At 69.0% G+C, this 55,125-nt stretch carries 44 protein-coding genes, 1 tRNA gene and 19 pseudogenes (1 of these 64 only partly in view); 37 read left to right on the top strand and 27 right to left on the bottom strand.

The features are described from left to right. Positions 1-670: pseudogene (gene nadB, locus SYNGFB01_RS15815) on the top strand (L-aspartate oxidase); it begins 1,026 nt to the left of the window's first position. Here nadB and SYNGFB01_RS01070 read toward each other — a convergent pair. Beyond that, positions 636-1,568: a vitamin K epoxide reductase family protein gene (locus SYNGFB01_RS01070; protein WP_048016567.1), complete on the bottom strand. Its 933-nt coding sequence runs from the start codon at positions 1,566-1,568 to the stop codon at positions 636-638. The pseudogene nadB and the gene SYNGFB01_RS01070 sit on opposite strands and share 35 nt — an antisense overlap. Positions 1,569-1,665: 97 nt before the next feature. Between SYNGFB01_RS01070 and rimO the strand changes: the two are divergent. Next, a pseudogene (rimO, locus tag SYNGFB01_RS01065) lies at positions 1,666-3,043 on the top strand (30S ribosomal protein S12 methylthiotransferase RimO). Between the two features lie 59 nt (positions 3,044-3,102). Next, complete coding sequence (locus SYNGFB01_RS01060; protein ID WP_235299841.1) at positions 3,103-4,305, top strand: MFS transporter; 1,203 nt, start codon at positions 3,103-3,105, stop codon at positions 4,303-4,305. A 43-nt stretch (positions 4,306-4,348) separates the two neighbouring features. Here SYNGFB01_RS01060 and SYNGFB01_RS01055 read toward each other — a convergent pair whose 3' ends face one another. Next, the gene (locus SYNGFB01_RS01055) at positions 4,349-4,441 is read right to left on the bottom strand and encodes a hypothetical protein (protein ID WP_048016552.1); all 93 of its coding nucleotides are present in this window, start codon (positions 4,439-4,441) and stop codon (positions 4,349-4,351) included. A 220-nt stretch (positions 4,442-4,661) separates the two neighbouring features. On the opposite strand from SYNGFB01_RS01055, the gene SYNGFB01_RS13930 reads away from it, so the two are divergent. Beyond that, positions 4,662-4,871, top strand: a complete 210-nt coding sequence (locus tag SYNGFB01_RS13930) for a hypothetical protein (protein WP_152669451.1) — start codon at positions 4,662-4,664, stop codon at positions 4,869-4,871. 389 nt (positions 4,872-5,260) lie between these two features. Beyond that, positions 5,261-6,896: pseudogene (locus SYNGFB01_RS12785) on the top strand (B12-binding domain-containing radical SAM protein). A gap of 284 nt (positions 6,897-7,180) precedes the next feature. On the opposite strand, the gene SYNGFB01_RS01045 reads toward SYNGFB01_RS12785, so the two are convergent. Then, positions 7,181-7,273 carry a hypothetical protein gene (locus SYNGFB01_RS01045; RefSeq protein ID WP_048016550.1) on the bottom strand — a complete coding sequence of 31 codons (93 nt, stop codon included), beginning with the start codon at positions 7,271-7,273 and terminating at the stop codon, positions 7,181-7,183. A 118-nt stretch (positions 7,274-7,391) separates the two neighbouring features. Here SYNGFB01_RS01045 and SYNGFB01_RS01040 point away from each other — a divergent pair, with 118 nt between their 5' ends. After that, positions 7,392-9,020, top strand: coding sequence for a B12-binding domain-containing radical SAM protein (locus SYNGFB01_RS01040; protein ID WP_048016549.1), 1,629 nt, complete (start codon positions 7,392-7,394; stop codon positions 9,018-9,020). Here the strand turns inward: SYNGFB01_RS01040 and SYNGFB01_RS01035 are convergent. Both SYNGFB01_RS01035 and SYNGFB01_RS01030 read right to left on the bottom strand, forming a co-directional pair. Beyond that, positions 9,017-9,406, bottom strand: a complete 390-nt coding sequence (locus SYNGFB01_RS01035; protein WP_048016548.1) for a DUF4346 domain-containing protein — start codon at positions 9,404-9,406, stop codon at positions 9,017-9,019. The genes SYNGFB01_RS01040 and SYNGFB01_RS01035 overlap by 4 nt on opposite strands. After that, a pseudogene (locus SYNGFB01_RS01030) lies at positions 9,313-10,591 on the bottom strand (GNAT family N-acetyltransferase). Before SYNGFB01_RS01030 ends, SYNGFB01_RS01035 begins: the two are co-directional and overlap by 94 nt. A 94-nt stretch (positions 10,592-10,685) precedes the next feature. On the opposite strand from SYNGFB01_RS01030, the gene SYNGFB01_RS01025 reads away from it, so the two are divergent. Continuing rightward, the gene (locus SYNGFB01_RS01025; RefSeq protein ID WP_053068237.1) at positions 10,686-11,093 is read left to right on the top strand and encodes a hypothetical protein; all 408 of its coding nucleotides are present in this window, start codon (positions 10,686-10,688) and stop codon (positions 11,091-11,093) included. Here SYNGFB01_RS01025 and SYNGFB01_RS01020 read toward each other — a convergent pair. Both SYNGFB01_RS01020 and SYNGFB01_RS01015 read right to left on the bottom strand, forming a co-directional pair. Continuing rightward, positions 11,057-11,713 carry a dihydrofolate reductase family protein gene (locus tag SYNGFB01_RS01020; RefSeq protein ID WP_048016565.1) on the bottom strand — a complete coding sequence of 219 codons (657 nt, stop codon included), beginning with the start codon at positions 11,711-11,713 and terminating at the stop codon, positions 11,057-11,059. The two genes, SYNGFB01_RS01025 and SYNGFB01_RS01020, sit on opposite strands and share 37 nt — an antisense overlap. Before the next feature lie 38 nt (positions 11,714-11,751). Continuing rightward, positions 11,752-12,699 (bottom strand): 6-carboxytetrahydropterin synthase, encoded by a 948-nt coding sequence (locus SYNGFB01_RS01015; RefSeq protein WP_048016546.1) that lies wholly within the window; start codon positions 12,697-12,699, stop codon positions 11,752-11,754. A gap of 59 nt (positions 12,700-12,758) precedes the next feature. Here SYNGFB01_RS01015 and SYNGFB01_RS01010 point away from each other — a divergent pair, with 59 nt between their 5' ends. Then, the gene (locus SYNGFB01_RS01010) at positions 12,759-13,388 is read left to right on the top strand and encodes a shikimate kinase (RefSeq protein WP_048016564.1); all 630 of its coding nucleotides are present in this window, start codon (positions 12,759-12,761) and stop codon (positions 13,386-13,388) included. Positions 13,389-13,394: 6 nt separating this feature from the next. On the opposite strand, the gene SYNGFB01_RS01005 is transcribed toward SYNGFB01_RS01010, so the two are convergent. Continuing rightward, positions 13,395-13,658 carry a chlororespiratory reduction protein 7 gene (locus SYNGFB01_RS01005; protein WP_048016545.1) on the bottom strand — a complete coding sequence of 88 codons (264 nt, stop codon included), beginning with the start codon at positions 13,656-13,658 and terminating at the stop codon, positions 13,395-13,397. On the opposite strand from SYNGFB01_RS01005, the gene SYNGFB01_RS01000 reads away from it, so the two are divergent. Next, positions 13,657-14,346, top strand: coding sequence for a DUF6816 family protein (locus SYNGFB01_RS01000; RefSeq protein WP_048016544.1), 690 nt, complete (start codon positions 13,657-13,659; stop codon positions 14,344-14,346). The two genes, SYNGFB01_RS01005 and SYNGFB01_RS01000, sit on opposite strands and share 2 nt — an antisense overlap. Here SYNGFB01_RS01000 and SYNGFB01_RS00995 read toward each other — a convergent pair. Next, positions 14,282-15,022, bottom strand: coding sequence for a glutathione S-transferase family protein (locus SYNGFB01_RS00995; protein WP_048016543.1), 741 nt, complete (start codon positions 15,020-15,022; stop codon positions 14,282-14,284). The genes SYNGFB01_RS01000 and SYNGFB01_RS00995 overlap by 65 nt on opposite strands. A gap of 63 nt (positions 15,023-15,085) precedes the next feature. Between SYNGFB01_RS00995 and SYNGFB01_RS00990 the strand changes: the two genes are divergently transcribed. The 5 genes and pseudogenes from SYNGFB01_RS00990 (at position 15,086) to SYNGFB01_RS13590 (ending at position 19,388) form a co-directional block, all read left to right on the top strand. Further along, on the top strand, positions 15,086-15,292 hold the full coding sequence (locus tag SYNGFB01_RS00990) for a DUF751 family protein (RefSeq protein WP_048016542.1): 207 nt from the start codon (positions 15,086-15,088) through the stop codon (positions 15,290-15,292). A gap of 2 nt (positions 15,293-15,294) precedes the next feature. After that, positions 15,295-15,708 carry a 30S ribosome-binding factor RbfA gene (rbfA, locus tag SYNGFB01_RS00985; protein ID WP_048016541.1) on the top strand — a complete coding sequence of 138 codons (414 nt, stop codon included), beginning with the start codon at positions 15,295-15,297 and terminating at the stop codon, positions 15,706-15,708. Between the two features lie 10 nt (positions 15,709-15,718). Beyond that, positions 15,719-17,395 carry a glycoside hydrolase family 3 N-terminal domain-containing protein gene (locus SYNGFB01_RS00980; protein ID WP_048016540.1) on the top strand — a complete coding sequence of 559 codons (1,677 nt, stop codon included), beginning with the start codon at positions 15,719-15,721 and terminating at the stop codon, positions 17,393-17,395. Then, a pseudogene (locus SYNGFB01_RS13595) lies at positions 17,334-18,443 on the top strand (glycosyltransferase); the annotation flags it as partial. The gene SYNGFB01_RS00980 and the pseudogene SYNGFB01_RS13595, both read left to right, overlap by 62 nt. 108 nt (positions 18,444-18,551) lie before the next feature. After that, entirely contained in the window at positions 18,552-19,388 is an 837-nt protein-coding gene (locus tag SYNGFB01_RS13590) for a uroporphyrinogen-III synthase (RefSeq protein ID WP_082325788.1), read from the top strand. Here the strand turns inward: SYNGFB01_RS13590 and SYNGFB01_RS12225 are convergent. Genes SYNGFB01_RS12225 through zds form a run of 3 tightly spaced genes read right to left on the bottom strand, consistent with a single transcriptional unit; the run spans position 19,351 to position 21,792 of the window. Continuing rightward, positions 19,351-19,887: a hypothetical protein gene (locus SYNGFB01_RS12225; RefSeq protein ID WP_152669450.1), complete on the bottom strand. Its 537-nt coding sequence runs from the start codon at positions 19,885-19,887 to the stop codon at positions 19,351-19,353. The two genes, SYNGFB01_RS13590 and SYNGFB01_RS12225, sit on opposite strands and share 38 nt — an antisense overlap. After that, positions 19,847-20,290 (bottom strand): SRPBCC family protein, encoded by a 444-nt coding sequence (locus tag SYNGFB01_RS00965; RefSeq protein WP_048016539.1) that lies wholly within the window; start codon positions 20,288-20,290, stop codon positions 19,847-19,849. The genes SYNGFB01_RS12225 and SYNGFB01_RS00965 overlap by 41 nt, the downstream gene beginning before the upstream one ends. Before the next feature lie 8 nt (positions 20,291-20,298). Continuing rightward, the gene (zds, locus tag SYNGFB01_RS00960; protein ID WP_048016561.1) at positions 20,299-21,792 is read right to left on the bottom strand and encodes a 9,9'-di-cis-zeta-carotene desaturase; all 1,494 of its coding nucleotides are present in this window, start codon (positions 21,790-21,792) and stop codon (positions 20,299-20,301) included. A 92-nt stretch (positions 21,793-21,884) separates the two neighbouring features. Here zds and SYNGFB01_RS00955 point away from each other — a divergent pair, with 92 nt between their 5' ends. The 4 genes from SYNGFB01_RS00955 to SYNGFB01_RS00940 all read left to right on the top strand — a co-directional run bounded on the left by SYNGFB01_RS00955 (position 21,885) and on the right by SYNGFB01_RS00940 (position 24,247). Next, entirely contained in the window at positions 21,885-22,280 is a 396-nt protein-coding gene (locus SYNGFB01_RS00955) for an iron-sulfur cluster assembly accessory protein (protein WP_048016538.1), read from the top strand. 62 nt (positions 22,281-22,342) lie between these two features. Beyond that, entirely contained in the window at positions 22,343-22,765 is a 423-nt protein-coding gene (locus SYNGFB01_RS00950) for a hypothetical protein (RefSeq protein WP_048016537.1), read from the top strand. Next, positions 22,762-23,997: a lipid-A-disaccharide synthase-related protein gene (locus SYNGFB01_RS00945; protein WP_235299840.1), complete on the top strand. Its 1,236-nt coding sequence runs from the start codon at positions 22,762-22,764 to the stop codon at positions 23,995-23,997. The genes SYNGFB01_RS00950 and SYNGFB01_RS00945 overlap by 4 nt, the downstream gene beginning before the upstream one ends. Further along, positions 23,990-24,247, top strand: coding sequence for a hypothetical protein (locus SYNGFB01_RS00940; RefSeq protein ID WP_048016535.1), 258 nt, complete (start codon positions 23,990-23,992; stop codon positions 24,245-24,247). The genes SYNGFB01_RS00945 and SYNGFB01_RS00940 overlap by 8 nt, the downstream gene beginning before the upstream one ends. Here SYNGFB01_RS00940 and SYNGFB01_RS00935 read toward each other — a convergent pair. Next, entirely contained in the window at positions 24,204-25,139 is a 936-nt protein-coding gene (locus SYNGFB01_RS00935; RefSeq protein WP_048016534.1) for a TIGR01777 family oxidoreductase, read from the bottom strand. The two genes, SYNGFB01_RS00940 and SYNGFB01_RS00935, sit on opposite strands and share 44 nt — an antisense overlap. A gap of 46 nt (positions 25,140-25,185) precedes the next feature. Between SYNGFB01_RS00935 and ndhO the strand changes: the two genes are divergently transcribed. Next, entirely contained in the window at positions 25,186-25,425 is a 240-nt protein-coding gene (gene ndhO / locus SYNGFB01_RS00930; RefSeq protein WP_048016533.1) for an NAD(P)H-quinone oxidoreductase subunit O, read from the top strand. 2 nt (positions 25,426-25,427) lie between these two features. Here ndhO and SYNGFB01_RS00925 read toward each other — a convergent pair. Continuing rightward, a pseudogene (locus tag SYNGFB01_RS00925) lies at positions 25,428-26,098 on the bottom strand (J domain-containing protein). Positions 26,099-26,344: 246 nt separating this feature from the next. On the opposite strand from SYNGFB01_RS00925, the pseudogene SYNGFB01_RS00920 reads away from it, so the two are divergent. From SYNGFB01_RS00920 to SYNGFB01_RS00910, 3 genes and pseudogenes are all read left to right on the top strand, one after another. Next, positions 26,345-26,806, top strand: a pseudogene (locus SYNGFB01_RS00920) (site-2 protease family protein); the annotation flags it as partial. 58 nt (positions 26,807-26,864) lie between these two features. Then, positions 26,865-27,167, top strand: coding sequence for a 30S ribosomal protein S14 (rpsN, locus tag SYNGFB01_RS00915; protein ID WP_048016532.1), 303 nt, complete (start codon positions 26,865-26,867; stop codon positions 27,165-27,167). Positions 27,168-27,319: 152 nt separating this feature from the next. Next, positions 27,320-29,446: a polyribonucleotide nucleotidyltransferase gene (locus SYNGFB01_RS00910; RefSeq protein WP_048016531.1), complete on the top strand. Its 2,127-nt coding sequence runs from the start codon at positions 27,320-27,322 to the stop codon at positions 29,444-29,446. Here the strand turns inward: SYNGFB01_RS00910 and SYNGFB01_RS13585 are convergent. The 3 pseudogenes from SYNGFB01_RS13585 to psbD all read right to left on the bottom strand — a co-directional run. Beyond that, positions 29,368-30,033: pseudogene (locus tag SYNGFB01_RS13585) on the bottom strand (J domain-containing protein); the annotation flags it as partial. The gene SYNGFB01_RS00910 and the pseudogene SYNGFB01_RS13585 sit on opposite strands and share 79 nt — an antisense overlap. Before the next feature lie 166 nt (positions 30,034-30,199). Beyond that, positions 30,200-31,656: pseudogene (locus tag SYNGFB01_RS00900) on the bottom strand (iron uptake porin). A gap of 439 nt (positions 31,657-32,095) precedes the next feature. Beyond that, a pseudogene (gene psbD, locus SYNGFB01_RS00895) lies at positions 32,096-33,149 on the bottom strand (photosystem II D2 protein (photosystem q(a) protein)). A 148-nt stretch (positions 33,150-33,297) separates the two neighbouring features. Here psbD and SYNGFB01_RS15070 point away from each other — a divergent pair. The 4 genes and pseudogenes from SYNGFB01_RS15070 (at position 33,298) to SYNGFB01_RS00875 (ending at position 35,512) form a co-directional block, all read left to right on the top strand. After that, positions 33,298-33,561, top strand: a complete 264-nt coding sequence (locus SYNGFB01_RS15070) for a hypothetical protein (protein ID WP_048016529.1) — start codon at positions 33,298-33,300, stop codon at positions 33,559-33,561. An 8-nt stretch (positions 33,562-33,569) separates the two neighbouring features. Next, positions 33,570-34,258, top strand: a pseudogene (locus SYNGFB01_RS00885) (ABC transporter ATP-binding protein). Positions 34,259-34,322: 64 nt separating this feature from the next. After that, positions 34,323-34,394, top strand: a tRNA-Asn gene (locus SYNGFB01_RS00880). A gap of 344 nt (positions 34,395-34,738) precedes the next feature. Further along, positions 34,739-35,512 (top strand): response regulator transcription factor, encoded by a 774-nt coding sequence (locus SYNGFB01_RS00875; protein WP_255347514.1) that lies wholly within the window; start codon positions 34,739-34,741, stop codon positions 35,510-35,512. Between the two features lie 15 nt (positions 35,513-35,527). Here SYNGFB01_RS00875 and SYNGFB01_RS00870 read toward each other — a convergent pair. The 3 pseudogenes from SYNGFB01_RS00870 to SYNGFB01_RS00860 form a co-directional block, all read right to left on the bottom strand. After that, positions 35,528-36,480 (bottom strand): annotated as a pseudogene (locus tag SYNGFB01_RS00870) (DNA polymerase III subunit delta'). A gap of 13 nt (positions 36,481-36,493) precedes the next feature. Further along, positions 36,494-37,122: pseudogene (gene tmk / locus SYNGFB01_RS00865) on the bottom strand (dTMP kinase). Positions 37,123-37,141: 19 nt separating this feature from the next. Continuing rightward, positions 37,142-39,425, bottom strand: a pseudogene (locus SYNGFB01_RS00860) (heavy metal translocating P-type ATPase). A gap of 153 nt (positions 39,426-39,578) precedes the next feature. On the opposite strand from SYNGFB01_RS00860, the pseudogene SYNGFB01_RS00855 reads away from it, so the two are divergent. Beyond that, positions 39,579-40,097: pseudogene (locus tag SYNGFB01_RS00855) on the top strand (photosystem I assembly protein Ycf3). A gap of 51 nt (positions 40,098-40,148) precedes the next feature. On the opposite strand, the pseudogene radA (SYNGFB01_RS00850) reads toward SYNGFB01_RS00855, so the two are convergent. Beyond that, positions 40,149-41,593 (bottom strand): annotated as a pseudogene (gene radA / locus SYNGFB01_RS00850) (DNA repair protein RadA); the annotation flags it as partial. Positions 41,594-41,706: 113 nt separating this feature from the next. Between radA (SYNGFB01_RS00850) and SYNGFB01_RS12770 the strand changes: the two are divergent. Continuing rightward, positions 41,707-41,913: pseudogene (locus SYNGFB01_RS12770) on the top strand (response regulator); the annotation flags it as partial. Here the strand turns inward: SYNGFB01_RS12770 and radA (SYNGFB01_RS00845) are convergent. Then, a pseudogene (gene radA / locus SYNGFB01_RS00845) lies at positions 41,903-43,014 on the bottom strand (DNA repair protein RadA); the annotation flags it as partial. The pseudogenes SYNGFB01_RS12770 and radA (SYNGFB01_RS00845) sit on opposite strands and share 11 nt — an antisense overlap. 113 nt (positions 43,015-43,127) lie before the next feature. Between radA (SYNGFB01_RS00845) and rpaB the strand changes: the two are divergent. From rpaB to SYNGFB01_RS00820, 5 genes are all read left to right on the top strand, one after another. Further along, a complete protein-coding gene (gene rpaB / locus SYNGFB01_RS00840; protein ID WP_048016527.1) occupies positions 43,128-43,874 on the top strand; it encodes a response regulator transcription factor RpaB in 747 nt (248 codons plus the stop codon). Then, the gene (gene plsX, locus SYNGFB01_RS00835) at positions 43,855-45,198 is read left to right on the top strand and encodes a phosphate acyltransferase PlsX (RefSeq protein ID WP_048016526.1); all 1,344 of its coding nucleotides are present in this window, start codon (positions 43,855-43,857) and stop codon (positions 45,196-45,198) included. The genes rpaB and plsX overlap by 20 nt, the downstream gene beginning before the upstream one ends. A 106-nt stretch (positions 45,199-45,304) precedes the next feature. After that, positions 45,305-46,297: a beta-ketoacyl-ACP synthase III gene (locus tag SYNGFB01_RS00830; RefSeq protein WP_048016559.1), complete on the top strand. Its 993-nt coding sequence runs from the start codon at positions 45,305-45,307 to the stop codon at positions 46,295-46,297. A gap of 62 nt (positions 46,298-46,359) precedes the next feature. Next, positions 46,360-47,250, top strand: coding sequence for an ACP S-malonyltransferase (fabD, locus tag SYNGFB01_RS00825; protein WP_048016525.1), 891 nt, complete (start codon positions 46,360-46,362; stop codon positions 47,248-47,250). Then, positions 47,247-47,990 carry a 1-acyl-sn-glycerol-3-phosphate acyltransferase gene (locus SYNGFB01_RS00820; RefSeq protein WP_235299839.1) on the top strand — a complete coding sequence of 248 codons (744 nt, stop codon included), beginning with the start codon at positions 47,247-47,249 and terminating at the stop codon, positions 47,988-47,990. The genes fabD and SYNGFB01_RS00820 overlap by 4 nt, the downstream gene beginning before the upstream one ends. Here SYNGFB01_RS00820 and SYNGFB01_RS00815 read toward each other — a convergent pair. The 3 genes from SYNGFB01_RS00815 to SYNGFB01_RS00805 all read right to left on the bottom strand — a co-directional run bounded on the left by SYNGFB01_RS00815 (position 47,905) and on the right by SYNGFB01_RS00805 (position 49,468). Further along, positions 47,905-48,465 (bottom strand): YdcF family protein, encoded by a 561-nt coding sequence (locus tag SYNGFB01_RS00815; RefSeq protein ID WP_152669453.1) that lies wholly within the window; start codon positions 48,463-48,465, stop codon positions 47,905-47,907. The two genes, SYNGFB01_RS00820 and SYNGFB01_RS00815, sit on opposite strands and share 86 nt — an antisense overlap. Positions 48,466-48,596: 131 nt before the next feature. Continuing rightward, positions 48,597-49,220, bottom strand: coding sequence for a tRNA (adenosine(37)-N6)-threonylcarbamoyltransferase complex dimerization subunit type 1 TsaB (gene tsaB / locus SYNGFB01_RS00810; RefSeq protein WP_048016524.1), 624 nt, complete (start codon positions 49,218-49,220; stop codon positions 48,597-48,599). Then, positions 49,217-49,468: a Ycf34 family protein gene (locus SYNGFB01_RS00805; RefSeq protein WP_048016556.1), complete on the bottom strand. Its 252-nt coding sequence runs from the start codon at positions 49,466-49,468 to the stop codon at positions 49,217-49,219. Before SYNGFB01_RS00805 ends, tsaB begins: the two co-directional genes overlap by 4 nt. Between SYNGFB01_RS00805 and SYNGFB01_RS00800 the strand changes: the two genes are divergently transcribed. The 3 genes from SYNGFB01_RS00800 (at position 49,467) to SYNGFB01_RS00790 (ending at position 52,226) form a co-directional block, all read left to right on the top strand. Continuing rightward, entirely contained in the window at positions 49,467-50,765 is a 1,299-nt protein-coding gene (locus SYNGFB01_RS00800; RefSeq protein WP_152669449.1) for a CCA tRNA nucleotidyltransferase, read from the top strand. The two genes, SYNGFB01_RS00805 and SYNGFB01_RS00800, sit on opposite strands and share 2 nt — an antisense overlap. Before the next feature lie 101 nt (positions 50,766-50,866). Continuing rightward, a complete protein-coding gene (locus tag SYNGFB01_RS00795) occupies positions 50,867-51,298 on the top strand; it encodes an RNA-binding protein (protein ID WP_048016523.1) in 432 nt (143 codons plus the stop codon). A gap of 73 nt (positions 51,299-51,371) precedes the next feature. Next, positions 51,372-52,226 carry an alpha/beta fold hydrolase gene (locus tag SYNGFB01_RS00790; protein ID WP_235299838.1) on the top strand — a complete coding sequence of 285 codons (855 nt, stop codon included), beginning with the start codon at positions 51,372-51,374 and terminating at the stop codon, positions 52,224-52,226. Here the strand turns inward: SYNGFB01_RS00790 and SYNGFB01_RS00785 are convergent. Together SYNGFB01_RS00785 and pds are read right to left on the bottom strand one after the other, a co-directional pair. Continuing rightward, complete coding sequence (locus tag SYNGFB01_RS00785) at positions 52,223-53,155, bottom strand: phytoene synthase (RefSeq protein ID WP_048016522.1); 933 nt, start codon at positions 53,153-53,155, stop codon at positions 52,223-52,225. The two genes, SYNGFB01_RS00790 and SYNGFB01_RS00785, sit on opposite strands and share 4 nt — an antisense overlap. Next, positions 53,155-54,544, bottom strand: a pseudogene (pds, locus tag SYNGFB01_RS00780) (15-cis-phytoene desaturase). The gene SYNGFB01_RS00785 and the pseudogene pds overlap by 1 nt, the downstream one beginning before the upstream one ends. A 103-nt stretch (positions 54,545-54,647) precedes the next feature. Here pds and SYNGFB01_RS00775 point away from each other — a divergent pair. Next, complete coding sequence (locus SYNGFB01_RS00775) at positions 54,648-55,019, top strand: NAD(P)H-quinone oxidoreductase subunit M (protein ID WP_048016521.1); 372 nt, start codon at positions 54,648-54,650, stop codon at positions 55,017-55,019. Positions 55,020-55,125: the final 106 nt, after the last annotated feature.

The following is a 55,125-nucleotide window of genomic DNA, read 5'->3' as shown; positions in this document are numbered from 1 at the left end:
GCATTACTGGATGGGGGGGNTGAGCACGGACCTGAGGGCGGCCACCAGCCTGCCAGGGCTCTACGCGGTGGGGNAGGTGGCCTGCACGGGAGTGCATGGTGCCAACCGCCTGGCCAGCAACTCGCTGATGGAATGCCTCGTGTTCGCCAGGCAGCTGCGTGAGCTGCAGCTGCATCCCGACCCCGCCTCGAGCCCTGGGCCATCCGGATCGGAGCCGGAAGGCGAACTTGACCCTACAGGCCTTCCCGAGCTGGGCGTGGTCAAGCGTCAGATCACCGCCCTGCGGGAGCGCTGCTGGCGCGCCGCCGGCGTGGAACGCTGCGGTCACCGGTTGCTCGCCGAACTGAGGCAGGTGCGCTGCGAGCGGCAGGAGCTCGAGCGGCTCGCCGCCTGGCAGCAGCTCAGCAGGCTGCCACCAGGTCGGAGCCTCAGACTCACGCCGAGCGACCTGGCGCAGGTGCTGCGCATGCAGGAGCTGCACCAGCGGTTGGTGCTGGCCGAGCTGCTGATGGAGGCCGCCCTGTTCCGCACGGAAAGCCGGGGGGGGCACTTCCGCACCGATGCCCCATCAGCTCAGCCCTTCTGGCAGTGCCACACGGCGCAGCAGCGGGACCGGGGCATCCACACCGTTCCCCTCAGCGGGGCGGCTGGAGTCCAGCATAACCACTAAGCCGGGCCAGCTCCTGCAGCGGCTTGACGCCGGAATCGAGCCGGCCGTTGATCTCCCAGGTGGGGAAGCCCTCGATCCTCTTGGCAGCACAGAGCTCCTTCTGGCTGTTGCGGCCATCTGGGGCGCATTCGACGATCTTCAGCCGGGCCACCGCCTCTCTGCCGAAGAGCTGTTTCTGGTCGTGGCAGTGGGGACACCACCAGGCCGTGTACATCACGGCGCCGGAGGCGCTCAGGTGCTCGGCCAGGGCGATCGTGGCTGGGGTGCTGGTGGTGGTCACGGCCAGCGGCACACCGCGCCCGCCCCCGGCCGCGGGGCGATCGACAGCGGCAGCCCAGCCGAGCCCCACCAGGGCCACCACAAGACCCACCAGCACCACTCGGAACACCAACTGGCCGCGATCGGACCACTCGCCACCGATCAGCGCCAGCACGAAAAGGGCCAGGCTGAGGGTGGCCGAGAGCACGCAGAAGAAGCAGAAGGCCTGGATCTTCAGCACCATCACGCCCATCAGCACGAGGCTGAACACGGCCATGCCGGTGCTGAACAGCACAAGCCCCCACCAGCTGAACGAGGCCAGCCGGGCCCGGGCCTCACCGCGCAGCACCAGCGGCAGCAGGGCCATCAGCAGCACCGCGGCGTAGGCCAGGAAGCCATAGAGGGAGAGAGGCTGCCCAAGCAGCGTGCCCCAGGCACTGCCCAGCACCTTGTCGCAGCCGTCGGCGCCGCCGGGGCAGCTGAGCGAACCGAGCAGACCCCAGCGCTTGAGCGTGATCGAGCCGGTGTCGATCGCTCCGATGGTCGCCAGAACCGCGATCACGACCCGCAACCAGCGGTTGCCGGTGTCGCTGCGGCGGCGGTTGGCGCCGAGGCGTTCGCTGAGGCGGCTGGAGGTCACGGAGATCAGGCGATCGGCCAATTCTCGCAGCAGCGCTGCGGGATCGACGGCCCTGTGTCTCCACCCCATAGGGTGGAAGGTCGGCCTGCCGCTGCCCATGACCAAACCGACCGTGGCCTTCGCCCACCTCGGCTGCGAGAAGAACCGGGTGGACACCGAGCACATGCTCGGCCTGCTGGCCCAGGCGGGCTACGGCGTGAGCGCCGATGAAGCCGACGCCAGGGTGGTGGTGGTGAACACCTGCAGCTTCATCCAGGACGCGCGCCAGGAATCGGTGCGCACCCTGGTGGAGCTGGCCGAGCAGGGCAAGGAGCTGATCATCGCCGGCTGTCTGGCGCAGCACTTCCAGGAAGAGCTTCTGGAGAGCCTTCCCGAGGCCAGGGCGATCGTGGGCACCGGCGACTACCAGCACATCGTGAGCGTGCTGGAGCGGGTGGAGGCCGGCGAGCGGGTGAACCAGGTCAGCGCCAAACCCACCTTCGTGGGGGACTGAGCACCTGCCCCGCTACCGCACCACCAGCGAGGCGGTGGCCTACCTGAAGGTGGCGGAGGGCTGCGACTACCGCTGCGCCTTCTGCATCATTCCCCACCTGCGCGGTGACCAGCGCTCACGGCCGATCGAGAGCATCGTGGCCGAGGCCCGGCAACTGGCGTGCCAGGGGGTCCAGGAGCTGGTGCTGATCAGCCAGATCACCACCAACTACGGCCTCGATCTGGCCGGCAAACCCCAGCTGGCCCAGCTGCTGCGGGCCCTGGGGGAGGTGGAGATCCCCTGGATCCGGGTGCACTACGCCTACCCCACCGGCCTCACGAGCGAGGTGCTGGCGGCCTACCGCGAGGTGCCGAACGTGCTGCCCTATCTGGATCTGCCGCTGCAGCACAGCCACCCGGAGGTGCTGCGGGCCATGAACCGCCCCTGGCAGGCCGACGTGACCGGCGGCGTGCTCCGCCGCATCCGCGAGCAGCTGAGCGATGCGGTGCTGCGCACCACCTTGATCGTGGGATTCCCAGGTGAAACCGAAGAGCACTTCCAGCACCTGCTCGATTTCGTGGCCGAGCAGCAGTTCGACCATGTGGGCGTGTTCACCTTCTCGCCCGAGGAGGGCACCCCGGCCGCCGAGCTGCCCGATCAGGTGCCGGCCGAGGTGGCTGCCGAGCGCAAGGACCGGCTGATGGCGCTGCAGCAGCCGATCGCCGCCGCACGCAACGCCGCCTGGGTGGGCCGGATCGTGGATGTGCTGATCGAGCAGGAGAATCCCAGCACGGGCGAGATGCTCGGACGCTGCGCCCGCTTCGCTCCGGAGGTGGATGGCGAGGTGCGGGTGATGCCCGGCGAAGGCGGCCTCTGCGCCGCTCCGGGAACCATGGTGCCGGTGCGCATCACCGCAGCCGATACCTACGACCTCATCGGCGAGGTGGTGGGGGCGAAAGCGATGGTGAGCGAGGCGCTCACCGCCCGCCGGGCAGGCACTTGAGCCAGGNCGCCGGCACCGCGCCGGNACTGCACCGTGCTCTCGGGCGGCTCCTGGGNCGGTTGCGGTGCCATCAACGCACCACCTTCCTGCTGGCCTCCGGCGTCAGCACCGCAGGTTCCTTCGCCGGCCTGACCGCCAAGGGGTGGCTGCTGCTGGAGGGAGCCAACAACCCGCTGCTCCTGGGCCTGCATTTCGCGCTGCTGACCCTGCCCACCCTGCTGGTGAGCGGCCCGGCCGGCGTGCTCACCGACCGTATCGGCAGCGAGCGGGTGTTGATCCGCGCTCAGTGGGCGCTGCTCGCGGCAGCGGTGCTGGGGGCCGTGGCCATCCCGATCAGCCATGGGGCCCAGCAGGACACTTTGCTGCTGCTGAGCACCCTGGGCATCGGCATAGCCAGCACCTATGAACTCACGGCTCGCAACAAGTACGTGGCCCTGCTGGTGGACGACCCCGACCAGCTGGGTCCCTACCTGGCGAGCTTCTCGGTGATCTTCAACGTGGGCAAGCTGGTGGGGCCGCCGATCGGCGGCCTGCTGCTGGCGGCCACAGGGCCCACCCTTGCGCTGAGCCTGGACGCGGCCACCTATCTGCTGCCGATCACCACGCTGCTCTGGCTGATGCAGCCGCATCGGGATCAGGAGCGCCGCAGCGCACCGGGCCCGAGCGCGAGCCTCGGCACCGCCTGGCGTGACTGCGGCGCCACCCTGCGGCATGTGCTGCGCTACACTGGGGCAGCCTGCCTGGTGGGCTTTTTTCACCCCGGCCTGGCACCGCTGATGGCGGAACGGCTGCTGGGGCCGAGTCCGCTGGCCCTCGGCCTGTTCACCAGCGTGATCGCCGCCGGCAGCATCAGCGGTGGCCTGATCCTGCAGCGCAATGCCACGGCCCTGGCGCGGCGGCCTGCCCTGCTCCTCGGGATCAGCACCCTGGTCACGGGGCTGGCCCAGCTGGGTCTTGCGCTGCGCAGTGCCCAGGCCTGGGGCCTGGCGATGGCCTTCCTGATCGGCCTTGGCACCGCCGCTCTACTGACCGGCACCAACCTGATCATCCAGGTGCATGCGCCCCAGATCCTGCGGGGACGCATGGCCGGGCTGGGTCAGATCGCCTTCCTCGGCGGCGGCGGCCTCAGCGGCCTGATCGCCGCAGGGCTGAGCCTCTGGCCGCCGCTCGGGGTGTGGGGCTGCTTCGGGGTACTGGGCAGCCTGGGAGTGCTGCTGGGCGGGCGCGAACTCCTGCTGCGCCGCCGGATGCGGCTCGGCTGATCGCGGCAGTCCCGAACCGACCGAGGTCCGGGGTCAGTTCCGATCAGATCAGCTTGACGCTGCGCAGCACCACGGAGGCCGCGATGGCAGCAACCAGTCCGCCGCCCACCAGTGCCAGATAGATCGCTGCGCCCATGGCTGCCTTTCAAGGTGAGGCCATTACAGCAGAACCCCGGCAATCCCGGTCACCCACCCCTCGCAAGAACACTGGCGGTGGATGCGCCACACCGACCGGGCTGGGGGCGACAGCAGATTCCCTTGGCAGGCCCGGCCGCAGCGAACTGCCCCCGTGGCGACCGACGTCACCCCAGCAGCTGCTGCAGGATCTGGACCGTGGGATCAGGCTGGGATCGAGCTTGACCACCATCAGCGGCCTCAGATCTTCGCAGATCGGTGCATCTGTCCGATCAGCATTGGCAGCTGATGCGGCTGATCGAGAAACCGTCACTAGCAAGTGGCTGACTGTGCTCGATCCAGAAAACCTGAGCCTGAACCGACCGGCAATCTGGGGCAACAGCGACGGCAGATCCAAGTTGAGACGAGGATTTCAGTGGCAAGTGCCGTGACGCCGGCACGATCATCGAATATGCAACGATCGCATCACCCAGGTGATCATGATGCGACCACCATAACGTCTTTCTCAGAGCCAAGTCGCCCTCTGCGGAACGTCCATCGGCCTGCAGAAGAGCGCCAACCATCGATCTCCTCGAGACCCGAGACAGCGTCCTTGCCGATTGGGCCAGCCCCGAAGAGCGCAAGCAAGCCAGAGCGAAATTCGTGCTAGATTCCCCAAAGTTCAACAAATGCAACAGATCCACAGCCAACGCTTTCTGCATCGCCAGCTCATCGGCCGCAACGGCACAGCAGCACAGCAACGGCTGACTCCTTCACCCAAGGCGGCTTTTCAAGCCATGGAGACGGAGTCAAAGCATGTTCTCGTCACTCCGCCACAGCCATGAACACCCTGCTGCTTTATCCCCTCTTCCCCAAGAGTTTTTGGTCGTTTGAAAAAACTCTCGAGCTCGTTGGGCGCAAAGCCATGTTGCCACCATTGGGGTTGATCACCGTGGCGGCCATCCTCCCCCAGGAGTGGAGTTTCCGGCTGGTTGATCGCAACGTGGAGTCCGTCAGCGAATGCGATTGGGAATGGGCAGACCTGGTCATCCTCTCAGGCATGATCGTGCAGAAGGAGGATCTGCTTCAACAAGTGCGCGAGGCTAAGTGCCGGGGCAAGAAAGTGGCCGTGGGCGGCCCCTATGCAACCGCACTGCCTGAAGAAGTTGAGGCGGCAGGTGCTGACTACTTGATCCTGGATGAAGGGGAAATCACCCTGCCTCTCTTCGTCGAAGCAGTTGGCAAGGGTCAGCCATCCGGTCGATTCCGGGCGACTGAAAAACCCGATGTCACATTGACGCCCGTACCGCGCTTCGATTTGCTGAAAATGGACGCCTATTCGGAAATGGCCGTCCAGTTTTCTCGCGGCTGCCCGTTTCAATGCGAATTTTGCGATATCATTGTACTTTATGGGCGCAAACCTCGAACAAAAGACCCCAAGCAGATCATCGCCGAACTCGATCGCCTGTACGAATTAGGCTGGCGTCGCGGCATTTTCATGGTAGATGATAATTTCATTGGCAACAAGCGCAATGTCAAGCTCCTGCTGCAGGAAATGATTCCTTGGATGGAGGAGAGGGGCTATCCATTCTCGTTTGATACCGAAGCCTCCGTAGATCTGGCCGGCGACCAGGAGCTGATGGATCTGATGACCGCCGCAGGCTTTGGCGCGGTGTTCCTTGGCATTGAAACGCCCGATGAATCCAGCCTTCAAACCACCAAGAAATTTCAGAATACCCGTGACCCGCTCAGCGAATCGATTCACAAAATCACAAGTTCCGGTCTTCGGGTGATGGCGGGCTTCATCATTGGCTTTGACGGCGAAAAGCCAGGAGCAGGGCAGCGCTTGGTGGATTTTGTTGAAAAAACCAGCATCCCAACAGCCTTTTACAGCATTCTTCAGGCACTTCCGGATACCGCGCTTTGGCATCGGCTCAAACGGGAAGGACGACTGTTAAACGAAACTGGCAATATCAATCAGACAACGTTAATTAATTTCGTGCCAACAAGATCTATCACCGAAATTGCCCATGAGTACATCGAAGGATTCATGCAGCTCTATGATCCCGTGAACTTCCTGGATCGGACTTATCGTCACTATCAGATCCTGGGATCAGCGCCCTGCCATCAAAAGCGCCGCGAAAAAAAGCAAGGGCAAACCCAAAGGCAAGGCAAAAATCGACTGGAATATGCTGAAAGCGTTCCTGACTCTTGCGTGGCGACAGGGTGTTGTTCGCGAAACCCGGTTCCGCTTCTGGATCTACCTAGTGCAGATGTTTCGACACAATCGAGGCGGCATCGCAAGCTACCTTGGAGTTTGTGCACAGATAGAACATTTTCTTGAGTATCGCGATACCGTCAAAGCCAATATCCTGGCTCAGCTGACCGACTGCCTCGAAGAGGAAGCTCGCGTGCGAGCCCAGTGGGAATCCTCAACTCAGGCTGCACTTCAGCCTGCCATGCAGACCGCAGGGTGAGCCTCTGAAAGCAGTCAATCCTGCACGACGTGGCACCCGACTCCAGTTCCGCCACGGCTTTCTGCGGTTTCCGTCCCGGGGAGAGGGCGCGATCCAGGCAACTGGTCTGGCGGAGCCGTCCCCTTCTGAGAGGACGAGTCCGAGCTCATTGGCACTGCGGCCCCGATCGACGGCCAGCGTGGATCAGGGGCCGGTCCCGCCGCTCGGGGTGCAGGACGGCCTGGGGGTGCAGCCGGCTGAACGCGGCAGGCACTCGGCCGTCCGCGGCCCCGGGTTCGAGCAGATCAGATCAGGTTGACGCCGCGCAGCAGCACGGATGCCGCGATGGCGGCGACCAGTCCGCCGCCCACGAGTGCCAGATCGATCGCTGCGCCCATGGCTGCCAAAGGAGGTGGGACCATGACAGCAGAGCCCGGCGAGTGGCGGAAACCACAGGCCCGGTCCGGAGGGCCTAGGTTGAATCCTTCACGTCACTCCATGGGTCGGGGGCATGGCATGCGCACGCTGCTGATCTATCCGGAATTTCCCAAGACCTTCTGGAGTTACGAAAAGATTCTGGAGCTGATCAACCGAAAGGTGCTTCTTCCCCCCCTGGGGCTGGTCACCGTGGCGGCCCTGCTGCCCCAGCACTGGGAGATGAAGCTGGTTGACCGCAATGTCCGGGAGGTCAGCGAGGCGGAGTGGGACTGGGCGGAGCTGGTGGTGATCTCAGGAATGATCATTCAGAAGGCCGACATGGCCGAGCAGATCGCCCGGGCCAAGGCACGCAACCTGCCCGTGGCGGTGGGCGGCCCCTTCGCCAGTTCCACCCCCGATGCGCCGGAGCTGGCCCAGGCCGATTTCAAGGTGCTCGACGAGGGGGAAATCACCCTGCCGCTGTTCGTGGACGCTCTCGAACGGGGCGAGACCAGCGGCCGCTTCACCGCCAACGGCGAGAAACCGGATGTCACCAGCACACCAGTGCCTCGCTTCGACCTGCTCGAGTTCGACGCCTACTCGGAGATGTCGGTGCAATTCTCCCGCGGCTGCCCGTTCAACTGCGAGTTCTGCGACATCATCGTCCTCTACGGACGCAAACCGCGCACCAAGACGCCTGCTCAGCTGATCGCCGAACTGCAGCGGCTGTACGACCTCGGCTGGCGTCGCTCGGTGTTCCTCGTGGACGACAATTTCATCGGCAACAAGCGGAATGTGAAGCTGCTGCTGCCAGCGCTGAGGCAGTGGCAGCAGGAGCACGGCTATCCGTTCAGCTTCGCCACCGAAGCATCGGTGGATCTGGCGGCCGATCAGGAGCTGATGGACATGATGGCCGAGTGCCGATTCGAGAGTGTGTTCCTCGGGATCGAGACGCCGGACGCCGCCAGCCTGGAAACGGCCCGGAAACTCCAGAACACCCGCAGCTCCCTGGAGGAGTCGGTGGAGAAGATCACCGCCAGCGGGCTGCGGGTGATGGCCGGCTTCATCATCGGCTTCGATGGCGAACAGCGGGGTGCAGGGCAGCGGATCGTGGAATTCGTGACCCGCACCGGCATCCCCCACGCCATGATGGGGATGTTGCAGGCCCTGCCCAACACCGCGATGTGGACGCGGCTGGAGCAGGAGGGTCGATTGGTTCAGGACAGCGCCGCGGCCAAGGGCGTGAACCAGACCAACCTGCTCAATTTCATTCCAACCCGGCCGATCGAGGACATCGCCACCGAATACATGGAGGCGTTCTCTTCGCTGTATGAGCCCAACGCCTACATCGATCGGGTCTACAGCTATTTCCTAAAATTGCCGCCCCAGCGCTACAAGCAGATCCTGCAGGAGCAGCAACCCACAGGCGTCAGCAAGGCTTCAGGCAAGGGCTCCATCTCCTGGGTCGATCTGCGGGCCCTGGCGATCGTGGTGTGGCGCCAGGGAATCAAGCGCAACACCCGCTGGCGATTCTGGCAGGCGCTGGCCGGCATGGCGCGCCAGAACCCCGCCCGCTTCAAGGGCTTCCTGTCGATCCTGGCCCACAGTGAGCATTTCCTCGAATACCGCCAGATCGTGCGCAGGGAGATCAAGGAGCAGCTGGCTCAACTGCCGAGGGATCCATCCCATTCTCTGATGGTGGCCCCGCCGCAGATGGTGGCCGGTTAGTCCTGCACGTAGTCGGCACCGGATTCCAGAGCCGCCTCCGCCTTCTGCAGCTCTCTGCCCAGGTAGAGGGCATGATCCAGGCAGCTGATCGGATGGGACCCCTCCCCCTCGGTGAGGGCGATGCCCAGTTCCTTGGCGCTGCGGCCCCGGTAGATCGCCAGCGGCGATCGGGGGCCGGCATCGCGACAGCTCAGCACCTCGCCTGTCTCGGGATCGGTGGCCAGGCCACGCGCGTCGATGCCATTGGTGTAGTGCTCAGCCACCAGCTCACCGGCTTCGCGGTCGAGCTTGATCAGGAAGTAACCCGCCGGATCGAGGGCGATGAACCGCTTCGAGAGCTCATCGTCGAACTCACGCCGCTGAGTTGGGTCGAAGGGGTTGGGCATGGGGNAGGATCGTAGGCAGCGGTGAACGGCAGCTCGGCGTTGATCGCCTCGATCTCCCGAGCCATCTCGGCGTTGGCGCGGGGCAGCCAGTCGCGCAGGATCGCGTCGAAGCGAGGATCGCTCCAGCGATGCAGGCTCAGGCGCGGCAGGGCCACAAAGCCACGGCGGCGCTTGTGGCTGCCGCCCGCACCGGGGTCGAAATGGCGGATGCGGTGGGCGATCGCCCATTCGATCGGCGCGTAGTAGCAGACCTCGAAGTGCAGACAGTCGATCTCCACGTCACTGCCCCAGTAGCGGCCCCAGAGCTGGTCGCCGCCGCGCACGCAGAGTGCCATCGCCTGGGGCCGGGCCGGATCGCCGCGGTGGGCGCTGAACAGCACCAGGTGGCGGCGCAGTTCCGGCTCATGGGCGAGCGCCTCGAAGAAGGCTTCGCTGAGATACTTGCTCCCCCAGGCCCCCCAGCGGGCGCAGTGCTGCGCGTAGAAGTCGTGCATGCGACCCACCAGGNCCGGCGCGATGGCCTCACCCACCAGAGGCGTCACATGCAGCCCGGCAGCGGCCACAGCCTGGCGCTCACGCTTGATGTTGCGCCGCTGGTTGGCGTTGAAGCCAGCCAGGTAATCGCCGAAATCGCGATGATCGGGGTTGCTCCACTGGCTCTGCTGGTTCACCCACACGGCGCAGCCTGCCGCCTCGGCCAGGGGCCGCCAGGCGGGGTCCACGTAGAGGAAGTTGCAGCTGAGGATGCCGCTTTCGCGGCAGAAGCGATCGATCTCGTGCAGCATCAGGGCCGTGATGCCGGCGGCGTCTTCCGCCGGGCTGATCAGGAAGCGGTAGCCCTGCACCGGGCTGACCGGACTCATGCCGACCAGCTTGGGATAGTAGCGCAGACCCAGCTGGTGGGCGAGCTGGGCGAAGCTCTGATCGAACACGAACTCGCCATAGCNTGTGTCCCTTCAGGTAGAGGGGGNCCGCGGCGATGAGGTCGGGGCCGCGCCACAGAGCCAGGTGCAGCGGCTGCCAGCCCTGGCGGGGCGCGATGCTGCCGCTGGCCTCGAGCTGCAGCAGCCAGCGCCAGCGGAAGAAGGNCCCAGCATCGGTCTGGCCGGCCTGCAGCAGCCCATCCCAGGCCTGCTCGGGGATCTGGGCGATGCCCTGGTGCCAGCGCGGTTGAAGCTCAGCCATGGCACCGGCGGAGTGGAACAGCAAAATTAACCAGTGCGAACCGCCGCTGCTCCCCTGCGGCGCGTCCCCCCTTCGGCGAGTGATGCCCCATCCCATGCGCTGGCTGGTTCCCGGCCTGCTGCTCAGCCTCCTGCTCACGCCAAGGGCCAGCCGGGCCGGACTGATGCGGCCGGTGCTGGAGTTGATGCGACCCCAGGTGGAGGAGCGGCTCAACCGGTTGTGCCTCGACACGGCATCCGGCGTCGAACCGGCCGTGCGGACCCAGCTGGAGCAACCCTGCCGCCAGCTGGCCCGCACCACCAGCCGCTGCCTGGTGGAGGAGACCGATTCCAGCGGCAAGGCCCTGGCGGTGATGGGTGAGCTGCTGCGCCAGGAGCTCGGACCGGAAGGGGAGCGGATCGCCAAGCGCTGCCTGGCCAGGCTGGTGGGTCTGCCGCCCGGCAGCCTCGATGCTCTACCCCTGCGTCAGGTGAGCGAAGTGCTGATCAACAGCCGGCGCTGATCGGGGCGGGCCTGGCTCCGGCGATAGCGCAGCAGGAGCTCCCCACCCCCGAGCGGTCGCTGCTCGAGCAGCTCCCAGCGGGCGGCGGCTGCGGGTGCGCCCGGCAGCGGCGCGGCAGCCGGCAACCAGCAGTGGGGGCCGCCCAGCAGCAGCGGGCAGAGGGTGAGCTGCAACTCATCCACCAGCCCCTCGGCCAGCAGCGAACCGGCCAGGTTCGCCCCGCCCAGCAGCACCAGGCGCTCCAGGCCCTCAGCCGCCAGCGCAGCCAGCAGCTCCGGCCAGGGCCTCAGCGGCAGCCGGCGGTGGAAGCCGGCCTGCCCGGGGGCGTGCTCAGGAGCCAGCAGCCACCGCTCCAGGGGCTGGCCCCAGAAGGTCATCCCCGGGGGGAAGCGCCCACTGCGGCTCACCACCAGGGCGGCGGGCTGGGGCGGCAGACCCCGCCCGCGACGGGCGGCGATCAGGTCGGGGCCGTGGATCAGGCAGGTGCTGCCATGGCGGCGCAGGGTCTCGGCACCCATCAGGGCGCCATCGGCCCAGGCCAGCGCCTCCTCGAGGGCACGCCGATCGCCGGTACCGCCGAGCTGGGCTGCACCTCCGGCGGCAGGAGCCNAGACGGCCATCCNAGGCTGACCGCCNAGCACCAGGCGCAGCACCGGGCTCAGCCGGCCGCCAGTGCTTCGAGTGCGGCGGGCACCATCTCCAGCTGCGGGGTTTCGGCGAACACCTCGGCGGCGTTGTTGGGGCTTTCCTGCAGGCGCACCTTGTGAAGCCGTGCACCGGTGGCGGCGATCGGCCCGCTGAGCAGATCGGCGATGTGCAGGGCGATGTTCTCCGCGGTGGGCACCGTGGTGGCGAAGTGGGCCACGTCCTTGTTGAGGAAGGTGTGGTCGAAGGGCTCGACCACCAGGTCATCGACGAGCTGCTGCAGGGCAGCCAGGTCGCAGACCATGCCGGTGCGGGGATCGATGCGGCCCCGCACGGTCACATCAAGCAGGTAGTTGTGGCCATGGCCGTGGGGCCGGGCGCACTTGCCGTAGATCGCCTCGTTCTCGGCCTGGCTGAGTTCGGGACGGGCCAGCCGATGGGCGGCAGCGAAATGGGTGCGGATCGAGAGGAAGGCTTCCATCGGAGCGGCGGGGCGAGCGGAGGAGTCGGGGATTGGAGGCAGCAGATCCACCCAGAGATCGGGCTGCTCATGGAGGCGAAGACCCACCAGGGGGAGGTGGGGATCCAGGCGGACCCAGATGGCGCGGGCCAGGGCTTCGGTGGTGGGCAGACACCCCTCGTCGCGGGAGAGATCGAACTCCGGCCAGACGTCGTTGAGATGGCGGAAGTTGAGCTGATCGGTCACCTCGGCTCGGATGGCGTGCTTCACCTCCGAGAGATTCAGCACCATGCCATCGCCGTCGAGCGGACCGCCCATGGCCACGAGCAGCTCGTAATTGTGGCCGTGGCCGGGGGCGAGGGTGCAGGGGCCGAAGCGGGCCCGGTTGTCGTCGGCGCTGAACTCGGGGAGCCAGTAGCGATGGCTGGCGCTGAAGGTCGCCCGACGGGTGATCAGGCAGGGGCGGCCCTTGCCGTGGGGAGCGGCGGCGCTGGCCGACATTGCCTGAAACTGAGGTTCTCCATCCTAGGAATGGGGCCGATTTGCCTGACGAGAACGCCGTGACGGCCCCGTCCCATGCCGACCTGGCCCGCCGCCTGGAGGGTCTGAACCTCTATCTGGTGGGGATGATGGGCACCGGCAAGAGCGCCGTGGGCCCTGCGCTGGCCGAGTCGCTCGGTTACCGCTTCGTTGATGCCGACGCCGTGCTGGAGCAGGCCAGCGGTCGCACCATTGCGGAGATCTTCGCCAGCGACGGCGAGGCCGGCTTCCGGCAGCTCGAAACAGCCGTGCTCGGACAGATCAGCAGCTGGCATTCGCTGGTGGTGGCCACCGGCGGCGGCGCCGTGACCCGACCCGAAAACTGGGGACACATGCGCCAGGGCGTGGTGGTCTGGCTCGATGCTCCGCCGGAGCTGCTGTTGTCGCGGCTGGCCGCCGACCCCACACCGCGCCCGCTGATGCAGGCCGCCGACCCCGCTGAGCGGCTCGAGGCGCTGCTGGCGGAGCGTCGCCCCCTCTATGCCCAGGCGGATCTGAGGATCCCGCAGACCGAGGCGACGCCCCCCGCCGGCGTGGCCGCGGCGGTGCTGGCCGGACTGCCCGGCCTGCTCAAGAGCCGTCCCGCCCCGCCGGATCAGCCGGTGCTGCTGCACACGGACGCGGGAGACCTGAGCCAGTCGCTCAATTGAGGGGGATCAGCCTCCCGGCGGCTCGAGCCGCACGGCGAACCACTGGATCGCCCGGCCTGGCTCCAGCTCCAGTTCACAGGCCGTCTCCAGCAGCCGTTCCGCCTGGAGATCGCAGCCCGGGATGCCCACCAGATCCGCAGGCGGCTCGGTCAGAGCCGCCAGATGGCTGGCCAGCCAGGCACGCGTTTCGGCGGCGGTGAGGATCCGCTCGGCGATGCCGGGCTCCAGCACCACGTAATGATCGAGCTCCCGCATCAGGGGATCAGACATGGGCCAGCCGCTTCTCGCCGTCATCCTGGCGCTGGTGGTGTGGCTGCCGGCCGCCCAGGCCCTGGCCGGCCCGACCCCAAGCCCGCTGGAGACCCGGCTGGACCAGTGGCCCGGCTGGAGCAGGCCGGCAGCGCTGCGGCGTCCGGGCCGAGAGGATCTGACCTATCCCGTGTGGTTCGCCGGCGAGTGGCTGGCCGAGAGCAGCGATGGCCTCCGCTACCCGGTGCGCTTCCGGCGTCGGGCCGATGGCACGGTGGTGGGGGATCGCGCCTTCAACGCCGCGGCGGTGGGTCGGGCCGCGCTGGGCAACGCGCTGCTGGGGGTCACCGACGATCCATCCAACCCGAACCGGCAGATCGCTCTGCTGGCCGGCGATCAGCAGCTGGAGTCGACGGTGACGGGCCGCCGCAGCGAGCACCCGGCCGACGACCTGTTTCTGGCCGATGAACGAAGCCTGCAGGTGCTGCATCGTGCCGGGCCACCACGGCTCAGCGAGGTTGAGACGCTGAGTCGGTATGAACTCCGGCCCGATGGTTCGATCCAGGCCACGCAGTGGCAGGCCCGCTTCGATCCGCCGGGAGGCGGCCCAGCTCTCGGCAGAACGGTGCTCGGCAGCAGTCGGCTCAGCCTGCGGCTGGAGCCTCGGCCGGCGGCGCCAGCCGCGCCACCAGGTGATCGCGCCAGCTGAACAGAGGCTCGAGCAGGGGGTTGTCGGCGATGCCGCTGACGCCGCGGCCGGCCAGGGGAGCGCCGCTGCCGGCAGGAAACCTGAGCAGCGAGAGCTGGGCCGCCACGGCCAGATCGGCGAGGCTGAGCTGATCGCCCACCAGATAGGGGCCGGCCGTCACCAGCACCGTCAGCTGCTCCAGCTGGGCCTGCAGCAGATCCTGATCACGGGACCCCAGCAAGCCCTCCATGGCGTCGCCCAGACCGGCCATCAACCCTCCCGGCAGGCTGCCCACCAGCTGGCGCAGCAGCGCCGGCGTGGCCTCGGGCAGGAGCGCGGCACGCAACACCGAATCGGCCGTGGCCGCCTGCAGCAGGGCCTGGCGGCAGCGGCAGGCCAGGGCCGTATCGGCCCAGTCCTCGAGCAGCAGCACGCGGGCCCGCTGCGCGGGGTCCTGCGGCAGCAGCGCCGGTTCGGGGTGAAGGCGCTCCAGATGCAGGGCGATGGCGGTGGAGTCGGCCACCACCTCACCGCCATCCACGAGCACGGGCACCTGCCGCTGACCGGAGAGGCGGAACAGTTCCAGCTGGCCCACGCCGGGCATCACCTCCACCACGTCGTAGCTGAGCCCCTTGGCCGCCAGGACGAGCCGGACCTTCTCGCAGAAGGCCGAATGGCGGAACTGGTGCAGTTGCATGCCGCTGGAGGGTGCCAGGCGGCAGAGTAGCCAGCACGGCGAGACGGCGTTCCGAATCGGGCAATGAAGGACTTCCTCCTCAACGTGACCCGCTACCCGCGGTATCTGATCGCCTTCGGTCTGGGGGTGGCCAACTCGGTGCTGGAGCCGGTGCTGGCCCGGGGCCGCAATCCGGTCACGGCGGTGGCCCTGATCGGGGCGGGCGTCAGTGGCCTGCTGAGCCTGGCGCTGGTGCTGCGTGCGATGGTGAGCCCAGCGCCGGTGGCATAGGGATGGCCCAGGGTCGACGGGTGGAACGGGTGGCCTCACTGATCCGCCGCGAGGTGAGCGACCTGCTGCTGAGCGGCATCAAGGATGAGCGCGTCGGCCAGGGTCTGGTGAGCGTGACCGGCGTGGATGTGGCCGGTGATCTGCAGCACTGCCGCATCCATGTGAGTGTCTATGGCGATGAGACCCGGCGTCAGCAGGCCCTGGCCGGACTGAAATCGGCCACGCCCTACGTGAAGGGCGAGCTGGGCCGCCGCCTGAAGCTGCGCCGCACGCCCGAACTGGTGTTTGTGCTGGACCGCGGCCTGGAGCAGGGCACGGCGGTGCTCAGCCTGCTCAACCGGCTGGAGAGCGAGCGCCACGAGCGCGAGGCCCGGCCAGCGGCAGCCGACGGGCCCGACGACCGCCCACCGAGCTGAGCCCCGCGGCGTGAGCACCCCCAGCGACCTCCCGCTTCACCGGCTGATCGCCAGCCTGCTCGTGGTGCGGGCCAGCGGCTTCCTGGCCGATCACCAGCGCCGCTACCCCCGCTGGGAACTGCCCAACGGGGAGCTCCGGATGCTGCTGGAGCAGGGGCTGGGAGGCGTGATCCTGCTCGGAGGCAGCGCCGCCGAGGTGGCCCTGCGCTGCCGGCAGCTGCAGGACTGGGCCGCTCGGCCCCTGCTGCTCTGCGCCGACGTGGAGGAGGGGGTGGGACAGCGGTTCGAAGGAGCCAGCTGGCTGGTGCCGCCCCTGGCCCTGGGCCGCCTGTATCGCCACGACCCCGGCCAGGCCCTGGATCTGGCGCAGCGCTACGGCCGCTGCTGCGGCCGCGACGCCCGCCGCCTCGGGCTCAACTGGCTGCTGGCGCCGGTCTGTGATGTGAACAACAACCCGGCCAACCCGGTGATCAACGTGCGGGCCTTTGCCGAAGAGCCTGCCGCCGCAGCCGCCCTGGCGACGGCTTTCATCCGTGGCGCCCGGGCCACCGGGGTGCTGACCTGCGCCAAGCACTTCCCCGGCCATGGCGACACCAGCAGCGACTCCCATCTGGAACTGCCGGTGCTGCCCCACAGCCGCAGCCGTCTGGAGGCGGTGGAGCTGCCGCCCTTTGCGGCCGCGATCGCCGCCGGCGTGAGCAGTGTGATGACGGCCCATCTGATGCTGCCGGCGCTGGATCCGGAAAGACCCGCCACCCTCTCCGGCGCCGTGCTGCGCCAGCTGCTGCGCAGCGAGCTGGGCTTCGAGGGTCTGGTGGTGACCGATGCGCTGGTGATGGAGGCGATCGCCGGGCGCTACGGCGCCGGTGAGGCCGCCGTGCTGGCCCTGGAGGCCGGCGCCGATCTGGTGCTCATGCCGGCCGACGCCAGCGCCGCCCTGGCGGCGATCGCGGCTGCGGTGGCGTCGGGCAGGCTCAGCCGGAGCGAGTTGGAGCGCTCGGCCGATCGCCGCAACCAGGCCCTGGCCGTGCTCGCCGCCGATCCCGTACAACCCGACCCTCTCGCTGCGGCCCAGCCCGACACCGATCTGATCGCGGCGCTGCTGCGCGCCAGCCTGGAACGCCGGGGAGGCCAGCTGCCGGGCGGGGCCGACCGCGCGACGGCGACGGGCCTCAACCTGATCCGCCTCGACGACTGCCTGTCGGCACCGTTTCTGCCGGCCGACGCGCCGGCCCTGGCGATGCCGTGGCGCAGGGGCTTCAGCCCCTGCCTGCTGGATCGGCACGGCCCCTCCCCATGGAGCGGCGATCAGCAGACCCCCCTGGCTCTGGAGCGGCTGGGGGCGGGACCGGTGCTCCTGCAGCTGTTCATCCGCGGCAATCCATTCCGGGGCAGCGCCGGCGGGGGCGAGCCGTGGGCCGCGGCGGTGCAGCAGCTGCTGGCGGCCGATCGGCTGGCAGGCCTGGCGGTCTACGGCAGCCCCTATCTCTGGGAGGAGCTGCGGCAACTGCTGCCCGACCGTCTCCCGGCGGCCTACAGCCCGGGCCAGATGCCGGCCGCCCAGCGCACGGTGCTGGAGAGCCTGGGGCTGGCCCCGGCGCCGGGGCAGGGGGATTCACCGACTGATGGATCCGCCCCGGATGCTCAGCCTGTCGATGGTGGTGCGCAACGAGGCCCAGCGACTTGAGGCGTGCCTGGCCTCGGTGGCCGGCTTCGTGGATGAGATGGTGGTCGTCGACACCGGCTCCAGCGATGCCACCGTGACGATCGCCGAGCGCTGCGGTGCCACGGTGCACCACATCGACTGGCCCGGTGACTTCGCTCCGGCTCGGAACCACGCCCTCGGCCTGGTGCGAGGCGAGTGGGTTCTGGTGCTCGACGCCGATGAGCGCCTCTGCCCGGAAGCGCGGACACCGCTGCGGACGCTCATGGCCGAGCCCGATCTGCTGCTGATCAACCTGCTGCGGCGTGAACTCGGAGCCCGCCAGTCGCCCTACTCGAATGTGAGCCGCCTGTTCCGGCGCCACCCGTCGATCCGCTGGAGTCGGCGCTACCACGCCATGGTCGACGACAGCGTGTCCGCCCTGCTGCAGCGCGAACCCCACTGGCGGGTGGCGGACTGTGGAGTGCCGGCCCTGCTGCACGACGGCTACCGGCCGGAGCTGCTGGCCGAGAGCGACAAGGCGGATCGCCTGCGCGCGGCCATGGAAGCCGATCTGGCGGCCAGGCCGGACGATGCCTACAGCTGCGCCAAGCTGGGAGGCCTGGAGCTGAGCGAGGGCCACCGCGCCCGTGCCATCACCCTGCTGGAGCGCGGCCTGGTGAGCGCCGACGGTGCCGAGCGCTATGAGCTGCTGCTGCATCTGGCGATGGCGGTGACGCCGGAGCAACCCGGGCGCGCCATGGATCTCTACCGGCAGGCCCTCGCTCTGCCGCTGCCGCCACGGCTCACGCTGGCGGCCAGGCTCAACCTCGCCGCCCTGCTGCTGGAGCTGGGGCAGCACAGCGAAGCCGCTGAACAGGCCGCTGCCGCGACCGCCGCCGCTCCGGAACTGGCCGTCGGCTGGTTCAACCGCGGCGTGATCGAGCGGCAGCGGGGCCGCCTGGAGGCGGCGATCGCCGCCTACCGCCAGGCGCTGGCCCTGGAGCCCGACCATGCCGAGGCCCACCGGAACCTGGCGGCCGCTCTACTGCTGAGCGGCGACATCGTGGGGGCGCGGGCGTGTTTTGGCCGCGCCATCGCCCTGCTGGCCGAGCAGGGGCGCGGCGAGGAGGCCGCCGAGCTGCGTCGCCGCGCCGGCGGGCTGGTGAAACTGGAGGCTGACGCCACAGCAGGATCGCCCATGGCCCTTCAAGCAGCTGCCGCACGCTCCCTGCAGGGCCGCCGCATCGGTGTGACGCGCGCCGAGACCCAGCTGGGGGAAGCCCACCGGCTGTTCACCGCCCAGGGTGCCGCTGTGGTGGATCTGCCGGCACTGGTGGTGACCCCACCGGATGACTGGGGCCCGCTCGACGATGCCCTCGAGGAGCTGGACAGCTTCCACTGGCTGGTGTTCTCCAGCGCCAACGGGGTGGAAGCCGTGCAGCAGCGGCTGCAACGGCTTGGCACCAGCCTGGCGGCACGACCACGCAGCCTCAGGATCGCAGCGGTGGGCCGCCGGACGGCCGCCCTGCTGGAGGAGCTGGGCGCCCCGGCCGACTTCGTGCCTCCGGCCTTCGTGGCCGAGAGCCTGATCGAGCATTTCCCGGTCTCGGGCTGGGGCCTGCGGCTGCTGCTGCCGCGGGTGCAGAGCGGTGGGCGCAGCGTGCTGGCCGAGGCCTTCGCCAAGGCCGGCTCCCGGGTGGTGGAGGTGGCCGCCTACGAAACCCGCTGCCCGGAGTCGCTGCCCAGCGCCGCGGTGGCCGCTCTACTCCACGGCGAGCTCGATGCCATCACGTTCAGCAGCGGCAAGACGGTGAGCCACACGGCGAGACTGCTGGAAGCGGCATTCGGGGAGGACTGGCGGCGGCAGCTGTCGGGCCCGGCGATCATCTCGATCGGCCCTCAGACCAGCGAGCGTTGCCGGGCGGTGCTGGGGCGGGTGGATGCGGAAGCGGACCCCCACGACCTGGCGGGCCTGGTGTCGGCCTGCGTCCGCGCCCTCAGAGATCGACCACCAGCCTCTGGCCGTCCTGGGTGAGGGTGAGACGGCCCTTCGCCACATCGATCGCCGCCACTGTCCAGCCCGGCGGCAGCAGCGGGTTGGCGGGCCCGCCACGATCGCCCGGCCGGACCGCGCCACTCTCGCCACCGAACTGCACCAGAGCCTGGGGCACGCCTCCGGCGAGCAGGACCCCCTGGAAGATGAAGCCCTCCGGCAGGACCATGGGGGCCTGTTGCTGAGCGGTGCCGGTGTTGGCACCGAGGGGCAGGAACGGGTCGGAGCGTCCCACCGGCACGGCGCTGGCGACCTGACCGGCCGAGGGCATCGGCGTGAGATCCGGGGGAGAGAGCGGCTCCGCGGCGCTGCGACCCGGGGCAGGCGGGGGTCCGGGAGCCTTCTTGCCAGGCAGGGAGACCTCGGGAAGGTTCATCGAGCCTGTGCCGCAGCCGCCAAGCAGGAACACCAGGACCATGGTGGAGGCCCGGCGCCAGAGCTCAGGTACGGCGGGTTTCGACCAGATCACGGAAGCGGTCAAGGTTGGATTGAAGCTCCTTCGTCACGATGCCCCCCAGGATGCTCGGCTCCATGAGCGGTGCCAAGACCCCGGGCAGTTCATAACTGACGCTGAGCTTGACGGCGGTGCGCTGCGGTCCCTGCGGATAAAAGCGCACCGCACCCTTGGTGGGAAGTCCTCCCACCGATTCCCAGTGCAGCTGCTGGGCCTCCACGCGCTGGGTGATGCGCGCCTTCCAGTGGAAGCGGAAACCCTGGGCCGCCAGGGTCCAGTCGGTGAGATCGGGGTCGTCCGGCTCGGTGACCACCGACTCGATCCAGCGCATCCATTTCGGCATCGCCTCCAGATCGCTCCACACCTCCCACACCCGGTCCACGGGAGCGGCGATCTCGGTGGTCACGCTGTGCTCGAGCCAACGGCCCATGGCGATCCTCAGGCGGTGGCGGCGTTGCCGGCCAGCTGGGCCGGTCTGCCCAGAATGGCAGCAGCGGCGAGGCGGCCACTCATGGTGGCCCCCTCCATCGAATCGATGTAGTCCTGGCGGGTGTAGCTGCCGGCCAGATAGAAGTTGGTCACCGGCGTGCGCTGATCGGGCCGGTAAGGCTCCATGCCCGGCGCCTCGCGGTAAAGCGACTGCGCCAGCTTCACCACGTTGCTCCAGACCAGCCTGAGATCCCGTGCGGAGGGGAAGAGCTCCCGCACCTGGGCATCGGCATGGGCCACGATCTCCTCGGTCTTCTTCGGGATCCAGGGATCGCCGGGGGTCAGCACGCACTGCAGCAGCGAGCCCAGCCCCTCCCTGCGGTAGTCCACCGGGCTGGCCAGGGCCAGGTCGGCGAAGCAGCTGAAGTCGGCGTCGGCGGTGTAGAGCAGGTTGTCGAGGCCGGTGGGCTGGTTGACGTCGGCGCGGGCGGCGGCGGCGGCCGGGGTGTCGCCCAGCTCGGTGACCCAGCCGTCGTAGCGGAGCTGCACGGTGGCCACCGGCACGGCCTCGAGCTTGTAGATGTTCTCGAACAGGGNCCAGCGGCGCCAGGCCGCCGGGATCATGCGCTGGATGCCGGGCACATCACAGGCGGCCAGGTAGACATCGGCCTGCACGGTGATGTCGCCATCGGGAGTGCCGAGCTTGAGGCCACTCACCTGGGTGCTGGGCTGGCCATCAGCAGCGGTGGCGCCCTCCTCGAACAGCACCTCGGTGACGCGGTGGCGCAGATGCAGCTTGCCGCCGTGCTGCTGGATGTGCTCGAGGATCGGGCCGGTGAGCCAGCGGTGCGGCGAGCCCTTGAGCAGGTTGAGCTTGGAGGCCTCGGTCTTGGCCGCGAACATCATGAAGATGGTGAGCATGCAGCGGGCCGAGATCGCCTCGCAGTCGATGAAGCCGAGCGCGTAGGCGATCGGGTTCCACATCCGCTGGATGCTCTGCTCGCTGCNGCCGTGGCCGAGGAACCACTGCTGGAAGCTGATCCGGTCGAGGTCGCGGATCGTGCGCATGGCGCCNTCGTAATCCACCAGGCCGCGCACGATCGGACTGGTGCCGAGGGCCAGGGCGTTGCGCAGCTTGTCGATCCAGTCGAGCTGGGGTGTGGTGAAGAAGGCCTTGAGGCCGTTGAAGGGGGCGCCGAGGGCGAAGCGGAAATCCAGCTCGCGCAGGTCACCGCCCCTGTTCACGAACAGATGGGTGTGCTGCTTGGGGAGCAGGTTGTCGATCGCGCCCACCTTGCGCAGCAGGGCGAAGAGGTTGGCGTAGTTGAAGAAGAAGACGTGCAGCCCCATCTCGATGTGGTTGCCGGCCTCGTCGACCCAGCTGCCCACCTTGCCGCCCATGAACGGCCTGGCCTCGTAGAGGTCCACCTGGTGGCCCGCCTCCACCAGATCCACCGCCGCCGCCAGACCGGCCAGCCCCGCACCCACGATGGCGACGCGCACCCGCTCTCCGTGCAAACGTGGGGCGACTCTATGGAGCGACAGCACCCGGCTGAAGCTGCCTACAGTTCCTGCCAAGCATCGGGCCAGCTCCCATGTCGACCGAGACAGCCGCACCCCAGGCCACCTTCACGGCCCGTGATGGCAAGGGCATCCAGATCACCGAGCCGGCGATGAAGCAACTCGCCGCCCTGATGCAGCAGCAGGGTGAGGGCAGGGTGCTGCGGGTGGGGGTGCGCTCGGGCGGCTGCAGCGGCATGAGCTACACGATGGACTTCATCAGCGCCGGCGAGATCCGCGGCGATGACGAGCGCTACACCTACGAGCCTGCCGATGCCCCCAGCTTCGAGGTGGTGTGCGACCCGAAGAGCCTCCTCTACATCTATGGCATGCAGCTGGATTTCTCCACCGCCCTGATCGGCGGCGGCTTCAACTTCACCAACCCCAACGCCACCCAGACCTGCGGCTGCGGCAGCTCCTTCGCGGTCTGAGCTCCAGGCGCTGATGCTCCGGGTGGCAATCTGATGGCAGCAATCGGCCGCTGCCCCNTGCCATGAGCACCACCGCAGAGACATCCCTGTTCGATCAGGCCCTCCAGCGCTATCAGCAGGGGGCACCGGTGGGCGAACTGATCGAGGATTTTCAGGCGATCACCCGCCAGAGCCCNTCGCTTTCGGCAGGCTGGACCTGCCTGGCCTGGCTGCAGCTGCTCAACGACCAGCCGCTCGAGGCCCTGCGCTCCGCCCGCACCGCGGTGAAGCTGAATCCCCAGGATCCCCAGGCCCGGATGAACCTCAGCCTGGCGATGCTGGAGACCGACACGAAGGGGGTGCGGGAGCACATCGAGATCGTGCAGCGGGTGATGGCGATGGCTCCCGAGCTGGCTGCCGAGCTGAACCAGTCGCTGGCCGACGGCCTGGAGCGGCGGCCGGAATGGACGGCGATCCGCAAGGTGAAGGCCTGGCTGGAGGGTTGAAGCGCCCTGAGGTCGGCAAGGTCCTGCTGGTCAGCAATGGCCATGGCGAGGACCTGAGCGGCGCCAGGCTGGCCAGCGCCCTCGCCGCCAGGGGGCTGCTGGTGGAGGCTCTGCCGCTGGTGGGCCACGGCACGGCCTACCGCCGCGCGGGCATCGCCGTGCTCGGCCGCACCCGCCAGGGCAGCACGGGCGGCATGGGCTACGTGAGCCTTGCAGGCCGGCTCACCGACCTGCTGGAAGGCCAGCTGTTCTATGTGCTCGCCCGCCTTGGACTGCTGTGGCGGCTGCGACAGCGCTACCGGCTGGTGATCGGTGTGGGGGACGTGCTGGCGGTCCTGGCCTGCTGGCTGAGCGGCAGGCCTGGGGCGGTCTATCTGGTGGCCTACTCCAGCTACTACGAAGGACGGCTGCGGCTGCCCTGGCCCTGTGGCTGGCTGTTGCGCCGCCCGCGGATCCGGGCGATCTGGAGCCGCGATCCCCTCACCGCCGCAGACCTGAGCGTTCAGCTGGGACGACCGGTGCAGTTCCTGGGCAATCCGTTCGTGGATGGTCTGGGGAGGGCTCGGCAGCCGGCTCAGCCCGGCGGCCGGGGTGAAGGGCATGGCATCCAGGTGCTGCTGCTGCCGGGCAGCCGGATGCCGGAGGCAGGCCGCAACCTGCGCCTGATGCTCACGATGCTGGCCGCGCTGCCGGCGGAGCTGCGGGCCGAGGCAGGGATCGGCTGGAGGGCGGCCCTGGTTGAGGCGCTTGGAGCGCCGCAGCTGGACAAGCTCGATCTGCCCGACGGCTGGCAGCGGGAGGGGAGCGATCGACTGCGCTGCGGTGGCCTGCTGCTGCAGCTGGGCTGGGATCGGTTCGGGGCCTGGCTGAGCGATGCCGACCTGGTTCTGGCGGCGGCCGGAACCGCCACCGAGCAGGCCGTGGCCCTGGCCCTTCCGGTGGTGCAGATCGTGGGCGGTGGCCCCCAGTTCACGGCACGTTTCGCCGAGGCCCAGCGGCGGCTGCTCGGGCCGGCCGTGGGCTGTGCAGCCGGGCGGCCGGGAAGCCGCGAGCAGCGGGCCGGGAGCCTGGCGCTGATCCAGGAACGCCTCGCCGAGCTGACCGAGCCGCAGCGGGCCGGTGATCTGCAGCAGCGGCTCCAGAGCATCGCCCGGGAGCGGCTGGGACCGACCGGTGCCAGCCAGCGCCAGGCGGAGGCGATCATGGCGCTGCTGGCGCAAGGCAATGGCTGATTCCCCTTCCCCCCTGGCCCGGGTCAAGGCCGCCGTGGATGCCCTTCTGGTGATGGATGTGTTCGTGGTGATGGCAGGGGCCCTGTGGTTCGGCGTGGCGATCGCCCTGCACAGCCAGCACATCGAAGCGCCGCTGGATCTGTTTCAGGAGCTCTGGGAGCCGCTGTTCACCCCGGCGATCGGGCTGCTGATGGGAGCGGCGCTGCTCACGGGGCTGCTGGGCTGGTGGCAGCGGCGAGGGCAGCGCTGAGCTCGGGATACTGAAATCCGAAACCCTGGGCCTGGAGCCGCTCCGGCAGCACCTGCTGCCCTTCCAGCACCACCTGGGCCCCATCCCCGAGCAGCAACTGCAGGAGCGGCGCCGGCACCGGCAGCAGGCTCGGGCGGCCCAGTGCCTTGCCGAGGTCGCCGGCGAAGCGGGCCATGGTGGTGGGGTGCGGCGCCACGGCGTTGTAGACGCCGCTGTAGGCCGGGTCCTCCAGGGCCGCGGCGATCAGGCGGCAGAGGTCGTGGCGATGAATCCAGCTCATCCACTGGCGACCCGAACCCACAGGCCCTCCGAAGCCCATGCGGAACACCGGCAGCATCCGGCCCAGGGCGCCGCCATCAGGACCGAGCACGATGCCGATGCGCAGGATCACCAGACGGCAGGCGGCGGGCACCCCACGGGCAGCCCCCTCCCAGGCCCGGCAGATCTCCGCCAGAACATCAGCCCCGGGACCGCTCGCCTCGGTGAAACGGGCCTCGAGGCTGGTGCCGTAGTAGCCCACCGCCGAACCGCTCACCAGCACCCCGGGCGGCTGCTCCAACCTGGTCATGGCTGCCACGAGCAACTCCGTGGTACGCACGCGGCTGTCGAACAGCCGTTGGCGGTGGGCCGCAGTCCAGCGCTGATCGGCGATCGGCTCACCGGCCAGGTTCACCACCCCTTCGGCGCGGGCAAGGGCGGCATCGAGCCGGTCGTGCTGCCAGCTGGCCGGGTCGGCCGGATCGAGCTGCAGGCTGCTGAAGCGCTCACCGGTGAGCTGGGGGAAGGGCTGCTGCCGCCGGCTGACGAGGGTGAGCTCATGGCCCAGCTCGAGCAGATAGGGCACCAGCTCACGTCCCACGAAGCCCGAGCAGCCCAGCAACAGCAAGCGCATCTGGCGGCAGGCAGCACCTAACCTTCAGGCTATCCGCCGTGCAGTGATGGCCGCCGAAACCACCGCCCCCGCAACGTTCAAGAAGGGCGCCCTGGTGCGAGTGAATCGCGATGCCTACCGCAGCAGCCTCGAGGCCCGCGCCAGCGACAGCGAAGCGCCCGCCTACATCTTCGAGGGCCCCGGCGAGATCCTGGCGGTGCAGGGCGCCTACGCCCAGCTGCGCTGGCGGCGGCCGGTTCCCGATGTGTGGCTGCGGCTGGATCAGCTCGAACCCTTCCCGGGCTGAGCTCAGCGGCGCAGCTGGCGGGATTCGGACTGAAGTTGGCGGCGGCGGGCCTGTGCCTTGCGCAGCAGCTCGCGGCCATCGCGCAGATAGGAATCCACGTAGCCCAGGGTGTAGCGCTCCAGATCGGTAAGAGCGTCCTTCACCAGGCTGAGGCAGTGATAGAGATCAAGCTGAACGCCTCAAGTCCCGCCGGGCAGGCATGGGAACGGTAGAGGGTTTCCACCCGAGCCAGGCGAGACTGGCTGCTCTGCAGGAAGGCGCAGAAGTGCTCCATCAACTCATCGTCGTAGGGATCGGCGGCGAGGGCCCTGAGTTCGGCGGGAAAGGGATTGATCACCTGACCGAGCAGGCGATCGATGGGGGCCACAACCTGCTGCAGCCAGTCGAGGAGCTCCTGCTCACTGGCCTTGACCGGCTCCGACTGGCCTGAGGCCCTGGCGTCGGCCGAGGCCGGGGCGCCGGCGGCATGAGGCTGGCCGATCTGACGGTCGAAGCGCCGGCGGCTCTCGGCATCACCGAGCACCTCCCAGGCGGCATTGAGCGCCAGGATGCGCTGATCGTCACCACCGGCATCGGGGTGGTGCCGCTTGACCAGGGCGCGGTAGGCCGCCTTGATCTCGGCGGCCGTGGCCTGGGCGTGAGACGCCCCAGCACGGCATAGGGGATCCGTCAACCGCCAGAGGCGCCCTCCCGCATCATCTGCGCCTGCTGGCAGCCTACGGGCGCCGAGGCGGATGACGGCCAAGAAAAACCCGGCCGAGCGGGTCGAGGGAGGACGGGGATGAGAAGTGGAGGACGAAGGGCTGGTGATGTGTGAGGTAACCAGCCCGACTGATCCTGGGATCAGAACTTGAAGGTGGTCTTGACCAGACCGCCGACGGTGTCGTCGAAGCCGTTGTCGTTCTGGATATAGAACANCGAGCTGCAGCCCAACGGCCGCGAGGCCTTCCGGCCCGCCCGCGGTCCGCTCGAGCCGATCCGCCAGGCCAACCACGACTTCGCCCTGCTGCTGGGCCGCACCGTCGACGGCTTCACCACCCTGCTCACCCACTTCGGCGAAACCGCCGGCCAGGTGAGCGGTCCGGTGAAGATCGTGCAGCTGGGCGCCTCGCTGGCCCAGCAGGGCGGCGGCAGCCTGTTCGTGTTCACCGCCCTGATCTCGATCAACCTGGCGGTGCTCAACGCCCTGCCGCTGCCCCTGCTCGACGGCGGCCAGTTCGTGCTGCTGCTGATCGAGGGGCTGCGCGGCCGCCCCCTGCCGGAGCGCTTCCAGATGGCCTTCATGCAGTCGGGCTTCGTGTTTCTGGTGGGGCTCAGCGTGGTGCTGATCGTGAAGGACACCTCCCAGCTGCCGGCCGTGCAGCAGCTGCTCAGCCGGTGAGCGTGCCCCCTCAGGCGCTAAGCTCAGCGATTCCAGACCCGAACGCTCTCCAGGCCGCATGGCGAAGAAGTCGATGATCGCGCGCGACGTGAAGCGCCAGAAGATGGTGGAGCGCTTCGCCGCCAAGCGCGCCGCCCTCAAGGCCGCCTTCGAGGCCGCCGCCGATCCGATGGAGCGGCTGGAGATCCACCGCCGCATCCAGGCCCTGCCCCGCAACAGCGCCCCCACCCGGGTGCGCAACCGCTGCTGGGCCACCGGCAAGCCCCGCGGCGTGTACCGCGATTTCGGCCTCTGCCGCAACCAGCTGCGCGAGCGGGCCCACAAGGGCGAGCTGCCCGGCGTGGTCAAGTCGTCCTGGTAGGCCGGCCGCCCAACCAGGCAACCACCACCACCACCCAGGCCGCCCCGCCAGCGGCAGCAGGCGCCCCCCGGGGCGCCTTTTTGATGGGCCCGCCCAGCGGTCTCGCAGCCCGGATGCGAGACTGGTCCCCGACAAAGAGAAATAAGCCCCAAGTGCAAGGACAAACGCAGTCGATCTCCTTCGATGGTCGGGAGATCCGGCTGACCAGCGGTCGCTTCGCCCCCCAGGCCGGCGGTTCGGTGCTGATCGAATGCGGCGACACCGCCGTGCTGGTGACGGCCACCCGCTCCAACCCCCGCGAGGGCATCGACTTCCTCCCCCTGATCTGCGACTACGAGGAGCGGCTCTACGCCGCCGGTCGCATCCCCGGCAGCTTCATGCGCCGCGAGAGCCGCCCGCCCGAGCGCGCCACCTTGATCGCCCGCCTGATCGATCGGCCGATGCGGCCCCTGTTCCCGGGCTGGATGCGCGACGACCTGCAGATCGTGGCCACCTGCCTGTCGCTCGATGAGCGCGTGCCGCCCGATGTGCTCGCCGTGACCGGCGCCTCGATGGCCACCCTGCTGGCGAAGATCCCCTTCCACGGCCCGATGGCGGCGGTGCGCGTGGGTCTGCTGGGCGACGACTTCGTGCTCAACCCCAGCTACCGCGAGATCGAGCGCTCCGACCTCGACCTGGTGGTGGCCGGCACGCCGGACGGCGTGATCATGGTGGAGGCGGGTGCCAACCAGCTGCCCGAACAGGATGTGATCGAAGCCATCGACTTCGGCTACGAAGCGGTGAGTGAGCTGATCAAGGCCCAGCAGACCCTGCTCAAGGAACTCGGCGTCGAGCCGGTGATCCCCGAGCCCCTCCAGGAGGACACCACCCTGCCCGCCTTCCTCGAGAAGCAGTGCTCCGCTGCCATCGGCGAGGTGCTGCAGCAGTTCAGCCTGCCCAAGACGGAGCGCGACGCCAGGCTCGATGCCATCAAGGCCGGGGTGAGCGAGGCGATCGCCGCCCTCAAGGACGACGACCCGGTGAAGCAGGCGGTGAGCGCCAACGGCAAGGCGCTGGCCAACGGCTACAAGGCGCTCACCAAGAAGCTGATGCGCGCCCAGATCGTGCAGGACGGCAAGCGCGTGGACGGCCGCAAGCTCGATGAGGTGCGTCCGATCCAGGCCGCCGCCGGCGTGCTGCCCCGCCGCGTGCACGGCTCGGGCCTCTTCCAGCGCGGTCTCACCCAGGTGCTCTCCTGCGCCACCCTCGGCACCCCGAGCGACGCCCAGGAGATGGACGACCTCAATCCGTCGACCGAAAAGACCTACCTGCACCACTACAACTTCCCGCCCTACTCCACCGGCGAAACCAAGCCGATGCGCAGCCCCGGCCGCCGCGAAATCGGCCACGGCGCCCTGGCGGAGCGGGCCCTGGTGCCGGTGCTGCCGCCCAAGGAGACCTTCCCCTACGTGCTGCGGGTGGTGTCGGAGTGCCTCAGCTCCAACGGCTCCACCTCGATGGGCTCGGTGTGCGGCAGCACCCTGGCGCTGATGGATGCCGGCGTGCCCCTCAAGGCCCCGGTGAGCGGCGCCGCCATGGGCCTGATCAAGGAGGGCGACGAGGTGCGCATCCTCACCGACATTCAGGGCATCGAAGACTTCCTCGGTGACATGGACTTCAAGGTGGCCGGCACCGAGAAGGGCATCACCGCCCTGCAGATGGACATGAAGATCACCGGCCTGGCGGTGAAGACCGTGGCCGAGGCGATCAACCAGGCCCGTCCCGCCCGGCTGCACATCCTCGAGAAGATGCTCGAGGCGATCGACAAGCCGCGCGACACCCTCAGCCCCCACGCCCCGCGCCTGCTCAGCTTCCGCATCGACCCGGAGCTGATCGGCACCGTGATCGGCCCCGGCGGCCGCACGATCAAGGGCATCACCGAGCGCACCAACACCAAGATCGACATCGAGGATGGCGGTGTGGTGACGATCGCCAGCCACGACGGCGCCGCTGCCGAGGAGGCCCAGCGCATCATCGAGGGCCTCACCCGCCGCGTGTCGGAGGGCGAGGTGTTCAAGGGCGCCGTGACCCGCGTGATCCCGATCGGCGCCTTCGTGGAGATCCTCCCCGGCAAGGAGGGCATGATCCACATCTCCCAGCTCTCGGAAGCGCGCGTGGAGAAGGTGGAGGACGTGGTCAATGTGGGCGACGAGGTGACCGTGCGGGTGCGGGAGATCGACAACCGRMGYCGGCGGCGGGCCTGTGCCTTGCGCAGCAGCTCGCGGCCATCGCGCAGATAGGAATCCACGTAGCCCAGGGTGTAGCGCTCCAGATCGGTAAGAGCGTCCTTCACCAGGCTGAGGCAGTGATAGAGATCAAGGCTGAACGCCTCAAGTCCCGCCGGGCAGGCATGGGAACGGTAGAGGGTTTCCACCCGAGCCAGGCGAGACTGGCTGCTCTGCAGGAAGGCGCAGAAGTGCTCCATCAACTCATCGTCGTAGGGATCGGCGGCGAGGGCCCTGAGTTCGGCGGGAAAGGGATTGATCACCTGACCGAGCAGGCGATCGATGGGGGCCACAACCTGCTGCAGCCAGTCGAGGAGCTCCTGCTCACTGGCCTTGACCGGCTCCGACTGGCCTGAGGCCCTGGCGTCGGCCGAGGCCGGGGCGCCGGCGGCATGAGGCTGGCCGATCTGACGGTCGAAGCGCCGGCGGCTCTCGGCATCACCGAGCACCTCCCAGGCGGCATTGAGCGCCAGGATGCGCTGATCGTCACCACCGGCATCGGGGTGGTGCCGCTTGACCAGGGCGCGGTAGGCCGCCTTGATCTCGGCGGCCGTGGCCTGGCGTGAGACGCCCAGCACGGCATAGGGATCGTCAACCGCCAGAGGCCGCCTCCCGCATCATCTGCGCCTGCTGGCAGCCTACGGGGCGCCGAGGCGGATGACGGCCAAGAAAAACCCCGGCCGAAGCGGGGTCGAGGGAGGACGGGGATGAGAAGTGGAGGACGAAGGCTGGTGATGTGTGAGGTAACCAGCCCGACTGATCCTGGGATCAGAACTTGAAGGTGGTCTTGACCAGACCGCCGACGGTGTCGTCGAAGCCGTTGTCGTTCTGGATATAGAACACGGCGGGGGTCACGCTGATGTTGTCGGTGACCTGGAACTTGTACCAGAGTTCAACAGCCAGGGTCTCTTCGGCATCTTCGAACCAGATTCCTTTGGTACCGAAGGAGCCAATTTGACCGGCGCTGCCGACGGCCGCGCCGAGGGCGTTGCCCTTCATGAAGGCATCAGCCACTGCAGGCCGACCATCCAGCTGTAGTTGTCGCCATCGAACTGATCATCCCAGCCGGCGCCAGCGCTGATCGAGGGGAACCAGCTGGCCTGCTTGGGCTGCCAGTAGGCGCTCACGCCAGCGCTGTTGACCGTATCCGGACTGAAGCCGAAATAGGTGCCGAAGTCAGAGAAGGTGTAAGCCGCGGCGATGCCCCAGTTCTCAGCGGCGTAACCAAGCTGAGCCGTGGCGGTGTAATCCTCACCGGCACCGATGAAGGAGTTCTGAGCTGCGTTCTCGTTGGAAACGTAGGCAGCGCTGATGCTCCAGCCGTTCTTCTTCCACCACAGACCTGCACCACCACCCAGGTTCAGGCTGTAGGTGCTGCGGGCACCGGCGTAGGTGAAGATGTCGAGGATCGTGTCAGCCGGATAGGCGCTGGGCCACATGGCCAGCATGTCGTCCTGACGGACCTTGGCACCGAAGGTGGCGGTGAAGTTGTCGCCGATCGGGAACTGGTAGAAGAGACGGTTGATGCCGACCACATCGTCACCGTCATCCTCCTGGAACGCCACCTCCATGGTGGTGTTGTCGTTACCGAAGATGGAGTCGGCAAAGTTGCCAGCCCGCAGACGGGTGCGGAGCAGGTCCTTACCGGTGAAGCTGGTGTCCAGGTTCAGCTGAACGTCGTAGTTGAAGGTGACGTTGTCAGCCTTGGGGTCGCCGAAGAGCTTGTTCTCTTCCGCACCGTAGAGCGGATCGGCGGCACCGCCCAGCACCATGGTGGCCTTACCGTTCAGCTTGGTGGTGGTGGAGAACTGGTTGGCCTCCAGTTCGCCCACCTTGGCCTCGAGGCCATCCACGCGGCCCTTGAGGATGGCGAGTTCCTTCTCGAACTCGGCCATCAGGCGCTTCAGCTCGTCGGTCACCTCGGTGACGCGGTCGAGGCAGGCGTTCAGAAGGGCGGCCGCCTCAAAGCGGGTCATGGCCTTCTGGCCCCGGTAGGTGCCATCGGGGTAGCCGGCCACGCAGCCGTAGCGCTCGATCAGGTTGGAGAGCGCCTGGTAGGCCCAGTCGGTGGGCTTCACATCGCCGAACTGGGAGATGCTGGTGACTTGCTCCTCGGAGGCGTACTGGTTGACGCCGTCCAGGTTGAGTTCAGCGGCGGACACGGCCATGGGGGCCAGGAGTCCGAGAGCCGCAGGAGCAACCAGCAGTTGCTGGAAGAGTTTCATGGGTTCCTCACACGGAAATGGGCGCAATGCGCCAACCACATGATCCAGCAGAGCGATGCCTCATCCATGGTTGCTGTGCCAGAGCGAGGGCCGGCCCAGAACAAGGAGCAGGCCAAACAAGAACGATGCCCCCGAAACCAGGGCTGGCCTGGCTTCCGGGGGCTCTCGCCGGGTCCGCATCCGTCGCGGAACCGATGGATCAGGACAAAGGCGCCGAAATCAGCCGGCCTTCTCCGCGATCAGCAGACCCTGCATGCGTTGACTGTGGCTCACGGACACCTCCTCCTGTGGGGATAAAGCCAGCCGGCGACGCCTTCGGCGACCCCCCGAAGCGGGCGCCACGCCACTGCTGACCGAACCACCGGAGCGTAACCAAACAAAAGCACCCCCGCGAGGGGGTGCTTGAGGAGCGAGCGGAAGAGCCGCTGGCGTCAGCCGATCAGAGAGCGTTGCCGCGCGGCAGTACCTCTTCAGGGAAGACGAAGTTTTCGTGCGGCTGGTCAGCCGGCGCCATCCAGGCGCGCAGACCTTCGTTCAGCAGGATGTTCTTGGTGTAGAAGGTCTCGAACTCGGGGTCCTCGGCGGCGCGGATCTCCTGCGACACGAAGTCGTAGCGCGCAGGTTGAGGGCCAGACCGATGATGCCGATGCTGCTGGTCCACAGACCCATCACCGGCACGAACAGCATGAAGAAGTGCAGCCAGCGCTTGTTGGAGAAGGCGATCCCGAAGATCTGGCTCCAGAAGCGGTTGGCGGTGACCATCGAGTAGGTCTCCTCCTCCTGGGTGGGTTCGAAGGCGCGGAAGGTGTTGGCCTGCTCGCCGTCCTCGAAGAGGGTGTTCTCCACCGTGGCGCCGTGGATGGCGCAGAGCAGCGCGCCGCCGAGGATGCCGGCCACGCCCATCATGTGGAAGGGGTTCAGGGTCCAGTTGTGGAAGCCCTGCAGGAAGAGCAGGAAGCGGAAGATCGCCGCCACCCCGAAGCTGGGCGCGAAGAACCAACTGCTCTGACCGAGCGGGTACATCAGGAAGACGCTGACGAACACCGCGATCGGGCCGGAGAAGGCGATGGCGTTGTAGGGGCGGATGCCGACCAGACGGGCGATCTCGAACTGACGCAGCATGAAGCCGATCAGGGCGAAGGCGCCGTGCAGGGCCACGAAGGGCCAGAGGCCTCCGAGCTGCACCCAGCGCACGAAGTCACCCTGGGCTTCCGGACCCCAGAGCAGCAGCAGGCTGTGGCCCATGGCATCGGCCGGGCTGCTCACCGCAGCGGTGAGGAAGTTGCAGCCCTCCAGGTAGGAGCTGGCAATGCCGTGGGTGTACCAGGAGGTAGCGAAGGTGGTGCCGGTCAGCCAGCCCCCCAGTGCCAGATAGGCAGTGGGGAAGAGCAGCAGACCCGACCACCCGACAAAACGAAACGGTCGCGCTTGAGCCAGTCATCGAGGACGTCGAACCATCCCCGCTGCGGCGCGCGCCCTACAGCGATCGTCATGAGAAGCGGGCTTCATGAAGCGTTACAACAGAAATCCTACGGGGCGGGGACCGAACGCGCGGCCAGGCAGGGCAATGAGTAGAAGCACTCATCACCCCTGGGGAGCAGTGCCACGATTGGTCAGAGTGGCCTCACCTCCGGATCGGACATGTACGTCGTTGAACTGTCGCTGAAGCTGAGCCCCATGCCCCTGGCGGTGCAGCGCAAGGAGCTGGCCGACGCCCAGGCGCTCTATGCCAGCGTGCGCCAGGCCCTCGAAGGGCAGGGTCCCCGGGTGCTGGAACTGAGCTGCGAGAAGGAGCCCGACCGCAAGGTGAGCCTGCTCACCAGCGAGCTGGTGGCGGTGCAGATCTACGAGAAGTCGTCGGCCGGCAGCGGCGGCAAGCGTCCCGGCTTCAGCTTCGACAGCTAGGTGCCGGCTTGAGCGTCCCTCCGCCGCTGCGCTGCCAGGGCCTGCACTTCCACTGGCCCAGCGGCGCCACCGCCCTGCGCCACTGCAGCCTGGAGATTCCGCGGCCGGGGCTGTGGATGCTGGTGGGCAGCAACGGCAGCGGCAAGAGCACCCTGCTGCGCCTGATCGCCGGTCTGCTGGAGCCTCAGGCCGGCAGGGTGAACCTGCAGGGCCGGGCAGCCCTGGTGTTCCAGAACCCTGATCACCAGCTGCTGCTGCCGGGCTGCAGCAGCGACCTGCAGCTGTCCCTGCCGGAAGGGCTGCCCGCTGACCAGCGGCGCGAGCGGGTGGCGGCCGCCCTGGCCCAGGTCGGCCTGGCCGGGCTGGAGCGGCGGCCGATCCACACCCTGAGCGGCGGCCAGAAGCAGCGTCTGGCCATCGCCGGCGCCTGGCCAGCGGCGCCGACCTGCTGCTGCTCGATGAGCCCACGGCCCTGCTCGATCCCACCAGCCAGCAGGAGGCCCTGGATCTGGTGTGGCAGCTCAGCCATCGCGCCGAGCATCCGCTCACCGCCCTGTGGATCACCCACCGCCTCGGCGAGCTGCAGCGCTGCGACGCCGCGGCCCTGATGGAGAGGGGCCGCATCGGCCCCTGGCTACCGGGCCCGGAGCTGGCCGGCCGTCTGGAGCGCTTGCAGGCGGGCGGGCCCGAGGGGTAGGGTCTTGCGGCGGAAGGGATTCCTCGGGATTCATCCGGATTCCTCAGCGAATCCATCGCCGTATTCCTCGGTAGCTCAGCGGTAGAGCGGTCGGCTGTTAACCGATTGGTCGCAGGTTCGAATCCCGCCCGGGGAGTTTTCCAGCCAGCCCCTCCGCCCGGATCGATCTCCGGGCCTCCCTGGCGCAATGGAGCGGATCAGCCGAGGGCCAGGCTGGCGCCTTGGTCCCTTTGCACAGAGCAACGGCGAATGCAACAAAAGCACTGGAAGATTTCCTGAAATTTTTGGCAGCGGCGCCAGGGGCGGACCGCCGTCAGCGCCGGTGGGCACTGGCAACCGGGAGCACCTGCCGGCCGCTCGGCCCCTGCCGCGGCCTGCGTGGCCGCTGGGCGAACAGTCCCGACTGGCCACAATGGGATCCGATCGGGCCGGCCAGTCCCGGCACGCCAACACTCGCACCAGACTTCGCCGAAGCGTGCCCTGAAGCCATGNAAACCCTGCATCCTGCTGATCGAGGACGACAGCGACATGCGTGAGCTGGTGGCCGGCCACCTGGAGCACGGCGGCTTCGACGTGCAGCGCGCCGAGGACGGCATCAAGGGCCAGGCCCTGGCCCTGCAGTTCACTCCCGACGTGATCCTGCTGGACCTGATGCTGCCGAAGGTGGACGGGCTCACCCTCTGCCAGCGGCTGCGGCGCGATGAACGCACCGCCAGGATCCCGATCCTGATGCTCACGGCCCTCAGCAGCACCAAGGACAAGGTGAGCGGCTTCAACTCCGGCGCAGACGATTACCTCGCCAAGCCCTTCGATCTCGAGGAGCTGATGGTGCGGGTGAAGGCCCTGCTGCGCCGCAGCGAGCGGGCGCCGCTGTCGGCAAAGCACAGCGAGATCCTCAGCTACGGCTGTCTCACCCTGGTGCCGGAGCGCTTCGAGGCGATCTGGTTCGACCAGCCGGTGCGGCTCACCCACCTGGAATTCGAGCTGCTGCACTGCCTGCTGCAGCGTCACGGCCAGACCGTGTCCCCCGCCCTGATCCTCAAGGAGGTGTGGGGCTACGAGCCCGACGACGACATCGAGACGATCCGCGTGCATGTGCGCCATCTGCGCACCAAGCTCGAGCCCGACCCGCGCAAACCACGCTTCATCAAGACCGTGTACGGGGCCGGTTACTGCCTGGAACTGCCCAGCGAGGACCAGCTCGCCGACCTGATCCCTCTGATCGACTCGGCCCGTCAGGCAAAGGCAGGCTGATGTCCGCGGCCTTCCCTAACCGCCCCAGCCGGCCAGCTCCAGCAGCGCCACCTCCCAGGCCAGCCGCGGCTGCACGTAGGCCTGCAGATGAGCGCGGAGGCGCTCCAGCCTCAGCAGCACGGCAGCCGGCTGGCCGCGGTTCCAGAGCGNCTGTTGCCACCACTGCAGCAACCACTGCTGCTGTTCACCATCGAGCGCCTCGCTGAGTTCGCGCGCCACCTCCAGGGCCTCCTGGGGATCACCGCTGCCGGTCAGGCCCAGCAGGCGCTCGGCCAGGCCGGGTGGCAAGGCCCGCCAGTGGAGCCGCTGCTCCAGCAACGCCCCGGGCGAGCCTGCCGCCAGCTGGAGCAGTTCGGAGGGATCGCCATCGCCTGCTGGAGCGTGCTCCGCGAGCACCTGCCGAAGCTCCGCCGCATCCAACCGCCCGAAGGGCACCACCTGGCAGCGGGAGCGGATCGTGCTGAGCAAGCGGTCGGCGGCGCTGGCGATCAGGATCAGCAGGCCATCACCGGGTTCCTCGAGAGTCTTGAGCAGGGCATTGGCGGCCGCTCGGCCATCGCCTCGGCTCCGTCGAGCACCACCAGGCAGCCGGGCGCCTCCAGCGGCCGCCGCGATAGGAAGCGGGTCACCTCGCGGATCTGCTCGAGGCGCAGCTGCGGGGCGGCCCGGCGACTGACGCCCGCCAGCTCAGCCTGCGAGCGCGGCACCAGCTGGCCCTTCTCCAGATAGGTGGGCTCCACCCAGAGCAGATCGGGGTGGTTGCCTTCGTGCAGACGGCGCCGCAGCCCCGGATCACCGGCCGGGCCGGCCAGCATCCCCTCCAGGAACCGCAGGGCGGCCAGACGGCGACCCACCCCATGGGGACCGGCGAACAGGTAGGCCGGGGCCAGCCGGCGTTGCTCCAGGGCGGCCTCGAGCAGGGTGCGGGCCTGACGGTGGCCCACCAGATCGGCGAAGACGGTGCTCATGGTCCCGGCCGGGTCATGGCGCCAATCCCCGCAGGGCGGCCTGACAGTCGGCGCTCACCTGGGCGTGATCGCGGTCGGCGGCGATGCGCGTCCAGCCGCGCTCGGCGGCGAGGCAGCGAAAGCCGGCCGCCACCCGCTCCAGGAATGGGGCGCCGGCGCCTCGATGCGATCGGCCGGCCGACCGCCGCGACGCCGCTGCGATTCGGCGAGGGGCAGATCAAGCCAGAGGGTGAGATCGGGCCGGAGACCGGCGGTGGCGATCGTCTCCAGCTGGGCGATCAGCCCCAGATCGAGGCCCCGACCATGCCCCTGATAGGCCGCGGTGGAGCCGCTGAAGCGATCGCTGAGCACCCAGTGGCCCGCCACCAGGGCAGGGCGGATCAGTTGCTCCACGTGCTGGGCCCGATCGGCGGCATAGAGCAGCAACTCGGCGCCACTGAGAGGGACAGCACCCTGGGGGGGATGGAGCAGCAGCTGGCGCAGGGCCTGACCCAGAGGGGTTCCGCCGGGCTCGCGGGTGACCACCACCCGGGCGCCGGGGGCCAGCAGGCCGCTGCCGGGCAGCCAGGCGCTCAGCGCCTGCAGCTGGGTGGTCTTGCCGCAGCCGTCGATGCCCTCCAGCACCACGAATCGGCCGGGCAGCCCATCGCGACCCATGGAATCAGCCATCCTTCAGCAGCAGGGCGTTGACCACCACGGTGATCGAGCTGAGGGCCATCAGCAGCGCGGCGAGGGGCGGGGTGAGCAGGATGCCGAAACCCGGCAGCAGCACCCCGGCGGCGATCGGCAGCACGAGCAGGTTGTAGCCGAAGGCCCAGACCAGGTTCTGGCGCACCTTGGCCATCGTGCTGCGGGCCAGCTGCAGGGCCGTTGCGATCGCCTCGAGCCGATCGCCCATCACCACAAGGGCGGCCGTCTCCCGGGCCACCTCGGTGCCCGTGCCCACGGCGATGCCCAGATCAGCCGCGGCCAGGGCCGGCGCGTCATTGATGCCGTCGCCCACCATCGCCACCGGAGCGCCAGCCTCCTCACGCCAGGCCAGGATCCGCTCCCACTTCTGCTCCGGGCTGAGCTCCCAGGCCAGGTCGGCCGCGCGGAAGCCGAGGCGCTGGCCCAACCGCTCCACAGCGCTGCGCCGATCACCACTGAGCAGCCCCAGCCCCAGCCCCTGCTCACGCAGGTGGCGCAGCAACGGTTCCGCATCTGGCCGGGGCTGGTCCTGCACAGCCACCAGACCGAGCGGCCGGCCCTGCCAGGACACTGCCAGAACGGTGGCCCCATCAGCCTCGAGCCGCTCCTGCTCAGCCAGCAGCTCCGGCGGCGGGCAGGGGGAGACCCAGCTCAGCCGCCCCACCCTGCAGGGGTGGCCGTCGAGCTCACCGCACACCCCCTGCCCCGCCGCAGTGCGGCAGTCGCTGGCGGGCAGGAGCGCCAATTCACGCTCCCGGGCCGCCTGCACCAGGGCGAAGGCCAGCGGGTGACGGGTGCTGGTCTCCAGGCTGGCCGCGAGCTGCAGCAGGCGTTCCGGGCTGGTGAAGGGCAGGGGCGCCAGGGCCGTGACCCGCGGGCGGCCGAGCGTGAGCGTGCCGGTCTTGTCGAACAGCACCGCTCCCAGCTCACTGGCGGTTTCGATCGCATCGCCCCCACGGAACAGCAGGCCGGCCCGGGCAGCCCGGCCGCAGCCCACGGCGATGGCGGTGGGGGTGGCCAGGCCGAGGGCGCAGGGGCAGGCCACCACCAGAACGGCGATCGCCAGCTGCATGCCCAGCGCCAGGGGGTCCGCGGCCGCAGCGCCGAAGCTGCCGTGGCCAGCGTGGCCGCCATGGGCCTGCAGAGCCGGGAGCACGGGCCAGATCCTCGGAGCAGCCAGCCACCAGAACAGCAGCGTGGCCAGGGCCAGCAGCAGCACGCCCAGGCAGAACCGGCCCGCGACCCGGTCGGCCAGGCCCTGAATCGGCGCCTTGCGGGCCTGGGCCTGCTCCACCAGATGAATGATCCGCGCGATGGCGCTGTCACGACCGGCGCGACTCACCTCCAGCTCCAGCGGCGCGTCGAGGTTGAGGGCGCCGGCGGCCAGGACGCTGCCCGGCACGGCCTGCACGGGCATCGGTTCACCGGTGAGGCCCGACAGATCAACAGCTGACTGCCCTGCCGCACCACCCCATCCACCGGCACCCGGCGCCCGGCAGCAGCTGCAGCCGATCCCCCGGCCTCAGCCCCCCCACCCGCACCTGGCGCGGCGGTCCCTGGTCCATCACCAGCAGGGCGGTGTCGGGCTGCAGAGCGGCCAGCTGCTGCAGCGCCCTGCCGGTGCCGTAGCGAGCTCGCTCCTCGAGAAACCGGCCCAGCAGGACGAACCCGAGCAGCATCACCGGCTCGTTGAAGTAGCAGGGCCAGCCGCTGCCCGGCCAGAGCCAGCCCACCACACTGGCCAGGTAGGCGCTGGCCATGCCCAGCCCCACCAGGCTGTCCATGCTGGGCTGGCCCGCCCGGAAAGCCTGGGCCCCCCGCAGCAGGATGGCCCGACCGGGTGCGGCCAGAGCCAGGCCGGCCACCAGGCCATGGAACCACTGGGCGGCCAGGAACCGNCCCGGNCCCAGCCAGGTCAGCTGCCCAGCCAGGGCCAGATGCCCCAGGCCGGACACGAGCAGCAGCAGCAGGGCCACCACCAACTCACGCCAGTGCTGCCACCAGCTGCGCTGAGCCAGGCGCTCGTGCAGGCCCGGCAGTGCGGCGCCATCCTCGCGAAGGCGAGCCTCGAAGCCGAGAGCGGCAAGAGCCTGCTGCAGCGGTGGCAGCAGCACCTCCGGAGGCAGCTGGGCAGCACGGGCCGGATCGACGCCCACCCAGGCGGTGCGGGTGAGCAGGTTGACGCTGGCCTGGTGCACCCCCGGTTGCTCCAGCAGGCGCTGCTCCACGGCCCGCACGCAGCCGCCGCATCGCATTCCCTCGATCTCGAGCAGCAGCGGCGCCACCGGCGCGGCCACGGGGGAAGCGGCAGTCAAGTCGTGAGCATCAGGTCGACGTCAGGCTAGGAACGCCGGCGAGCCACTCCGCGCGGATCCGCCAGGATGGCGTGGATCGTGCCCACCCACGCCGTGCCCCGCTCCCAGCGCAACGACAACTTCATCGACAAGAGCTTCACGGTGATGGCCGACCTGATCCTCAAGGTGCTGCCCACCAACCGCCGCGCCAAGGAAGCCTTCGCCTACTACCGCGACGCATGAGCGCCCAGGCCGACGCGAATACGCCGAAGCCCTGGAGAACTACGAGGAGGCGCTCAAGCTCGAGGACGACCCCAGCGATCGGGCCTTCATCCTCTACAACATGGCCCTGGTGTACGCCAGCAACGGCGAGCACCACAAGGCCCTCGCCACCTATGGCCAGGCGCTGGAGCTCAACAGCAAGATGCCCCAGGCGCTCAACAACATGGCGGTGATCCACCACCACCTGGCTCGATCGCCGAGGAGCAGGGTGACGCCGACGAGGCCGACCGTCAGTACGACCAGGCGGCCGACCTGTGGAGCAAGGCGATCCGGCTGGCCCCCAACAACTACATCGAGGCTCAGAACTGGCTCAAGACCAGTGGCCGCGGCAACGTGGACGTGTATTTCTGAGCTGGGTTCGCGCGGTCTGCGCGGCGCACTTAGGGCTCGGCGGGATCGANCGCCCAGAGCCGCCACCAGCGCTTCGGCCACCGTGCCGGCCTCCAGCAGTTCCAGGCCCAGCCCGGCGGCCGCGGCTGCCAGGCCGCTGCCCTTCGGCACCACCGNCCCGGGTGAAGCCCAGCCGGGCCGCCTCCTGCAGGCGCAGCTCCAGCTGACCCACCGGCCGCAGCTGACCGCCCAGGCCCAGCTCCCCCACGAGCACCGTGCCCGACGGCAAGGNCAGGTCGCGAAAACTGGCGACCACGGCGGCAGCCACACCCAGGTCAGCGGCGGGCTCCTCCACCTCCAGNCCCCCCGGCCACCGCCAGATAGCAATCGAAGCGTGACAGGGGCAGACCCAGGTGCTTCTCCAGCACCGCCAGGATCTGGTGCAGGCGGTTCACGGCGATGCCGGTGGCGCTGCGGCGCGGGCTGGCGTAGCTGGTGGTGCTCACCAGCGCCTGCAGCTCGACCACCAGCGGCCGCGTGCCCTCGCAGGCCACGATCGTGGCTGTGCCGCTGCTGGGCTCGCTGCCGCCCAGGAACAGTTCGCTGGGGTTGGTCACTTCCGCCAGTCCCCGGTCGCGCATCTCGAACACGCCGAGCTCGTGGGTGGCACCGAAGCGGTTCTTCACGGCCCGCAGCAGCCGGTGGCTGGCGAAGCGATCGCCCTCGAAGGTGAGCACCGCATCCACCAGGTGCTCCAGCACCTTGGGGCCGGCGAGCATCCCCTCCTTGGTCACGTGGCCCACCAGCAGCAGGGCCGTGTCCTGGCGCTTGGCGATGCGGGCCAGGGCGGCGGCGCACTCGCGCACCTGAGCCACCGACCCCGGGGCGCTGCCGAGCTGGGCGTCATGCAGGGCCTGGATGCTGTCGATGATGGCCACCGCCGGCCGCAGCGATTCCAGCTCCTGCAGCACCAGCTCAAGGTCGGTTTCCGCCAGCAGCTGAAAGTCGCCCGCGCCGGGACCGGCCAGAGGCCCGCCAGCATCACCAGCGGCGCTGTGACCGGCAGCATCGAGCTGGGCCAGCCGCCGCCAGCGCAGCTTCACCTGCTGGGCCGACTCCTCGGCACTCACATAGAGCACCGAGGCACGGGCGGCCATGGCACGGGCGCTCTGCAGCAGCAGCGTGCTCTTGCCGATCCCGGGATCACCCCCGAGCAGCACCAGGGATCCGGGCACCAGACCGCCGCCCAGCACCCGGTCGAGTTCCCCGTAGCCGCTGGCCAGGCGCTGCAGGCTCCGCTCCCCCACCGCCTGGATCGGCTCGGAGCGGCGTGGTCGGGCTGGCGGCTCCCCATCACCGGCCAGAGGGACAGGACGGCGACGGCGGTTGTCCGCCGCGGCGGGAGCGCTCTGCTCCACGAGGCTGTTCCAGCTGCCGCAGCTGCTGCAGCGCCCGAAGAACTGGCGGCTCAGGGCCCCGCATTCCGTGCAGCTGTAGGTCGAGGCGGGTCGGGCCACGGGGCGGTGGAGTGGCGATGGGGCGGCACTGTGAAGAAAGGCGTCGTTCGGTGAATCGAGCCCCCTCAGGCCTTTTCAGTGGTTGGGATCCGTTGTACTGCCACGCCGCCTCGATGACGGCCTCCGCCCCTGCCAAAGAAACCATCCTTGTCGTGGATGACGAGGCGAGCATCCGCCGGATCCTCGAGACCAGGCTGTCGATGATCGGCTACCGGGTGCTCACCGCCAGTGACGGGGTGGAGGCGCTGGAGCTGTTCCGCAGCCACCACCCCGACCTGGTGGTGCTCGACGTGATGATGCCCAGGCTGNGTGCAGGCGGTTCACGGCGATGCCGGTGGCGCTGCGGCGCGGGCTGGCGTAGCTGGTGGTGCTCACCAGCGCCTGCAGCTCGACCACCAGCGGCCGCGTGCCTCGCAGGCCACGATCGTGGCTGTGCCGCTGCTGGSCTCGCWGCGCCACGAKCGTGGCTGTGCCGCTGCTGGGCTCGCTGCCGCCCAGGAACAGTTCGCTGGGGTTGGTCACTTCCGCCAGTCCCCGGTCGCGCATCTCGAACACGCCGAGCTCGTGGGTGGCACCGAAGCGGTTCTTCACGGCCCGCAGCAGCCGGTGGCTGGCGAAGCGATCGCCCTCGAAGGTGAGCACCGCATCCACCAGGTGCTCCAGCACCTTGGGGCCGGCGAGCATCCCCTCCTTGGTCACGTGGCCCACCAGCAGCAGGGCCGTGTCCTGGCGCTTGGCGATGCGGGCCAGGGCGGCGGCGCACTCGCGCACCTGAGCCACCGACCCCGGGGCGCTGCCGAGCTGGGCGTCATGCAGGGCCTGGATGCTGTCGATGATGGCCACCGCCGGCCGCAGCGATTCCAGCTCCTGCAGCACCAGCTCAAGGTCGGTTTCCGCCAGCAGCTGAAAGTCGCCCGCGCCGGACCGGCCAGAGGCCCGCCAGCATCACCAGCGGCGCTGTGACCGGCAGCATCGAGCTGGGCCAGCCGCCGCCAGCGCAGCTTCACCTGCTGGGCCGACTCCTCGGCACTCACATAGAGCACCGAGGCACGGGCGGCCATGGCACGGGCGCTCTGCAGCAGCAGCGTGCTCTTGCCGATCCCGGGATCACCCCCGAGCAGCACCAGGGATCCGGGCACCAGACCGCCGCCCAGCACCCGGTCGAGTTCCCCGTAGCCGCTGGCCAGGCGCTGCAGGCTCCGCTCCCCCACCGCCTGGATCGGCTCGGAGCGGCGTGGTCGGGCTGGCGGCTCCCCATCACCGGCCAGAGGGACAGGACGGCGACGGCGGTTGTCCGCCGCGGCGGGAGCGCTCTGCTCCACGAGGCTGTTCCAGCTGCCGCAGCTGCTGCAGCGCCCGAAGAACTGGCGGCTCAGGGCCCCGCATTCCGTGCAGCTGTAGGTCGAGGCGGGTCGGGCCACGGGGCGGTGGAGTGGCGATGGGGCGGCACTGTGAAGAAAGGCGTCGTTCGGTGAATCGAGCCCCCTCAGGCCTTTTCAGTGGTTGGGATCCGTTGTACTGCCACGCCGCCTCGATGACGGCCTCCGCCCCTGCCAAAGAAACCATCCTTGTCGTGGATGACGAGGCGAGCATCCGCCGGATCCTCGAGACCAGGCTGTCGATGATCGGCTACCGGGTGCTCACCGCCAGTGACGGGGTGGAGGCGCTGGAGCTGTTCCGCAGCCACCACCCCGACCTGGTGGTGCTCGACGTGATGATGCCCAGGCTGGATGGCTACGGGGTCTGCCAGGAGCTGCGCAAGGAATCCGATATTCCGATCGTGATGCTCACCGCCCTCGGCGACGTGGCCGACCGGATCACCGGGCTAGAGCTGGGGGCCGACGATTATGTGGTGAAGCCCTTCAGCCCCAAGGAACTGGAGGCCCGCATCCGCTGCGTGCTGCGCCGGGTCGAGAAGGAGACCGTGGCCGGCATCCCCAATTCCGGCGTGATCACCGTGGGCGACCTGCGGATCGACACCAACAAGCGTCAGGTGTACCGGGGCGACGAGCGGATCCGCCTCACCGGCATGGAGTTCAGCCTGCTGGAACTGCTGGTGAGCCGCAGCGGCGAGCCCTTCAGCCGCGGCGAGATCCTCAAGGAGGTGTGGGGCTACACCCCCGAACGCCACGTGGACACCCGCGTGGTGGATGTCCATATCTCCCGGCTGCGCTCCAAACTGGAGGACGACCCNGCCAACCCCGAGCTGATCCTCACGGCTCGAGGCACCGGCTACCTGTTCCAACGCATCGTTGAACCCGTTGCCTCCGAAGGAGCCTGACAAGCGCACCAAGCCGAACCGGACGATCCGGCGGCTGGTGATCTGGTACCGGCGCAACGCCGCGGTCACCAGCCTGGTGGACACGGCCACCTCGGCCACATCAACGGCCAGCACGATCGCCGGAGCGGCGGTTTCCGGGGCCGGTTCGGTGGCCGGGTCGGTGGCGGGCGCGGCGACCTCGGCCGCCAACACGGTGCTGCAGCCGCTGGTGTTCGACCCGCTGCGGCGCCTGCAGCGCGGCCAGGGCGGCCCGGACGAGGACAGGCCGATTAGTGACGCCGACCGGCTCTGGGTGGCTGTGGACGGCATGGGTGGCGACCACGCCCCGGGGCCGATCCTGGAGGGATGCCTGCAGGCCGTGACGCGACTACCGCTGCGGGTTCGCTTCGTGGCGGAGGCCGCCCGGCTGGAGAGGGCCGTGGCCGAGCTGGGGCTTCAGGAGCTGCTGGATGACGCCCTGCGCCGCGGCCTGATCGAACTGGTGCCCAGCGGCCCCTCGGTGGAGATGCACGAGGAGGCCACGGTGGTGCGCAGGAAGCGCGACGCCAGCATCAACATGGCCATGGACCTGGTGAAGCAGGGCCAGGCCACCGCGGTGTATTCAGCCGGCAACTCCGGTGCGGTGATGGCATCGGCGATCTTCCGCCTGGGTCGGCTCAAGGGCATCGACCGGCCGGCCATCGGCGCCCTCTTCCCCACCCGCGACCCCGAGCAGCAGGTGCTGGTGCTCGACGTGGGCGCCAACATGGACTGCAAGCCCGAGTGGCTGCTGCAGTTCGCCCTGCTGGGCAACATCTACAGCCGCGACGTGCTGCAGGTGGAGCAGCCCCGCATCGGCCTGGTGAACATCGGCGAAGAGGAGTGCAAGGGGAACGATCTCTGCCTGCGCACCTACCCGCTGCTGGCGGCGGAACCCCGCTTCCGCTTCGCCGGCAACTGCGAAGGACGCGACATCCTCTCAGGCGCGTTCGATGTGGTGGTATGCGACGGCTACACCGGCAACGTGCTGCTCAAGTTCCTCGAGAGCGTCGGCAGCGTGCTGCTCGATGTGATCAAGGCGGAGCTGCCCCGCGGCCGCCGCGGCAAGGTCGGCTCAGCGTTCCTGATCAACAACCTCCGCCGCATCAAGAAACGCCTCGATCACGCCGAACATGGCGGCGCCCTGCTGCTCGGTGTGGATGGCATCTGCGTGATCGGGCACGGCAGCAGCAGGACCCTCTCGGTGCTCAGCGCCCTGCGGCTGGCCCATTCGGCCGCCAGCCATGGCGTCATGGAGGATCTCCATGCCCTCAGCGGCGAGGGCAGCACCATTGCCTGTGGTTGACTGAAGCCCAACTTGCGGGCTGATCCCGGTGGCGCTGGGCCAGGAGGGCAGAGTCGGGGCACCCCACGGCATGGCCGCCCTCCATGGCATGGCCGCACTCCATGGGATGGCCCTGGTGGGCTGCGGAAGCGCCGCTCCGGCGATCAGCATCAGCAACCAGCAGCTCAGCGAGCGGGTCGACACCTCCGACGACTGGATCCGCAGCCGCACCGGCATCGGCGCCCGCCGCATCGCCTCGGCGGATGAACCGCTCACCGAGCTGGCCAGCCGTGCCGCACGCGCCGCCCTCGATCACGCCGGCTGGGCCCCCGGGGATCTGGACCTGATCCTGCTGGCGACCTCCAGCCCCGACGACCTGTTCGGTACCGCACCGCGGGTGCAAGGGGCCCTGGGGGCCATGAATGCGGTGGCCTTCGATCTCACCGCCGCCTGCAGCGGCTTCCTGTTCGCCCTGATCACGGCCGCGCAGTACATCGCCACGGGTGCCGTGCGCCGCTCCCTGGTGATCGGTGCCGATCAGCTCAGCCGCTGGCTCGACTGGAACGATCGCCGCACCTGCGTGCTGTTCGGTGACGGGGCCGCCGCCGTGGCGGTGGAAGCCTGCCCGGTGAGCGAGACCGGGTTGCTGGGATTCCGCATGCGCTCCGACGGCAGTCGCTACGCCTGCCTCACCCTGGCCCAGACCGATGGTCGTGAAACCCTGCTGCCGGGGGTCTCCACCCAGAAGGGCGGCTTTGCGCCGATCTTCATGAATGGCCAGGAGGTCTACAAGTTCGCCGTGCGGGAGGTTCCCCAGCTGCTCGGGGAGGTGCTGGCGGCCACCGGCACCCCTGCGGATCAGGTGGACTGGCTGCTGCTGCACCAGGCCAACCAGCGGATTCTCGATGCAGTGGCCGATCGCTTCGCCGTGCCGCACGAGCGGGTGCTCAGCAATCTGGCCCACTACGGCAACACCTCCGCCGCCACGATCCCGCTGATGCTGGATGAGGCCGTCAGGGATGGCCGCATCCAGCCTGGCCAGCTGCTGGCCAGCAGCGGCTTCGGTGCGGGACTGAGCTGGGGGGCCGCCCTGCTGCGCTGGGACGGGCCCCGCGGCTGAGGTCCGGGGCGTCGGACAGCCCGGGCCTTAATCTCCAGCCCACGGATGCGGAGAGCAGCGGCATGGGCATCGCCTGGATGTTTCCCGGCCAGGGGTCCCAGAAGCCGGGCATGGCCGTGGCCGTGATGGAGCTGCCGGGAGCCGGCCAGCGCTTCGATCAGGCCTCCGAACTGCTCGGCCGCGACCTGCAGGCGATCATCGCCGGCACGGCCGAGGGTGATCTCGCCGATCTCAACGACACCCGCAACACCCAGCCGGCCCTGTTCGTGGTGGAAAGCCTGCTGGTGGACGGGCTGAAGGCCCAGGGCCGCCGGGCCGATCTGGTGGCCGGCCACAGCCTCGGTGAACTGGTGGCCCTCTACGCGGCCGATGTGTTCGACGCGGCGACGGCCCTGCGGCTGATCAGGACCCGCAGCGAACTGATGGCCGGCGCCGGCGGTGGCGCCATGACCGCCGTGATGGGCTTTGACCGGACCGAACTGGAGGCCCTGGTGGCGGCGACCGAGGGGGTGGTGATCGCCAACGACAACAGCAGCGCCCAGGTGGTGCTCTCCGGCACGCCGGCTGCGGTGGCGAGCGTGAGCAGCCAGATCAGCTGCAAGCGCGCCGTTCCCCTGGCGGTGAGCGGCGCCTTCCATTCCCCCTTCATGGCCGAGGCGGCCGCAGCCTTTGCGGCCGAGCTGGAGGCGGTGCCCTTCGCCGATGCCAGCATCCCGGTGCTCAGCAACACCGACCCCACCCCGGCGACCAGCGGGGCGGTGCTCAGGCAGCGCCTGCGCAACCAGATGACCACTGGCGTGCGCTGGCGCGAAACGATGGAGGCCTTCCATGCCGCCGGCATCGACACCGCCGTGGAGATCGGCCCGGGAACGGTGCTGAGCGGACTGATCAAACGGAGCTGCGAGGGGATCACCACCGCCCAGATCAGCAGCGCCGCCGATCTGGGCCTGTGAGCGGCCGGGTCAAGCGCCTGCTGCGCCGGCGGCGGCGGGCCGAGCCCCCCGCCCTGATCCGCACGCCACGGCCCAGCCTCACCTACCGGCTGATCAGCTATCTGCTCGTGTTTCCGGTGTTCCGGGTGCTGTTCCGCGGTCGCACGGCCGGCAACGCCAATGTGCCCCGGGAGGGAGCCCTGGTGGTGGTGGCCAACCACGGCTCCCACCTCGATCCGCCCCTGCTCGGCCATGCTCTGGGACGACCCGTGGCCTTCATGGCCAAGGCCGAACTCTTCCGGGTACCCCTGCTCGGCCCCATCATCCGTGCCTGTGGCGCCTACCCCGTGGCCCGAGGAGCCAGCGACCGGGAGGCGATCCGCACGGCCACCGACCGGCTCGAGGAGGGCTGGGCCACCGGCGTGTTCATCGACGGCACGCGCCAGCGTGACGGGCGAGTCAATCATCCCCAGCCCGGGGCAGCCCTGCTGGCGGCGCGGGCCGGCGTGCCGATGCTGCCCGTGGCGATCATCAACAGCAACCGGGCCCTCGGCCCAGGCGGACAGGGCCTGCGGCTGGTACCGGTGCACATCCGCATCGGCACCCCCATTCCCCCGCCGGCATCGCGGCGGCGACCGGATCTGGAGGCCGCGACCCGGGCCTGCCAGGAGCAGATCAACGCTCTGCTCGATCAGGGACTGATCCAGGGTCGCCGTCTGGCCCCAGCCAGCCGGGCAGGTGCGCTGCCGCCCAGCCCCTGAGATCACGGCCGCTCAGCACCCACAGCGCGGCCCTGAGACCATCGCTCCAGACCTTGCGCCGGCCCTCCGGCACGCACCGATCACCGCAGTCCACCGGCACGGGCGTGAGATGGATGCCGCGGCTGCCGGCCACGATCCTCCCCACCAGCAGGGCCCGCTCCATGTGGTCGCTGCTGGTCACCAGCAGGGCATGACGGATGCGGGCACGGCGCAGGTCATCGACCAGGGAGGTGAAGTTGGAGAGGGTGTCGCGGGCCCGGTAATCGAGTTGCACCTGACCGGGTGGCAGGCCCTGGCGCTGCTCGAACAGCCACTGGGCGTACTCCGGATTGCTCCCACCGCTCACCACCACCGGCAGACCGCGCTGCTGGGCGAGCTCGGCGGCCCGCCGCTCCCGCGCCAGGTCGCCACCCAGCACCAGGATCAGCTGGGCCGGAGGCGGCGCCGGCCACCACCAGCCGCGCGACAGCCACAGCAGCGCAAGACCGAGCAGGCCGGGCAGCAGCCACCAGCGCCGCGGTGAGCGTCGGCGTGGTGGCCGTCGAGGTGGCGACGGTCGCCGCTGCAGCCGGCGCTGTTGCCGGGGCGACGCGCGCTCGCGGGCGCTCACGACGACACCACCGGCCCGGCGACCGGCGAGGTGGGATACAGGGGAAGCACCGGCTGCCACGGGGCAGGCAGACCCCGGGCGCCGGCCTCGATGGAGAGGTCGAGCAACTGGTCGAGATCGTCGGGCAGCCGCACCTCGAGAGGGCGCCGGGGACCCTCGCCCAGGCCGGCGAGCGAGGGCAGCAGATGCGGCGCCTTCAGCTCGGCCATGCCCCCCAGGGCGCCGCTCTCCGGCGCATAGAGACCGGCCACCACCCCCCGGCGGGGCAGGTCCTGGGTGAGCCAGGTGGGCCCCTGGAGCTGCAGCCGCCGGGCCGCCAGCAGATAACTGCTGAAACCATCGAGCGGCAGCTGCAGCTGCTGGGCGAGGGTGCGGGCCAGCACCACGCTGAGACGGGTGCCGGTGAAACCGCCCGGACCGGTGGCCACGGCCAACCGCGCCAGCCGGGGCCACTGATCCGCCGGCAGCAGCTGCTCCACGCAGCTCAGCAGGGCATTGGCCAGGGAGCGCCCGAGCGGGAAGGCGGCGGTGCGCCGCCGCGGCTCAGATCCACTCTCCAGGGCGCACACACCCACCCCGAGCGTCTCCGAGGAGCTGTGCAGGGCCAGCAGCCAGCTCATCCGGGCACCGGCAGGTCGGGGCGCAGCAGCCGCCAGCGGTCCGGCTCGGCCAGAAAACTTCCACAGGAGCGCACATCCCACTCCACGCCCACGCCGCCAGCCGGCAGATCGAGCACCTGCACATGGATGCGGGGCTGGTCGGGGGTGAAATCCGGTGCCGCACTGAGGTGCGGCACCCCGTGCTGGCGCTCCACAGCGTGGTAGGCCTGGCAACGGTCGACCCAGTGGCAATCCACGCAGATGCACATGCCGGCCACCGGACTCCAGGACCCCATTGTGACCGCCGCCTGGAGCGGCGGGGACGGAAGCCTCAGCCCCGATGCCCTGGCGGATCTGGCCGCACGCCTGTGGCAGCGACTGGCACCGCGGCAGTGGCCCCTGCCTCTTGAGGCCCTGCCCGCCGGCACCGCCCTGGTGGGAGGAGCGGTGCGCGACGCCCTGCTGGGCCGGCTGCAACCCAGGCCGGACCTCGACCTGGTGGTTCCTCAGGGGGCCATCGATCTCTGCCGCAGGCTGGCGGCGCGGCTGGACGGCAGCTGCGTGGTGCTGGACCCGGAGCGCGACATCGCCCGCCTGGTGCTGCGCGGCTGGACCATCGACCTGGCCCGCTGCGATGGGCACGACCTCAGCCAGGATCTGCGCCGCCGCGACTTCACGGCCAACGCCATCGCCCTGCCCCTGGCGAGCGGTGCCGTGCCGCTCGACCCGACCGGTGGGCTGGCCGATCTGGCCCGCGGCCGGCTCGTGGCGGTGAGTGAAGTCAACCTGCTGGACGATCCCCTGCGGCTGCTGCGGGGCCTGCGGCTGAGCTGCGAGCTGGACCTGCCCCTGGATGCCGCCAGCCGCGGCTGGATTCACACCCATGCCGCTCGCCTCGCGGAGGTGGCCGGGGAGCGGGTGCTGGCCGAAGTGGAGAAGCTGGCGGGTCTGCCCCGGGGTGATCGCGGTCTGCAGGCCGTGATGGACGCCAGGCTGCTGGAGCCTTGGGGAGCTGCGAGCCAGCCTGGCCTGCCGCTGGCGGGCCTCGGCCTGCAGGCCGCCGCAGAGCGCCAGCTGACGCCGGTCGAAACCGCCGCCGCCCTGCCGCTGGCGCGGCTGGCCTCTCTGCTCGATGGCCCAGCGCTGGCAGGGCTCCACGCCAGCCGCCGCCTGCAGCAGGGCTGCCAGCGGCTTCGCTTCTGGTGCGGGATCCTGCACGGCAGCGATGGGGATCTTGATCGGCTGGAGGAAGCGGTGCGACTGCAGCTGCAGCGCGAACTGGAGCACGACCTCCCCGCCCTCCTGCTGACGCTGCCGCTGTCCGGTGCCGGCAGCGCCCTGATGCGCTGGCGCGATCCGGCCGATCCCCTGTTCCACCCGCGCCCTCCCCTGGACGGTCACCAGCTGCAGGGGGCTCTGGCTCTGGCCCCCGGCCGGGAGCTCGGGGAACTGCTGCAGCACCTGATGCTGGAGCGGGCCTTCGGCCGGCTGCCGGCAGGCGGCGAGGCGGCTGCCGCCGACGCCGTGGCAGCGGCGCGGCACTGGCTGGCCGGTCGGCATGATTAACTGCACGTGCAACGGCGTGAATCAGAGGTCCGTTTCCTCCAGTTCTTCTCCTGAAGAGGGTTCTTCCTCGCCCTGCTGAACAGTTCTCTCCCTTCTCTTCCATGAGCGTGCGTCTTTATGTCGGCAACCTGCCGCAGACTTTCGATGTCCAGGAGCTCGATGCCCTGTTCAGCAGCGTTGGAGAAGGGGTGCGCTTCAAAGCGGTGAACGACCGTGACACCGGCGTCTGCCGCGGTTTCGGCTTCGCCAACGTGACCGACCAGAACCTGGCCGAGGCTGTGATCGAGCAGCTGAACGGCAGGGAATTCGGGGGCAACAGCCTGCGCATCGAGATCTCCGAGCGCCGCGAGGAGCGGCGCGGCAGCGGCGCGGCCGATCGCCGCGGCCCCGCCGTTTCCACCGGCTCGCTGCGCAAAGCCGTGAACAAGGTGGTGCACGCCGACGATGTGGACCGCGAAGGCCCCGATCCCCGCTGGGCCGGCGAACTGGCCAAGCTCAAGCAGCTGCTCGCCAACCAGACCGCTGCCGTCTGAATCCCTCAGCTGGGACTGGCGCGGGCACCGGATCCGGCTGCTGCAGGCCGGTCCCGCCGATGCGGCAGCGACCGTGCTGCTGGTGCATGGCTTCGGCGCCAGTGCGGAGCACTGGCGGCACACGCTGCCGGCCCTGGCCCCCCGGCTGCGGGTTCTGGCGATCGACCTGCTCGGATTCGGTGCGAGCGACAAACCCGATTCGCGCCTCAGCGATGAGCCGGAACGGCCTGGGGCGGTGCATTACTGCTTCGACCTCTGGGCCGAGCAGGTGCTGGATGCCCTCCGGGAGCTGACCCCCTGGCCGCCCCGGCGACCGCTCCATCTGATCGGCAATTCGATCGGTGGCATGGTGGCCCTCACGGCAGCCTGCAGGCTCCAGCAGCAGGGCATCCCGCTCAGCCAGGTGGTGCTGATCGACTGCGCCCAGCGCACCCTCGACGACAAGCGAGCCGCCGAGCGGCCCTGGTGGGAACGCAGCGGGCGACCGCTGCTGAAGGCTCTCGTGCGCCAGCGGGCCGTGGTCGCGCCGCTGTTCCGGCTCCTGGCCCAGCCGGCGGCAATCCGCCGGGTGCTGGCCGTGGCCTACCCCAGCGGCGCNAACGTGGATGCCGAACTGTTGGAGTTGCTGCACCGGCCCAGCACCAGCCCCGGTGCCAGCGAGAGCTTTCGCGGCTTCGTGAATCTGTTCGACGACCACCTCGCGCCGCAGTTGCTGGAGCAGCTCAGCCGGCGTCAACCGACCATTCCGGTGCGCCTGCTCTGGGGCGGGTCCGACCCCTGGGAGGATCCTGCCGAGGCGCGCCGCTGGGCCGCCACCTTCTCCTGCATCCGCGACCTGGAGGTGCTGCCGGGCCTGGGTCACTGTCCCCACGACGAGGCACCCGAGCAGGTGAACCCAATCCTGCTGCGCTGGCTGCAGACAACCTAGCGGGCCTGGGCCACCAGATAGGAGAAGGGAAGATCCAGAAGCTTGCCGGCCCTTGGCACGAAGGCCCGATGGTTGAACACGTCGTAGCCGTGCTGCTCGATCACATCGAGGATGCCCCGATAGAGCCGCAGTGAGGCCCACACCGGCCAGCGGNCATCGGGGNCCAGCCAGCGCACCCCGGCCTCGGAGCGTGCGAACCAGCTGCGGGCACGGTCCAGCTGGAAGCGCATCAACTCGCGCCAGTTGTCGTTGACGACGCCGGCCAGCAAGTCGGCTTCGCTGTAGCCGAAGCGCTGGAGCTCATCCTGCGGCAGGTAGATGCGGCCCCTTGCCCGATCTTCACCCACATCGCGGAGGATGTTGGTGAGCTGGTTGGCGATCCCAAGGGCCACCGCCGCCTCGGAGGTGTCGGGCCGCTCGCTCCACGGGGCCGAGGTGTAGGCGGGATCCACGCCCATCACCTCCTGGGTCATCAGCCCCACCGTGCCGGCGACCCGGTAGCAGTAGAGCTCGAGCTCGGCGAAGTTGGCGTAGCGGTGCTTGTGCAGATCCATCCGCATGCCCTCGATCATGTCGAGGTAGGGCTGGATGGGCTGGGGATACCGGGCCAGGGTGTCGCGCAGCACCAGATCCAGGCCATCCCGCACCCGGCCGGCGAACAGCTCCCGCGTGCGCTCCTCCCAGGCATCCAGACGGGCGGCCAGTTCGCTGACCGGCCTGGCCTGGGCCTCCGGGCTGTCCATCAGCTCATCGGTGCGCCGACACCACACGTAGATGGCCCAGATGGCCCGCCGCTTGGCCGGGGGCATGAGCAGCGTGCCCAGATAGAAGGTCTTGGCCCACTGCGCTGTTTCCAGCCGGCAGGACTCATAGGCCTGCTCGAGGCTGGGCAATCCGGAACTGGCGGGGGCCGAAGGCACGAGCGCGATCAGGCGNCGACCGCCAAGGGGGATTCGGCGATCGCCCGGGCGCAGAGCTTGCCGCTGAGCACAGCACCCTCCATCGATGCCAGATAGCGCTGCATCGTGTAGTCACCAGCCAGGAAGAAATTGGCGATCGGCGAGGCCTGATCGGGCCGCAGCTTCTGGCAGCCGGGCACGGTCTTGTAGACCGACAATGGCGTCTTCACCACGATCGCCTTGCGCAGACGGGCCTGATCCTCACCGGTGAAGTGCTGCGGGAACAGCCGCTTGAGCTCCTCCAGCGTGGCAGCCACGATGTCGTCGTCACTGCGACCGATCCAGTCNTTCGCCGGAGCGAAGACGAGCTCCAGCATCGAACGGTCGGGATCCGCATATTCACGGCAGGTGTTGCTCATGTCGGCATACACGCTCAACAGAGGGCTCCGGCTGAACAGCAGGTGATCGATGGCGGTGAGCTTGCGGTCGAACCAGAGGTGGATGTTGATCACCGGCACCCCGTCGAGACCGTCCAGCTTCTGGAAGTAGGGCAGCTGCTTCCAGGGCTCCGGCAGCAGAAGCTTGAGGGGATCCACCGGCAGGGCGCTCACGTAGNCGTCGGCCTGGATGGTGCGACTCTCCTGTCCCTTGATNCCGCCGATGCGGAAGCCGCTCACGGTGCCATCGGCGTTGAGCTCGATCTCACGCAGAGGTGCATCCAGATGGACCTCGCCGCCGCGGGCCGTGATCGAATCCACGATCGGCTGGCAGAGACGCTGGGGGGGNATTGCCATCGAGGAAGGCCATCTTCGAACCATCACTCTCCTGCAGGAAACGATTGAGTGCGGTCAGCACGACAGTGCTGGAGATCTCATCGGGATCGATGAAGTTGAGCGCCTTGGCCATGGCGATGAACACCTCATCGTTGACGCGCTCTGGAATGTTGTGCAGACGCAGCCATTCCGTCCAGGAGTAGCGATCACACTCCTCCACATAGGGCTGACCCCGCAGCATCGCCGGGATGAGCCCNTTGGCGAAGGCGATCTTCTCGGGCCAGCTGAGCATGTCGTTGTTGCCCAGGATCGCTGCCACACCATTGAAGGGGNCCGGAATGTCCGGGAAATCGAATCGGCTGTAACTGCCGGGGTTCTCCCGCTGATTGAAGATCATCGAATGGCTCTTCCACTGGAGCCGGTCCTCGATGTTGAGCTCAGCGAAGAGCTGCCGCATGTTGCGGTAGGCGCCGAAGAAGATGTGCAGACCGGTCTCATACCAGTCGCCATCCTCGTCCTGCCAGGCAGCCACCTTGCCGCCGAGCACGTCGCGGCCCTCGAGCACGATCGGCGTATGGCCGGCGTCGCAGAGGTACTTGGCACAGGCCAGGCCGGCCAGGCCGGCACCGGCGATGGCGACGCGCATATCCAGCGGAAAAACCAGTCGCAACCATAGAGGGATCGCCGCCCTCACCTCGAACCGGGCCCCGGTTCCTAAAGTCATGGTTCCGGGCGCCGTTCCACGAGCCATGGCCGACCTCCTGCTCAAGTCCACCACCCGCCACGTGCGGCTGTTCACGGCCAGGGTTGAAGGCGGTGATCTGGTCCCAGACCCCAGCCAGCTCACCCTCGACGTGGATCCCGACAATGAATTCCTGTGGGAGGCTTCGGTGCTCGAGAAGGTTCAGCAGCGTTTTCGAGAACTGGTCGCAGCCCACGCCGGTGCCGAGCTGAGCGAGTACAACCTGCGCCGCATCGGCTCGGAGCTGGAGGGCACGATCCGGCAGCTCCTGCAGGCCGGTGAACTGCGCTACAACCCGGATTGCAGGGTGCTCAACTACTCCATGGGCCTGCCGCGCACACCGAGAATCTGTGACCGCTCCGCAGCCGCACCGATGTGAAGGTGCGGCGCGAGGGTAATACGCTCAATGCGCCGGGCGCGGTGACGACACGGTCGGCGTGACGGGGCTGCTGGCCTGGATCCGCGCGATGAACGCCGCCAAGGTG

Source organism: Synechococcus sp. GFB01 (assembly GCF_001039265.1).
Lineage (GTDB): Bacteria > Cyanobacteriota > Cyanobacteriia > PCC-6307 > Cyanobiaceae > NIES-981.
This window is presented reverse-complemented; position numbering and strand designations above follow the sequence as displayed.

Bases quoted from the DNA above. Each gene is read 5' to 3' on its own strand.
- SYNGFB01_RS01055 (WP_048016552.1), bottom strand. From the start codon at position 4,441: ATGGGCGCAGCGATCTATCTGGCACTGGTGGGCGGCGGACTGGTTGCT.
- SYNGFB01_RS01045 (WP_048016550.1), bottom strand. From the start codon at position 7,273: ATGGGCGCAGCGATCGATCTGGCACTCGTGGGCGGCGGACTGGTCGCC.
- SYNGFB01_RS01040 (WP_048016549.1), top strand. From the start codon at position 7,392: ATGCGCACGCTGCTGATCTATCCGGAATTTCCCAAGACCTTCTGGAGT.
- SYNGFB01_RS01035 (WP_048016548.1), bottom strand. From the start codon at position 9,406: ATGCCCAACCCCTTCGACCCAACTCAGCGGCGTGAGTTCGACGATGAG.
- SYNGFB01_RS01025 (WP_053068237.1), top strand. From the start codon at position 10,686: ATGCGCTGGCTGGTTCCCGGCCTGCTGCTCAGCCTCCTGCTCACGCCA.
- SYNGFB01_RS01015 (WP_048016546.1), bottom strand. From the start codon at position 12,699: ATGTCGGCCAGCGCCGCCGCTCCCCACGGCAAGGGCCGCCCCTGCCTG.
- SYNGFB01_RS01000 (WP_048016544.1), top strand. From the start codon at position 13,657: ATGGGCCAGCCGCTTCTCGCCGTCATCCTGGCGCTGGTGGTGTGGCTG.
- SYNGFB01_RS01005 (WP_048016545.1), bottom strand. From the start codon at position 13,658: ATGTCTGATCCCCTGATGCGGGAGCTCGATCATTACGTGGTGCTGGAG.
- SYNGFB01_RS00995 (WP_048016543.1), bottom strand. From the start codon at position 15,022: ATGCAACTGCACCAGTTCCGCCATTCGGCCTTCTGCGAGAAGGTCCGG.
- SYNGFB01_RS00990 (WP_048016542.1), top strand. From the start codon at position 15,086: ATGAAGGACTTCCTCCTCAACGTGACCCGCTACCCGCGGTATCTGATC.
- rbfA (WP_048016541.1), top strand. From the start codon at position 15,295: ATGGCCCAGGGTCGACGGGTGGAACGGGTGGCCTCACTGATCCGCCGC.
- SYNGFB01_RS13590 (WP_082325788.1), top strand. From the start codon at position 18,552: ATGGCCCTTCAAGCAGCTGCCGCACGCTCCCTGCAGGGCCGCCGCATC.
- SYNGFB01_RS00965 (WP_048016539.1), bottom strand. From the start codon at position 20,290: ATGGGCCGTTGGCTCGAGCACAGCGTGACCACCGAGATCGCCGCTCCC.
- SYNGFB01_RS00955 (WP_048016538.1), top strand. From the start codon at position 21,885: ATGTCGACCGAGACAGCCGCACCCCAGGCCACCTTCACGGCCCGTGAT.
- SYNGFB01_RS00940 (WP_048016535.1), top strand. From the start codon at position 23,990: ATGGCTGATTCCCCTTCCCCCCTGGCCCGGGTCAAGGCCGCCGTGGAT.
- SYNGFB01_RS00935 (WP_048016534.1), bottom strand. From the start codon at position 25,139: ATGCGCTTGCTGTTGCTGGGCTGCTCGGGCTTCGTGGGACGTGAGCTG.
- ndhO (WP_048016533.1), top strand. From the start codon at position 25,186: ATGGCCGCCGAAACCACCGCCCCCGCAACGTTCAAGAAGGGCGCCCTG.
- rpsN (WP_048016532.1), top strand. From the start codon at position 26,865: ATGGCGAAGAAGTCGATGATCGCGCGCGACGTGAAGCGCCAGAAGATG.
- SYNGFB01_RS15070 (WP_048016529.1), top strand. From the start codon at position 33,298: ATGTACGTCGTTGAACTGTCGCTGAAGCTGAGCCCCATGCCCCTGGCG.
- SYNGFB01_RS00830 (WP_048016559.1), top strand. From the start codon at position 45,305: ATGGCCCTGGTGGGCTGCGGAAGCGCCGCTCCGGCGATCAGCATCAGC.
- fabD (WP_048016525.1), top strand. From the start codon at position 46,360: ATGGGCATCGCCTGGATGTTTCCCGGCCAGGGGTCCCAGAAGCCGGGC.
- tsaB (WP_048016524.1), bottom strand. From the start codon at position 49,220: ATGAGCTGGCTGCTGGCCCTGCACAGCTCCTCGGAGACGCTCGGGGTG.
- SYNGFB01_RS00800 (WP_152669449.1), top strand. From the start codon at position 49,467: ATGCCGGCCACCGGACTCCAGGACCCCATTGTGACCGCCGCCTGGAGC.
- SYNGFB01_RS00805 (WP_048016556.1), bottom strand. From the start codon at position 49,468: ATGTGCATCTGCGTGGATTGCCACTGGGTCGACCGTTGCCAGGCCTAC.
- SYNGFB01_RS00795 (WP_048016523.1), top strand. From the start codon at position 50,867: ATGAGCGTGCGTCTTTATGTCGGCAACCTGCCGCAGACTTTCGATGTC.
- SYNGFB01_RS00775 (WP_048016521.1), top strand. From the start codon at position 54,648: ATGGCCGACCTCCTGCTCAAGTCCACCACCCGCCACGTGCGGCTGTTC.